The following is a 57,671-nucleotide window of genomic DNA, read 5'->3' as shown; positions in this document are numbered from 1 at the left end:
TCGTCCGCTCCGATCGAGACTCCGTCGGGCAGGTTCGCGCCGAGCGACTGGGTGAGGTCCCGGCCGATGACGGCGATGTCCCCGTTGGCGAGTTCCCAGATGTCGGGGCAGTCAGGGGTACCGGTTGTGTTCCCCAGTTCCTGGGGTGATTTTCCCAGCCGCCGTTTGAAAGTGGTGGCCGGATCTGCTTCCCATGGCCTCGTCACTGCCGTCGCCCCCTCGATCGGTCGGGTGGCGATACTGTAGCGCCGGACACGCTCGCCTCACCATGCGTTAAGCCTGGCCCGAGGGTGAAAGGCGGTGCGCCATGCCTCCTTGTCTCGTCTCGGTCAAGAGTGGAACGATATTGACCTGGAGAGGGAATCGCGCCAGTGCCTGAGAGGCATCACTTTTCCGCCAAGCTGTCGGGAAACGAGTGAATGGAGGGGCGTCGTGGATCCGGAGGTGACCGCGCTCGCACAAAGCGCAGGAACCACCTTGGTCACGCTGATGGCAACCGATGCCTGGCAGCGCACTCGCGAGGGGCTCACTCAGCTCTGGCGCCGGATGCAACCCGAGCGAGCCGAGATCGTGGCTGCCGAGTTGGAGGCCGGCCGTGAGGATGTGCTGGCCGCCATGGTGGCGAATGACCAGGAGACGTTGAACGAACTGCGGCTGCAGTGGCAGGGGCTGGTGCGACGCCTGATCCTCGCCCGACCTGCCGCCGCCGAAGAACTGCGCGCCCTGCTGGCCGAACTGGATCCCGACGGCTCGGCTGCCTCGTCGGTCACGCAGCACGCCACAGCCTCCGGTCACGCCCGGGTCTATCAGGCAGGACGAGACCAGCACATCGCCGAGCGATGACGGGCGGGATGGACGGTCACGCCGAGGACCGAGGGCGGGTCTACCAGGCGTCTGGCGACCAGCACATCAACGAACACCACCATCACGGCGGCGACACGACCGGGGCGAGCGGCCCGGACTCGGTCCGGCGACCGGCGGTCGGGCGGTCTCCGGTCGTGCTGCGCGACCGCACCGAGGTGATGGAACGCCTGCGGGCAGGCGTCGAGGTGGGGCACGGCGATGAGGTCTACGTGCTCTACGGCATGGGCGGCTCCGGCAAGACAGCGGTCGCCTGTGCCTTCTTCCAGGTGGCCACCGGCGAATGCGGGCGGGTGGGCCTGTGGGTCAACGCCTCCGACCGCGCGAGCCTGCGCGCCGGCATGCTGGCCGTCGCAGCGGACCGAGGGGCGAGCGACGGCGAACTGCTGGCTGCCCGTAATGGTCTCCGTCCCGCAGCTGATCTCGTCTGGCAGTACCTCGACCAATCCGCCGAGCCTTGGCTGCTGGTCCTCGACAACGCCGACGAGCCCGAGATCCTGCGGGACGGCAGCTGGCTGCGTACCAGCCCGCGCGGCACCGTCGTGGTGACCACCCGCCGGGCTGCCGCTCGCTGGTGGCCGGGCGCCGAACTGCAGCACATCGGTGTTCTGCCGCGGGAGGACGCCGCACTCGTGCTCTGCGACCTCGCCCCGCACAGCGGTACAGCGGAGCAGGCGGCGCGGATCGCTGACCGGCTCGGGCGGCTGCCGCTCGCCCTCACTCTGGCCGGCGGCTTCCTCTCCCACCAAGTGCTCGCCCCCTGGACGTTGGACGCCTACGGGCATCACCTCGACGAAGACGAACGAGTCCAGCTCATCGACCAAGGAGCCGACGCGTTGTCCGAGGCGGACCCGCGGCACCTGGTCGGCATGACCTGGCAGCTGACACTCGACACCTTCGAGGCGCGCGGACTGCCCGAAGCGGCGGCACTGCTCAGGCTGCTGGCCCGGTTCGCTCCGGAGCCGCTGCCGCTGTCCCTGCTCAACCGCGCCGACATCGGCGGCGTCCTCCCTCGTGCCCGTACCGAAACAGCACTGAGAGCCCTGCTCGACCAGTCGCTGACCGAACTGGTCGACGTCGGCGTCCGCTGCGTACAGAGTCACGGAGTGCTGCTCGACAGCGTCTCGGCGGCTACACCCGCGGAACGGCTGCCCGCTCTGGACACGACGGCCGTCCGTTTGCTCGACGCGGCCGTTCCCGCCGTACCCGACGCAGGCCCCCACGATCCACAGCTGCGACTGCTGGTGCCTCACGCACTCGCCCTGCTGCGGCGCATCGGCGAACCGTCGGCCCTGGCGGACGCCCTAGCCGTCGCGACCCGGCTGTCGGTCGCCCTGCACCGCACCGGCGACTACCTCTCGGCCTGGGACACCTCCCGCGCCGCGGCCGACCTTGCGCAAGACCTGCTCGGCGCTGATCACCGTCTGGTAGTGGCCGCCCGTTCCAGAGCCGGACGCGCGCTGTTCCGCCTCGGCAAGTACGCCGAAGCCGAGTCGTCGCTCCGCAGTGTCCGTGCCAGCCAGGAGCGACTGTTCGGGGCCGACGACCCGGACACCCTGGACAGCGGCTACGGCCTGCAGCTGGTGTTGGCGAATCTCGGCGGACGCGAGGAGTCACTGGCACTTCTCCGGGCCGTCGTCGCCGGTCGGCGTGCGGCGTTGGGGCCCGCGCACCCACTGACCCTGCGGGCTCGCGCCAGTCTGCTGGAGATGCTGTCCGCCACCGAGGTGGTCACCGAAGAGGGCGGCGCGCTGCTCTCGCTGCCATCGGAATGCGCCCGGCTCCTCGGCCCCGATCACACGGTGACGCTGGGCGCCCGGCACAACCACGCCTGGGCGCTGTACCTCCTGGGCCGCTTCGACGAGGCCGACGAGGAGATCCGGCTGGTCGCCGAGGCGTACGTGCGGCGCTTCGGGCCCGAGTACCCGATCGTGCTCGCCGCGCGGCAACTCTCCTCGCGGACGAGTTCCGCGCTCGGTCACGTAGAGGTGGGGATCGAGCTGATGGCCGATGTCGTCGCGCGCCGGGAACGCGGCCTGGGTCCCGACCACCCCTTCACGATCGCGAGCCGCCGGCTGCTGGACGAGTACCGATCGGGTCGATGGCGCCCGCCGCAGCCGCCCGGCGGATGAGAGCGTGATGTACGGATGGTGCACGGGGGTATACGGCGCGGGGTCGGCCGGAGTACCGATGTAGGGTGCTATGCGCAGGCCGTACGGGTGGTCGTTCAGTACGAGGGGGACAAAGAGTGCAAGCGCCACGAGCCCGTCTCCCTTGACCTGGCCGATGCCGTGAACGCCGTTCTCGCCCGGCGGCACGTGACCGAGCCTCTCCTCGCCACCGGCCAGGACCACCGGCACGTAGCACCGCCCACCGGTCACCATTACTTCCGGGTTCTCTCCTGAGACCTGGACCGGTGATCGGCTTCGGGTCGAGACGCCCGCACCGCACCACATCGAGTACGAGCAGCAGCACCGAACACTGCCAGGGAGAGCGAGACCCGCAATGGCTCAGTCGCCACTCCTCCGCGATGTCATCGACATCAAGGAGTCCATCTCCACCTCGGACTTCGTGCTGTCCCTCGCCGAGGCGACGACACCCGAGGGCGCCGAGCACGCGCTCAAGGACTATGTCGTCACCGAGCGGCTGCTGGAGAACTTCGACGAGGCGCTGGCCCTCATCAAGTCCTCGCTCGACGGCCACCGCTCGAAGGCCGCCTACCTGCACGGCTCGTTCGGTTCCGGTAAGTCGCACTTCATGGCCGTGCTGTACGCGCTGCTGAGCGGCAACCCGGCCGCCCGTGTCCGTACCGAGTTCGACCCGGTGCTGACCAAGCACGAGTGGCTGACGACTGACGGCAAGAAGTTCCTGCTCGTGCCGTACCACATGCTCGGTGCCAAGGCCCTCGAACAGCGCGTGCTCGGCGGATACGTCACGCACGTCAAGAAGCTGCATCCGGAGTCCGCGACCCCGCAGGTGTACCGGACCGACTCCCTCTTCGCCGACATCCGCGCCATGCGCGCCAACATGGGCGACGAGGCGGTCATCCGCGGTCTGGGCAGCAGCGACGCTGATGATGGGGAGGAGGACGAGTGGGGTGAGGGTTTCGCCTGGACTCCGCAGCTCCTCGACACCGCGCTCGCCGCCGAGGAGAACCACGAGGCCGGCACCCCGCTGAACCTCCGCAACCCCTCCACCCCGGCGGAACTGCGTGCCAAGCTCGTCAACGACGCCAGCACCAACCTGCTCCCCGGCTTCGCCAAGAACGCCGCCGAGAACGAGCACGGCTTCATCTCCCTGGACGCCGGTCTGTCCGTCATCGCCGAACACGCCAAGTCGCTCGGCTACGACGGCCTGATCCTGTTCCTGGACGAGCTGATCCTCTGGCTGGCCACCCTCATCCACGAGCAGAAGTTCGTGGCCCGCGAGGCCAGCAAGATCACGAACTTCGTGGAGGGCGGCGACGCCCGACGAGCCATCCCCGTCGTGTCGTTCATCGCCCGCCAGCGCGACCTGCGGGAACTCGTCGGCGAAGAGGTGTCCGGCGCGGCGGAAGCCTCCATCCAGGACACCCTGAACCTGGCCTCCGGCCGGTTCGACAAGATCACTCTGGAGGACCGCAACCTCCCGCAGATCGCCCACGCCCGCCTCCTCAAGCCCAAGGACGCCCAGGCGGAACAGCTCGTCGACGCGGCCTTCGAACAGACCAAGCGGGTCGGCACGCAGGTCTGGGACACCCTGCTCGGCTCGGAGAAGGGCACGACCGGCGCGGACGCCGAGTCGTTCCGGCTGACGTACCCGTTCTCGCCGGCGTTCATGGACACCCTCGTTCACATCTCGTCGGCGCTGCAGCGCTCCCGTACCGGTCTGAAGCTGATGGGCGAACTCCTAGCCGACCACCGGGGCGAGATCCGGCTTGGCCAGCTCATTCCCGTCGGCGACCTCTATCCGGTGATCGCCAAGGGCGGGGACAAGCCGTTCACCGACAGCCTGAAGGTCGTCTTCGAGGCCGCCGACAAGCTGTACAAGACCAAGCTGCGGCCCTACCTGCTCAGCTCGTACGACATCACCGAGGACGACGTCGAGCAGTACGTCAACCGGCCCGAGTCCCTCACCGACCCGCAGCGCGCCAACCGCTGCCGGATGTTCGTCGGCGACAACCGGCTCGTGTGCACCTTGCTGCTGTCCGCGCTCGCGCCCAGCGTGCCCGCCCTGGCCGAGCTGACCATCCGGCGGCTCGGCGCGCTCAACCACGGGTCGGTCCTCGCGCCGATCCCGGGCGCCGAGGTCGGCATCATCAAGAACAAGGTCGCCGAGTGGGCCGCCCGGTTCCCCGAGATCAAGGAGACCGGCACCGACGCCAACCCCGGCGTACGTCTTGAGCTCTCCGGCGTCGACGTGGACTCCGTCATCGCCAACGCCCAGGTCAACGACAACCCCGGCAACCGGGTTGCCCTCGCCCGCCGCCTGCTGTCCGAGGAACTGGGCGTCGAGCACGGCCAGTTGAACGATCAGTTGAGCTTCACCTGGCGCGGCACCGCCCGCACCGCGGAGATCGTCTTCGGCAACGTCGCCGACGAGGACGAGCTGCCCGACCACGACCTGATGCCGCAGGAGGACGGTCACTGGCGCATCGCCATCGACCTTCCCTTCGACGAGGGGGAGTGGGGTCCGGTCGAGGACGTCAACCGTATCCGGCGGCTGCGTGAGCGGCAGCAGGGCGAGCGGTCCCGTACCGTCGCCTGGCTTCCCGCCCACCTGTCCGCGCAGCGGTTCGCCGACTTCCGGCGGCTCGTCGTCATCGACAAGGCCCTCGCCGACGAGCACCGCTTCGACACCCAGTACGCCGGCCACCTCAACGCCGACAACCGCAGCCGCGCCAAGGGCCTCCTCGAAACCCAGCGCGAGGCCCTGCTCAAGCAGGTCAAGGGCGCCTTCAAGCAGGCGTACGGGCTCGCCCAGAAGCAGGTCGCCGATGTCGTACCCGACTTCGACGACCACCTCGTCGCGCTGCCCGATGTCGACGGGCTCACGCTGTCCTTCGGGCAGAGCCTGCACGACGGCATCCGGCACGTCGCGGGCAAGCTGCTCGTCCACCAGTACCCGGCGCATCCCGACCTCGACCCCGATGGCACCGGCATCGCCGTCAAGTCCACCGACACGAAGAAGGTCTTCGTCAACGTCCGGGCAGCCGCGGAGGCGCGCGACGGGCGGGTGGAGGTCCCCGCCGCCGACCGCAAGCTCATGCAGCGGATCGCCGGGCCCCTGCGGCTCGGGCAGCAGAAGGAGGCGTACTTCGAGCTGTCCCGCTACTGGGCCGACCACTTCCGTCAGCTCGCCAGTGCCCAGGGCGTGACCGGGGACCTCTCCCTGATCACCCTGACCGACTGGACCGACAAGCCGGACCCGCGTGGCCTGCCCGACTTCCTCGCCCGGCTCGTCGTCGCAGCCTTCGCGGAGATGGACGACCGGGTGTGGGTGCGCGGCGGCACGGTCCTCGACCCCGCGCCCGAACTGTCCGCGATCAAGGACCACGACGCGCTGCGCAGCCAGCCACTGCCCGCCGAGTCCGACTGGGACACGGCACGGCAGCGCTTCGAGACGATCTTCGGGCAGAAGGCACCTGCCCTGCGGCGCGGACGAATGGTCAACCAGTTCGCCCGCCAGATCATCGAGGCCGCCCGCGCCCACCGGGACCACGCGGCCGACCTGGTGCACCAGCTGGAGGCCCACACCTCCTTCCTCGGCCTCGACCAGACCGCCGACGCGGGGCGGCTCGCTCTCGCCCGCCGCTCCCTGCAACTGCTGGACGCGCTCACGGCGGAGGCCGGCAAGGGTGCGGCCGTAGCGAAGAAGACCGTGGAGGCGCTCGCTTCCTTCGACCTGGGCGAAACCAGCGCCGACCGGTACGGAACCTCCATCAAGCAGGCCCGCAGCGTCGCCGAGGCGGTCGCCTCCGCGCCCTGGAGCACCCTGGAACTGGCCGCCGGACTCGGCCCCGAGGGCGCGGCACTGCTCGACTCGCTGCGCAACGTGGCCCGCGACGACCAGCGCACCGCGGACCTGCGCGACGCCCTGACCCGGACCCAGCGCGAGGTCGTCGCCCTGGTGAAGCGCAGCCAGGCTGCCGCCACCCCGCCGCCCGCTCCCGTCGCGCCCCAGCCCACGGCCGACGACCTGTCCCTGAACACGCCCACAAGCGACCCCCGCATCCCTTATACGCCGCAGGAGACTCACACTCCGGCAGTGCCCGGCAGCGGCACCGCGCGGACGTCCGGTGGACGTCGTACGACGGCGGCACGCGCCGCCGCCGACCTCCAGGCGGAGCTGTCCGACCTTGCCGCCCGCCACCCCAACGCGACCATCGAGATCACGTGGAAGGTCGTCGAATGACGGACACCGTCGCTGCCGCCCCCGGCGCCGTCCGGCTGAACACCGCGACCGTCACGCAGTACCTGTCCTCGCAGTCCTCCCTCGCCGCCTCCCTGACCGGGGACGGCGGAGGCAGGCGCCGGGTCGTGCTGCTGCGGTCCGCGCCCCAGTGGGACGGTCCCGCCGAACCGGCCTGGGGCGAGGGGCGGACGGCCGGTGTCGCGGTGGCGCTCTCGCCGCTCGCCGTCCACGAACTCGTCCTCGACCACCTGACGGGTCGCCGCCCCGGCCCCGCCGTCCTGGTCGTCCTCACCGACCGTGAGCAGAACGAACTCGACCCGGCGATCCTCGCGCGCGTCCACAAGCTGCGCATCGACACGGTCGACAGCTGGGATGTCGTCCGCGAGGCGTTCGGTGCCCGGCAGATCGACCCGCGCCTCAAGGACGTCAACTGGGCCGCCGAAGCTCTGCTCGACGCCACTCCGCCCGGAGGCTGGCCGCCTGTGCCCGGCGGCTGGCTGTCCCGGCAGTACGCCCTCACCGCGCTCGCCCAGCGCCGTCTGCGCCTCGGCCGCTACGACACCGAGGGCGGCGTACGGCGTCCCGGAGACGACCGGCTCGACGCGCAGAGCCTGCTGCACTGGTCGACCCGGCCCGGCGCCCCCGAGCAGCTGCTGGGGCTGCGCGGCCCTGAGCGCGCCGGACTGACTGCCTTCCTCTGCGAGGAGGACCAGGCCGGTCTCGCCGGACGCGCCTTGCTCGCCCTCGTGGGCGCCGAGCGTGGTGCGGACGCCGCCGCCTTCGGTCTCGTGTGCGCGGCGCTGTGGCAGCATGCCGAGCCCGTGCCCGAGACGTACCAGGCGCGAGGCCGTGCCGAGCGCTACTTCGGCGACCAGCCCCCGGCCGTCGGCGACCAGCTCGATGCCCTTGTGACTTTCTTCGGCCGGTCCGCCGAGGAGTACGTGATCACGCTGCTGTCGGCCGGACAGCGTAACGGCGGCACCGATGCCGACCAGGCCCGTGAGGCGCGCCGCACCAGCGGTATCGTGCTGGACCGGGCGGCCGTGCTGGCCCGCCAGTTCGGCGCGGAGGCAGCCGTCGCGGCGAGCCCTGTCCTACGCGGTGGGCTGGAAGCCCGGTTCACCGCCGTCGGCCAGGCCCTCGCGGCAGGCGACACGGCCGCGGTCGCGGAGGCCGTCCGACGGCTTGCCGACCATCGGCTCGCCACCGACCCGGAAGAGGGCGCCCGCGTCGAACGTGCCCGCATGGGGCAGCGACTCGCTCGCTGGCTGGCCGCCGACCCGCCCGTCGATGCCCCCACCGTGGCCGACGCCATACAGCGGCACGTCGCCGAGACCGGCTGGGCCGATCTGGCCCTGGAGCACATTGAGGCCGGCGGCGATCCGGACCCCGTCCTCAAGACCGCCTACGACACCCTGGGTACCCGCGCCAGAGAGCGGCGACGGCGGATCGACGCGTCCTTCGCGCGATCGCTGGCCGGCTGGACGAAGGACGGCACCCAGCCCGGCAGCATGCTCACCGTCGAGACCTTCCTCGAGCGGGTGGTCGGACCCGTAGTCCGGCGCGGGGAGGAGCGGCGGGTGCTGCTGCTCGTGCTCGACGGCATGAGTGCGGCCATAGCGAACGAACTCGGCGAAGAACTACGCCGTTCCTGGGCGGAGTTCGACCCGTTGGCCGAGGGCCACCCGCTTCGGCGGGCGATGGCTGCCGCCCTGCCCACCGTGACGGCTGTGTCCCGGACGTCGCTCTTCGCGGGCACCCTGGTGAAGGGTACCCAGGCCGACGAGAAGCGGCTCTTCCCCGCGCTGAAGCTGTGGGGCGGGGCGCCGGCCGCCGTCTTCCACAAGGACGACCTGCGCACCGAGACCGCCGGTGACGCCTTCGGCCCGGCCCTCACGGAAGCGCTGACCGACGGCAGGACACACGTCGCCGTCGTCCTCAACGCCATCGACGACCGCCTCGCCAAGGAACAGAAGCTCGGCGACGGAGCCTGGCGGGTGGACGACGTACCAGGGCTGCGCGACCTGCTCCGCGTGGCGGCGGCCCAGGGCATGGCGGTCGTCGTCACCAGCGACCACGGCCATGTCGTCGACCGGCACGGCACCAAGGCCGACGCTGCCACCGAGCCCGCGTCCGCGCGCCACCGCCTGCCCGGCGACGGTCTGCCCGGCGAACGTGAGATCGCTCTTTCCGGACCGCGCGTGGTGTGGCCCGAACCTGGCGCATCCATCGTTGCGCTCTGGGACGCGGACTCCCGCTACACCGCGCTCAAGGCCGGCTACCACGGCGGGGCTTCCCTCGCCGAGTTCACCATTCCGGTGCTCGCCTTCCTGCCGTTCGGGGCGGAACCGCCCAAGGACTGGCGGGAGCTGGGGGACCAGCGGCCGGTCTGGTGGGCTCCGGAGGATGCGGGGAGGCCGGTCTCCGACCAGCGTGTGGCTCAGAAGGCCGACGCGGCTGCGAACAAGGGGCCCGCGAAGCCCCGTAAGAAGCAACCCGTACCCGGGACACTGCCCGACGCGCTCTTCGAGGTCGCGCTGACCTCCGGGGGTGACGATGCCCTGCTCACCCCCACCGTCGTCTCGCGGACCGAAACCCTGGTGACCGCACTGCTCGACTCGGAGACGTATCACGGACAGCTCGACGGTCTGGCACGCAAACCGCAGCAGGAGCAGGTCCACAAGGCTCTCGCGGCCCTGCTCGACGCGGGTGGCACGCTGCCCGTGACCGCGCTCGCCCAGCGGGCGGGAATGCCCACCACCCGGGGCGACGGCTTCGCCGCGGTCCTGCGACAGCTCCTCAACTACGACGGCGTGCAGGTACTGGAGACCCTGCCGGACGGACGCACGGTTCGACTTCACGAGGCGCTGCTGCGTGAACAGTTCGCCCTCGGAGGCGGCTGACCTCCGAGGCGGCCCCGCTTCGTTCGAAGCGGGGCCGCCATGAGGGCGCTACGAGTCGCGCCTGATGTGCTTGAGGATGTTCAGGCCCGCCGTGAGGACGGCCATGAAAGCGCCGCCGCCGGTCGTCAGAGTCGCGAGCGGGCTCGTGTGAAGCGCCATGGTCACGACAGCAGTACCGAGGGAACCCACGCCGGACGCAAGCGTGACGATGGTGATGTCACGGGCCGGGTGGTGACAAACCTGCTGGGTCGAGTGGATCGACACCATTCCTCCTGAAAATGCTCGCTCGCTGGAAATGGGCATGGCCGACCGGGGTCAGTCATGCTTCCAGCGCTGCGCGTACGGGTCCTACGGAGCCCGCAACCAGCTGGTCGCTGATATGAGCGCGTGCGGCGAGCAAGTCAAAGAGGCCTCCGGAAAGTGTGAGGGCAGACCATAATGCCCAACTACCCTACAGAACAACGCGGTTCTGTGTCTCGCGTATCCCTACGCCACGAACGCCCGCAGTAGCTTCGCGAAGGTCGTCAACTCGTCGATCATCTCCTGCGGAAGAGGCTTCTCGTCGAAGTGGGCGATCCGGTTGCGGATGTCCTTCACTCGCTTCAGACGGCCGATGAACTGCTCCCTGGGCATGTTGGGCCACTTCAGGGCTTCCCAGTTGGCGTCGGCGGCTTCGGCCAGTGACGTCTTCGGCTGGTCGCCGTCCAGGAGCCTCAGATAGTCGCCGAACATGAGGTCGGAGACCTGGCCGGTGCGGTGCTCGGGCTTCTTGTTCGTCTGGACGGCCTTGATGGTCTCCTCGTCCAGCGCCGCGCCCAGGCAGCGGCGTAGCAGGGACTCGATCTCCCCGACGATGAAGAAGGGCCGTGCCGCGCCCTCGAAGCGGTCCGTGACGTCCGCGGCGGTGACCAGGCCGGAGAGACAGCCGTCGTCGCCGCGCACCAGGAGGTATCCGTGTTCGCGGATGACCGGCAGAGCGGAGAAGAACTCCTGGCGGGTGTCCGCGACCGGAAGCGAGTCCTTCTCCATCGCGTTGTCCAGCGTCGGTTCCTTGCCCGCCTCGTACATCTTGGCGACCGATCCCCAGGTGACCACCCCGTGGATCTGGGCCATGCCGGTGGTCACCGGGACCTGGGCCACGCCCTTCGTGCGCATCAGGAACGTGGTCTGCGGCAGGGGAGTACCGGGACCGACGGACACCAGGCCGCGCCGCGCCGACGGAATGTCCCCGAGCAGCAGACGCTGTGGAAGGGCGGCCGAGGGCAGTGCCTCCTCCGACTCGTCCTCCTCCGCGTCGGCGGGAACGGCCTGCGCTGGGATGGACGCGAGTGGCACCACGTCGACGTTGCTGCGCAGGCCGCAGACGGCGAAGTCGGGAAGCGTCATCAGCCCAGCGTCCGTGAGCGCCTGCGAAATGCGGTGCACCGTCCGGTGGTCGCGGACTCTGACCCGGAACAGGTCGAGGATCTCCTGTACGGGCATGGTCCTGCCCTTGAGCGCGGCGAGATCCTGTCCGCTCGGTGCGGTGGTCATCGGGTGTCGCCCTCCGCGAGATCACGGAGCATGGTCCGCTTGCCCATCGCGGCGTGCACGAGGTCCTGCAACTGCTTGGAACGGTCGTTGTAGAACCGTTCGTAGTCGTTGTCGCGGAGCGCTTCCGGATCGATGAGATGGGTGGCGAGGACGTCGTCGAACCACTCGGGGCGCATGTCGGAGGCTGCGACCATCGTGGACACGTAGGACGCCGGAGCCCCGGTCATGTCCATCGCCGCGCGGTAGGACAGGGGGGTCTTGTTCACGATGGAGTTCGTCGGAAGGTCCTGGCTGTTGCCTCGCCTCAGCCATGCCTTGTTGAAGATCTGTCGGAGGTCCACGCCGTACTCGTCCAGCCGGCCTGGGCTGAGCGGGGCGCCCGTGAAGTGCCAGTCGACCGCGCCCTGTTTGATCAGTAGGGCATAGATGCCCTTGTAGGCGGCGCTGTTACGGGTGGTGAGGCTGTCCAGGCGATCGGCGAAGAAGAACGCGTCCGTGACGGTGTCCGGCGCCCGCTCGTCCTGCGCGATCCAGGGGACGAGCTGTTCGACGTCACGGGTGAAGCGGGTCTCGGTGGAGCCGCCGTACATCTCGCCGAGGACCCCGCACCAGTACCACTGCTCGGTCCTCTCCTCCGCTCCCAAGCCGTCCATGGCCGTGTCGAGGATGGCGCGGACGGCCGCAAGCGGGACCAGCTGCGTCTTGTACGGCAGATCGTTCGGACGGACGATGCACTGACGTTCCAGGAAGTCGCCCACCCAGGCGAAGGCGTCGGCGAGTTTCGGCGCCAGACGGACGAAGTCAGCCAGCGGAAGGTCCAGCAGATCTCGGCGCTTGCACGACACCGTCGCCCCGACGCCGGCCTGTTTCCGCTCCCAGGTGCGGACCAGGGCGATGGCCTGCAGGAAGTCGATACTGCTCAGCCCGTTCTCAAGACCGCTTTCCAGACGGCCGAAGACCGGGTACTTGGCAGCCAGTGCCTGCTTGATCTCCCGCCATACCTCAGGGAGTTGGTAATAGTCCCCGGTCCGGTCCACGTACTCGCGGTCCCCGGCGTAGGTCGCGGTGAGCAGTTCGAAGACGTTCAGCGGTACACCGCCTGTGTTGACCCGCTCGAACACCGCGCAGACGGCGTCCATGGAGGTGGAGGCGGCCAGCCGGATCATCGGTACCTGGAAGGCGCGAACCTGCTGGAGAACCAACTCGTCGAACTGCCCCCACAAGTCCCAGTTCCGGTGCTCGTCCGCCTTGACGTACGACATCATCCACTGGTTCACGCGCTGTGCGTCGAAGACGAGATGCAGAGGGAAGACGCCGGCCGCGCACTCCTTCTCCGTGGTGCTCAGATCCAGCACCACCGTGCGGTTGAAGTCGGTGCGGAGCACCTTGTCAGCTGGGACGGACAGAATGGCCTCGTCACGGTCCGCGGACGGGCCGACGGCCTTCGCGATGTCGACGTAGTACCAGCGCTCGATGGGCTTGCCGCGGGCATCGGCGGTTTCCACGGGGGCGTCCAGCCAAAGGGCCTGGAAGAGGGAGGTGAGGCGTTGCTGCCCGTCCAGTAGGAGGAGGTCCGCAGCGGGATCCCCCTCCGGGCGTGCCCCGGTGAGTGTCCGAGAGCGGAACCGGGTGGCGCCACCGGTCTGCAGGGTCATCACCACGCCGAGCGGGTAGTCCAGCGTCACCGTCGCGATGATGGCGCGGATCCGGTCGTCGTCCCACTTCCAGTTCCGCTGAAAGTCGGGCAACTGTAACGAGCCCGACGCCACATCCGCGAGTACGTCCTTCAGCTTCACATTGTCCAGTGCCGCCACGTGAATCCCACTTCCCACCCTGCCGCCTATACGGAGAGTGATTCCAGCAGCGCTTTCCGGTCACCGTCAACCGATTCTGCCGAAGTAGGACACGAACGAGCCTCCCAGCGTGCAAGACCGTGATGCGGTCAAGGGCGTGTGCCCCGATTACCGTCAGTGGGGCATCTAGGTCGGCACGTCGGATGGGAAACTGGCCGGGTGATCCAGCACCGCACCACGCCCGTCTCGGCCGCCCGCCGCCGTACCGTCATCGACGCGCTGCGGCGCGGCGCCGTTCCCGACAGCGGGCTCGACCTGCTGGCCACCGGACTCGACCGGTTCGAAGCGGCCCTGGACGCGGAACTGGACGCCGTGTCGTCCGGCGGTTCCGTCTTCAAGGCCGTGCGGGGCGAGTACGGGTCGGGCAAGACGTTCTTCACCCGCTGGCTGGGCGAGCGGGCGAAGCGCCGCAACTTCGCCGTGGCCGAGATCCAGATCTCTGAGAACGAGACGCCACTGCACCGGCTGGAGACGGTCTACCGGCGGCTCACCGAACGGCTCACGACCTCCAGCTTTCCGCCCAGCGCGTTGCGGCCCGTGGTCGACGCCTGGTTCTACGCCTTGGAGGAGGACGCCCTTGCGGCCGGCGCCACCGAGGAGGAGCTGCCGGGTGAGGTGGAGAAGCTGCTCGTCGCGCGGCTCGCCGAGGTCTCCCGGCATGCCCCGTCCTTCGCCACCGCCCTGCGCGGCTACCGGGCCGCTCTTGCGAACGGCGACGAGGCGACTGCCGCCGCCGTCCTGGCGTGGCTCGGCGGCCAGCCGCATGTTGCTGCCTCCGCTCGCCGGGCCGCCGGGGTGCGCGGCGATCTCGACCACTTCGGCGCCCTCGGTTTTCTGCAGGGGCTCCTCACCGTGCTGCGCGACTCCGGGCACACCGGGCTGTTCGTCGTCCTCGACGAGGTGGAGACGCTGCAGCGGGTTCGGTCGGACGCCCGCGACAAGGCACTCAACGCGTTGCGCCAGCTCATCGACGAGGTGCACTCCGGTCGCTTTCCCGGTCTCTACTTGGTCATCACGGGCACCCCGGCCTTCTACGACGGTCAGCAGGGCGTGCAGCGCCTGGCCCCGCTTGCTCAGAGGCTGGCCACCGACTTCACCACCGACCCGCGCTTCGACAACCCGCGCGCCGTGCAGATCAGGCTGCCGGGATTCGACCAGGAGTCGCTGGTCGGACTCGGCGCCACCATCCGTGACCTGTACGCCGATGCCGCTCAAGCGCCCGAGCGTGTGCGGAAGGTCGTCGACGATGCATATGTCCGGGACCTGGCGCTGGCTGTCGGCGGAGCGCTGGGAGGCAAGGTCGGGGTGGCTCCTCGGCTGTTCCTGAAGAAACTCGTCGGGGATGTGTTGGACCGTGTGGACCAGTTCGACGACTTCGACCCCCGGCAGCACTACCGGCTCACCGTCGCCGACAGCGAACTCACCGACGTCGAGCGGAACCTGGCTGCCACCGTCTCCGGGGGCTCCGCGTCAGCTGATGACATCGACTTGGAGCTGTGATGACGGACGCGGAATCCCCGGCTGGGAAAGACCCGGGCGGCGAGGGTGTCGACGTACTCGACCTGCTCGATCCCGTCGTCCTGCATCACATCGTCAACACCCTCGGCTGGCCCGACCTGCGACCCCTGCAGCGCGCGGCGATCGTGCCGCTCATGGAGGGGCAGGACGCCGTACTGCTGGCTCCGACGGCGGGAGGCAAGACGGAGGCGGCCTGCTTCCCTCTGCTGTCGGCGATGGCCGAGCAGAAGTGGACCGGCACATCCGTGCTGTACCTGTGCCCGCTCAAAGCACTCCTCAACAATCTGGCCGGCCGTGTCGACGCGTACGCTCAGTGGCTGGGGCGCTCCGCCGAGCTCTGGCACGGCGATACCAAGGAATCGCAGCGGCAGCGCATCCGGACCGAAGCGCCGGACATCCTGCTGACCACGCCCGAGTCGCTCGAAGCGATGCTGATCGGTGTCAAGACTGACCACGCGCGCCTGCTGGGAGGCGTGCGGGCCGTCGTCGTCGACGAAGTACACGCCTTTGCGGGGGACGACCGCGGATGGCACCTGCTCGCGGTGCTCGAACGGCTGGAGCGGGTCACCGGGCGGCCCATCCAGCGTGTCGGACTCTCGGCGACCGTCGGAAACCCCACCGAGTTGCTGCACTGGCTGCAAGGTGCCGGCGCCGACAGCCGACCAGGTCAGGTCGTCGCCCCTGGAGTGCATCTGCCAACCGCCGACGGCAGGGAACACAGCGGCAACACGTTCGCCGAACCATCCCGCAGGCCGGCGGGCGAAGTGGAACTCGACTACGTCGGCTCCCTCGACAACGCGGCCAAACTCATTGCAGCACTGCACAGAGGAGAGAAGCGGCTCGTCTTCTGCGACTCGCGCAGGCAGGTCGAGGAGTTGGGTGCCGCGCTCCGGGCGCGCGAAGTGACGGTTTTCCTCTCCCACGCCTCCCTCTCGGTCGATGAACGGACGCGATCCGAGCAGGCATTCGCCGAGGCGCGCGACTGCGTCATCGTCTCCACGTCCACCCTCGAACTCGGCATTGATGTCGGTGACCTGGATCGCGTCATCCAGGTCGATTCACCCACCACAGTCGCCTCGTTCCTGCAGCGCATCGGACGCACCGGCCGGCGCGCGGGCTCGGTACGCAACTGTCTGTTCCTGACCACGCACAAGAACACGTTGCTACAGGCGGCGGCTCTGCTGCTGCTGTGGTCGCGAGGCTGGGTGGAACCCGTCACCCCACCGCCCGAGCCGCGCCACCTGGTGGCCCAGCAACTGCTCGCCGTCATCCTTCAACAGCACAAGCTCGGCAACCAGTTGTGGCACCGGGAATGGAATGGGCTCGCCCCCTTCGACAGGTCGGCTGCCCCGATCCTGCGCTTTCTTACAGAGGAGGGTTTCCTCGACACCGACGGCGGCATGCTGTTCGTCGGACCCGAGGCGGAACGCCGTTTCGGCAAGCGGCACTTCATCGAACTCACCGCGTCCTTCACCGCACCACCGCAGTTCACCGTCCTGTCCGGACGCACGGAGATCGGTCGCACCGATCCAAGTGTGCTCACCGAGGAGCGTCCCGGCCCACGGCGCCTGCTGCTCGGTGGACGCAGCTGGCAGGTCACCTACGTCGACTGGCTGCGTAAACGCGTCTTCGTCGAACCGGCCGACGGAGGGGGAATCGCCAAGTGGATGAATGGCGGCATCGCAGGACTGTCCTACGCATTGACGCGTGCCATGCGCGAGGTGCTCCTGGGCGCTGACCCGCCGGTCTCGATCACGCGACGGGCTGAAGCCTGCCTGTTGGAACAGCGTGAGACCGATGCCCCCGACACCGTTCACCCGGGCGGGACTCTCGTGACGCGCTTCGGCAGCGACGTGCGCTGGTGGACTTGGGCCGGCTACCGAGCGAACGCCACGCTCGCCGCCACGTTGCAGTCGGTCACCGATCCGCTGCAACGGCCCACCGACAGCTGGCTGCGCCTGCGAGAGAACCTGACCCCGGACGAGTGGCGAACGGCCCGCGAGAGCGTGGGCGAGAGCCTCGTCCTGCCCGACGTGGACCACCGCGCCGTCCGGGGTCTGAAGTTCTCCGCAGCCCTCCCGGAGCGTCTCGCCGTGGCCACGGTGGCAGCCCGCCTGGCTGATTTCGAGAGCGCCCGCCTGGTGCTCGGCGAGCCGGTGCGCCTTCAGTACGACGGCTGAATCGGCAAGGCCGCCAAGGCCGCTTCCAGCTGACACCGGCTGCTACGCCCGCCGCAGTTGCTCCGTCACCAACGGCCGCTCGGCCCAGGGGTCCTCACCCCACCGTCGGACTCGGTGAGGTCGTGCTGTTCGCCGGTGGAGTGAGGACGACCTGCGGCTCGCCCGCGACCGCGGGAGGTGGGGTCAGGTTCTGGGCCGGGAGGTTGGGGGAGGTGGTTTCCTGGGCGAGGGCCTGGGTGAAGTCGACCAGGCCGGTTTCCTCCACGACCGTGATGTGGTCCAGGACGGTGTCGTTGGCCTGGTCGGCCAGTGCGCGGACCAGGGAGTTCCTCGTGGTGGAGCGGATGCTCGCGATCGTGGTGAGGAACTGGCCGTTCGTCGCGCGCACCGTGGTGGCCATGTCCGTGGCGAACTGCTTGCCGCTTTCCTTGTTCAACCGGGACTCGAAGCTCTGCTGTTGTGGCGAGGGCTGGTTGGGCAGTGTGATGCCCAGCTGATTCGCGACGTTGCGGACGGCGGCGTCCAACGAGGCGTCCCCGTCGACCAGGTGCTTCCCGGCGTTCCTGACCGCCTTCGTCGTCCCCTTCTTGATCGCCCTCTGGCCGACGGGGTACTCCCACAGTCCGGCCGAGCGGACCTTGACCACGAAATCCCGGTCGGCCTCCGTCAGGGGGCCGGTCGCCGGGGTCGCGACGATCCGCTCGGGTGCGCTGCTGACCTTCTGGACTCCGAGCATGGAGGGGTAGACGAGGGAGCCGAGGGTGATGCTGAGAGCACCACCTACAAAGAGAGTTCCCGCCGCCTTTCGTGAAACGAGCACCGTGTCTCCTGATCCGGTTCATCGGATCCCGCACACACAGACATACGGATGCGAGGGTTCCGTAGAACCTTTTGGGCTCGTCATGGGTTCGTAAAGCAATCGGTGGCCGGGGCACGGACCGAGGTCTGTTCGTGCACTTGGCGGTGTGAAGAAGGGCCGTTCGGCCCTATCGGGACCGGGTGCGTCACGGCCGATCATGTAGCGGCGACCGGGAAGGACCAGGTCCATTCCCGCACTTCTGTTCCTTCCCGGATCGTCAATGACACCATTTGATGGCACCAGTTGATGGCACTAGTTGATGTCACCGGTTGACGGGGAGGCGCCGTTCGGTCGATGAGACGCGGAAGTTGGGGACCCTGGGACCATGTGGTCGCGTGCCGTCGTGCGCGGCGGTCCGACCTGCGCCAGAAGAAGGCCGCGCCGTGTGCAGCTGGTCGCTGACGGCCGTCCGTACCCGGTCGCCGACGCGCACGTGCGGAGCAGGTCGGGCAGGCACTGGTCGGCCAGCGCCTTGTCGGCGCCGCGGCTCCTCGTTTCACGGCTGGTGTGGCCGTGTGTGCACACAGAGTGGGGCGCTCCTGACGCGTGCCTGACCCGGCTCGCCTCGCCTCCCCCCACCCCCCTGCCTAGCATGGGAAAGACGCCGCTGACCCCGGCGGTGTGCCCCGCGCCGGCGAAGGGTGAGAGCCGTGAGTACCTCACACGACGAGCAGAAGCGGATGGGGTCGGCAGTCCCCGGGGTGGGTGGGGAGCAGGTGGGGCCCAGGCCCGACGGGGAGCCGTTCTTTCATCCGTATCACCATCCCGCCGCAGGCTGGGGCGCTGCCAAGAGTGTGAGCAAATTCCTGGTGCGGGAGCGGGCGCTCGTCGAGGGACCGCGGGCGATCATGAAGATGAACCATGAGGGGGAGGGGTTCGACTGCCCGGGGTGTGCCTGGCCCGACGACACGAAGGGGCTGCGGCTCGATCTCTGTGAGAACGGGGTCAAGCACGTCACCTGGGAGATGACCCGGAAGCGGGTCGGGCGGGAGTTCTTCGCCGCGCACTCCGTCGCCGAGCTGTCCGAGTGGAGCGACTTCGCGCTGGAGGACCAGGGGCGGCTCACCGAGCCGATGGTGTACGACGCCGACTCGGACCATTACGTGCCGATCTGCTGGCGGGACGCGTTCGGGCTGGTCGGGCGGGCGCTCCGGGGGCTGGACGATCCGAACCAGGCCTCCTTCTACACCTCCGGGCGGCTCGGCAACGAGGCCACCTTCCTGTATCAGCTGATGGCCCGCGAGCTGGGGACGAACAACCTTCCGGACTGTTCCAACATGTGTCACGAGGCCAGTGGACGGGCCCTCACCGCCTCGCTGGGGACGGGGAAGGGGACCGTCGATCTGCAGGACTGGGACGCCACCGACGCCCTCTTCATCATGGGCGTGAACGCCGCGTCGAACGCGCCCCGCATGCTCACCGCCCTCGCCGCCGCCTACAGACGCGGTGCCCAGATCGTGCACGTCAACCCGCTGATCGAGGCGGCCTCGCGGCGGACGATCATTCCGCACGACTTCGTGGACATGGCGGCCTGCCACTCGACCCGCACCGGCACCCTCGACCTCCAGGTGCGCGTCGGCGGTGACATGGCGCTGATGCGGGGTCTCGCCAAGGCCGTCCTCGACCAGGCCACGGCCGACCCCAAGGCACTCGACCAGGAGTTCGTCGACCGGTACACGAGCGGGTTCGAGGACTACCGCAAGGTGTGCGAGGCGACGTCCTGGGAGGAGATCGAGCGGCAGTCCGGGGTCAGCCGTGCCGACATCCTCCGTGCGGCCCGGATCTACCGGGACGCCGACCGCAGCATCATCAGCTGGTGCCTGGGGGTGAGCCAGCACGAGCACGGGGTCGACACCGTGCGGGAGATCGTCAACGTGCTGCTGCTGCGCGGCAACCTCGGGCGGGAGGGGGCCGGGCCCTCGCCGGTGCGTGGGCACAGCAACGTGCAGGGCAACCGGACCTGTGGGATCGACCACCGGCCGACCGGCCAGTTCCTGGACCGGCTCGCCCAGGTGTGCGAGATCGACCCGCCCCGGGAGCACGGGCTCGACACCGTCGGCACGATCCACGCGATGCTCCGCGGCGACGTCAAGGTGTTCGTCGGCATGGGCGGCAACTTCGCCCTCGCCGCGCCCGACACCCGCGCCACCTACGAGGCCCTGCGCAACTGCGAACTCACCGTCCAGGTCAGCACCAAGCTCAACCGCAGCCATCTCGTCCATGGCCGGCAGGCGCTGATCCTGCCCTGCCTCGGCCGTACCGAGAAGGACCATCAGCGGTGCGGCATCCAGAGCACCTCGGTCGAGGACTCCATGAGCATGGTCCACCTGTCGGTCGGGATGAAGAAGCCGGCTTCCCCGCACCTGCTGTCCGAGCCCGCCGTCATCGCCGGCATCGCCCGTGCGGCGCTTCCCGACAGCACCACGCCCTGGGCCTGGTACGTCGAGGACTACGACCGTATCCGCGACACCATGGCCCAGGTCCTGGACGGCTTCGAGGACTTCAACCGGCGGGTGCGGCTGCCGCTGGGGTTCCGGATCCGGCAGCCCGCCCGGGAACTGGTCTTCCGTACGGCCTCCGGGCTCGCCGAGTTCTCCTCGGCACCGCTGCCCGACGTCGTACCCCCGCCGGGGACCCTGGCGCTCGGCACCATGCGGTCGCACGACCAGTGGAACACCACCATCTACTCCGACAACGACCGCTACCGCGGGATCAAGAACCTCCGCACCCTCGTCTTCATGAACCCGGCCGACATGCGGGAGCGCGGCATCGCGGAGTTCGATCCGGTGGACATCGAGAGCACGGCCAAGGACGGTAGTACGCGTGTGCTGAACGGCTACCTCGCCGTTCCGTACGACCTGCCCCGGGGCTGCGCGGCCGGGTACATGCCCGAGATGAACGTGCTGATCGCCCTGTGCGACTACAGCGAACAGAGCGACCAGCCGTTGATGAAGCACATCCGGGCGACCATCGGACCGGCCGCCGCCGTCACCTGAGGAGCAGGAGGGGCCTGAGGGAGGCGCAGTCCGCGCCGGCCCGTTGTCGGCCGGGTCAGCTCGCCCTCGGTACGTCCGGCCGGCCGGCCGGCACCGCGCGGCGTCCCTCGCGCAGCCGCTCGGCCGCCCAGCGGGCCCACTCCTGCTCCAGGGCCCGCTGGCGGACGCCGTACTCCAGGACGAGCCGGCCGCACTCGGTCATCGCGTCGCGGTCCCAGGCCTCGGAGTCTCGCAGCGCCACCAGTTCCTCGTGCTCCTCGGCCGCGGTGTCCGCGTAGCGCAGGAGCCGTGCCACCGCCTCCTCGGCGGGCAGCAGGCCCAGGAAGAAGGTCTGCAGGAGCATCGGGTTGCGGCGTGGCCGGCGCTCCTCCGTCCCGGCCAGCCAGCGCCGCGCCTCCGCGTGTCCCTCGGGGGTCAGGGCGTACTGCTTGCGACCCCGTGGGCCCTCGTCGGTGACCGCGATCAGGCCGGTGGCGTCGAGCCTGGTCAGCTCGCCGTAGATCTGGCTCTGCCGGGCCGGCCAGACGTGGCCGAGCGAGGTGTTGAAGATCTTCAGGAGGTCGTAGCCGCTGCCGGGACGGAAGACGAGCAGACCCAAGAGGGCGTGACGAAGGCTCATGCCGGGAACTCTAGCTCTCTTATTCCAATACTGACAGGTCGAGCCTCACATTCCTGTCTTGACATGTTGTCACCGGAGATTCTACGTTCCACATGTCAGAGATGGAATGTCGAGATGGCGAATCCGAGGACGCACATCGTGGGCTTCGTGGCGTACGCCCCGGCCGGGCAGGAGACGGATCTGATGGTTCTGGAAGCCGCGGCGGGCGCGCGTGCCGAGGACGCGGTGCTGACGCGGGCGGCGCAGTCGGGAGAGGTCGCCGCGCTGGGGATGCTGCTGGAGCGGCACCGGGCGGGGATGCGGGCGGTCGCGCTGAGCGTGCTGGGGCGGGCGACGGACGTCGACGACGTCCTGCAGGACGCGGCGCTGACGGCGCTGCTGCGGATCGGGGACGTACGGGACCCGGCCGCGGTGGGCGCCTGGCTGCGCATGATCGTGCGCAACGCGAGCCGGTCCGTGCTGCGGTACTCCGCCCTGGTGCAGCCGATGGACGAGCTGCCCCTGCCGTCGCCGGCCGCCGGCCCGGAACAGTGGCTGGAGCGCAACGCGGTGCGGGACTGGCTCTGGGCGGCGCTGGCGGAACTCTCCCCGGTGCTGCGCATGCCGCTGGTGCTGCGCTACTTCACCACGGAGGACGCCTCGTACGAGCAGATCGCCCGTGCCTGCGGGATCCCGGTGGGCACCGTGCGCAGCCGGCTCAGCCAGGGGCGGGCCAAGCTCGCCGTCGCGCTCGCCGCCACCGCCGACGCCCCGCACGCCGACGCCGGGCAACGGGTCCGGGCCGGCCGGGCCGAGGCGCACCGGATGCTCGACGCGGCCCGCGAGCGGACCCGCCGGGAGGTGACGGCCGGCACCACATCGGCCTCCTGACGGCGCACGGACGGTTCGCGGACGGTTCGCGGGTGGTTCGCGGGTGGTCCACGGAGGACTCGCGGAGGACTCGCGGACAGCTCGCCGACGGCTCGCGGACGGCTCACGCGGTCCGTTCCGGGGCCGGGCCGGTGAGCGCGTCGCGCAGGCCCGCGCGTGAGGTCACGTTCAGCTTCGGGAAGGCGTTGCTCAGGTGCCCGGCCACCGTGCGGGGCGACAGGAACAGCTGGGCGGCGATCTGCTTGTTGGTCAGTCCCGTGGCGGCCAGCTGCGCGACCTGCAGCTCTTGCGGGGTGAGCAGCGCGGGCCGCCGGCCGGCACCGGAGGCCGCGGTGCCGACGGGAATCCCGCTCGCCCGCAGCTCGTTCGCCGCCCGCGCGCTCCACGGCTCGGCCCCGAGACGCCGGAACGTGCCGAGCGCGGCGTCCAGATGGCCCCGGGCCTCGGTACCCGCCTTCGCCCGGCGCAGCCGCTCGCCGTAGGCCAGGCGGATCCGCGCCCACTCGAACGGCCAGCGTTCCGCGTCGGGGGTGCCGACGGCCCGCCGGAACAGCTCGTGGTCGATGGCGTCCGGGACGGCGATCGCCTCGGCCGCGTCGGTCATCATGGCCAGCCGCGGGGAGACGGCGGGGATGCCGCTCCCGCGCACCGCCGCCGCGTGCGCCGCCGCCTCGGCGTGCCGGCCGGTGCGGGCCGCGGCCTCGGCGAAGTCCAGGAAGAGCCACAGGGCGTGCGGCAGGTGGGCCGGCAGCTCACCGGGGGTGATCACCGACCGCAGGTGGGCGTAGGCATTCTCGAAGTCCGCCTCGCCGAGCGCGGACAGCGCCCGGATGTGCGCCGCGTACACCCGCAGCAGCCCGAGCCCCCGCGGGTTCCCCCAGGCCACCAGCCGGTCGGCGGTCCGCCGGGCGGTCGCGGTGTCGCCCTGGGCGGCCGCCAGCAGCCCCCGCAGGAACCGGCCCGGCTCCGCCGTCAGCCGGTAGTTGTACCTGGTGCACCAGCGCAGGCCCTCCTCGGTGAGCTTCGGCAGGTCGCCCCACTGGCCGCTGAAGTAGGCGTCGTTGGCGAGCAGGAAGAACGCCTCGATGGCCATGGTGATGGCGCCGCCGTCCCGGCCGTCGTCGACGACCCGGCGCAGCGCGCTGCGGCAGCCGGGCAGCCGGTCGACATAGGCGGCGGCGACCGCCGTACGGACGATGCGCCGCGGGTCGGTCTCCCGGTGCAGGTCCGCGACCAGGCCGTCGAGGACGTCCAGGACGGCCGGCGCCGCGTGTGCGGGATCGCCGAAGGCGGTGCGCAGCACGGACAGCAGATGGCCGGGGGAGCGCACCCGGGCCACGGCCGCCTCGGTGTCGAAGAGCTGCCACAGCTCCGGCCGGCCGCTGTGGAAGCACACCATGAGCAGGGTGAGCAGCGCCTCGTCGAGGATGTCGTCGTCGGCGCCGCCCGGTCCGGCGGCGTGGTTGCGGATCGCGCCCACGAGCAGCCGGTGGGCGGTGTCCACGTCGCCCTCGCCGTTGACGAGGCGGCTGGCGGCCGCGGTCGCGGCGGCGAGCGAGCCGCTGCCCACCGGGTCCGCGAGCAGGGCGTTGTCGAGCAGCGCGTGCACGTTGCGGAGGTCACCGGTGATGTTGGCGCCCAGGCAGGCCGCCTCGGCCAGCAGCCGCCCCCGGGCCGCGCCGGTGCTGCTCAGGTCGGAGGCGCGCAGCAGGGTGGTGATGGCGCCGACGGCGTCACCGCGGCGCAGCGTGCGGTAGGCCACCTCGTGCAGCAGGGCGGCCACCTCGTCGTCCGGGCCGGTCGCGGCGTCGGCCAGGTGCCGGGCCCGGTGCTCGGAGCCCGCCGGGAACTCCCGGGCCAGCGCCAGGTGCCCGCGCCGCCGCTCCGCGCCCGTCGACAGGTCCATCACCGCGGACCGGGTCAGCGGATGCCGGAAGGCCAGCCGGCCGGTGGCGGAGTCGACCCGTACCAGGCCCGCCTGCTCGGCCGGGCCCAGCCCGGCCAGCACGTCGCCGCCCAGGGCCCGTTCCAGGATGTGCAGCCCGCCCGAACCGTCGAGCACGGCGAGCAGCAGCAGCTCCCGGGTCCGCTCCGGCAGGGCGTCGATCCGCACCGCGAAGACCTTCTTCAGCCGCTCGGGCAGCGGCAGTACGGCCGGCAGCGGCCCGCGTTCCTGGCGCTGCGCCTCGTTGAGGGTGGCCGGCAGCTCCAGCAGGGCCAGCGGATTGCCGGCCGCCTCCGCGACCAGCCGCTGCCGCACCCGGGGCGCCATCGCCGGGAACCGCTCGGCCACCAGTTCGTGCGCGGCCGCCTCATCGAGCGGCCTGACCTCGTGCACCGGTATCCCGGTGCTGCTCAGAAAGGACTCGTCGCCGGTCCGGGACGCCGCCAGCAGCGCCACCGGCGCGCTGTGGGTGTAGCGGGCGACGGTCCCCAGCACGATGGCGCTGGGCCGGTCGAGCCACGCCACGTCGTCGATCACGATCGCCACCGGCCCGCTGCCCGCGGCCTTCCGGGACAGCAGGACCTGCACCGCGCCCGCGACGGCGAGGAGTTCGGTCGGCCGCTCGTCGGGCACCCCGCGCACCGCCCGCAGCGTCTCCGCCTGCCACGGGGCCAGTTCGGCGATCTCCGCCGCCAGCGACCCGAGGACCTGGTCCAGCGCGGCGAAGCTGACGCTCACCTCGAACTGCGAGCCCACCACCCGCAGCACCTGGAAACCCGCCTCCCGCGCCCGCCGCGCCGCCGCGTCGAGGAGGGCCGACTTCCCCACCCCCGCCTCACCGGTCAGCACCAGCGCCCGGCCCCGCACGGCGGCGGAACCGAAGAACCCGTCGAGAAGCGCCAGTTCCGCCGAGCGCCCGACGAGCCGGCCGGCGCCCGCGTCGCCGGAATCGCCTGCATCGCCGGAATCGCCCGCGTCGCCGGAATCACCCGCGTCGCCGGAATCGCCTGCGTCGTCCGGACCGCCGGGCCCGGTGAGGTGTTCGGCGTCTTCCGCGGCCGGCGGCGTGAGGGAGGACATGCGGCAGCTTCCCATCCTGGTCGGGGCGGACTCAGCGACTGGATGGTGCGAGGACGCCGAAAGTTCGGACGTGCCGCAGTGGCGTGCGTCACAGTGCAGGGCGTCACAGTGCCGGGTGGGCGGTCCCGCCCGCCCGCGAGGGCGACCAGGTCATCTTGTCGGTGCCGCGCACGTGACGGCCTCGTACAGTGGGCGCAGCGAAGCGGCCCGGAACCGGAGCGGAGCCCGACGGCCCGTCAGGACAAGGGGAATTCTGTGCGGAACGTGATTCTCGTCCACGGCGGGTTCGTGGACGGATCCGGCTGGGCGGGGGTGCACGGGCGTCTCGTCGACGCGGGGTACCGGGTCACCGTCGCGCAGAACGCCAACCGTTCCCTCGCCGAGGACGTCTCGGCGGTCCGGCGGCTCATCGCCCTGCAGGACGGACCGGTGACCCTGGTGGGGCACTCCTACGGCGGTGTCGTCATCACCGAGGCCGGCCGTGACCCCAAGGTGTGCGCGCTCGTCTACGTCGCCGCGTTCGCGCCGGACCGGGGCGAGTCCGTCGACTCCCTGATCGCCGATCCGCCGCCCGGCGCGTCGGTGCCGCCGCTCCTGCCGATGCGGGACGGCTACCTGCTGCTCGACCGCGACCGGTTCCACGCCGCCTTCGCCGGCGACCTGCCCGAGGCGCGGGCGCGGTTCATGGCCGACTCGCAGGTCCCGTGGGGCTCCGAGGCGCTGACCGGGACCGTCGGCGAGCCCGCGTGGCGGACCAGGCCCAGCTGGTACCTGGTCGCGGCCGACGACCGGATGATCCCGCCGCTGGCCCAGCGGTCGATGGCCGGACGCGCGGGCGCCACGGTCGTCGAGGCGCCCGGCAGCCATGCCATCTATGTGTCACGGCCCGAGGTGGTCGCCGATGTCATCGAACGGGCCACCGCCGCCGGTTGAGACACCGGCGGCCCGAGTCGTGCCCGTGGGACGTCTCGTGTGCGTACGCTGTTCACCGCGCGGAGCACATCGGCGTTGCCGCGCGGAGCACATCGACGAGAGGTCCGACCGTATGTCCGAGTCACCCGGCACCGAGCTGGCGTCCGAGTACAGCGCGCGGATCGCGCAGGACCTCGAAGTCAACGCGCAGGAACAGGACCGCCTCGCCACCGAGATCGCCGCCCTGGAGGAGCAGTTGCGCGCGGTACGGGAGAACAGGGTGGTGCTGGAGCGGCTGCAGCAGGCGCTCACCCCGCAGGCCACCGCCACCGCCACCGCTTCCGCCACCGGCTCCGCCCCAGTCCCCGCACCCGGGACGGCCGACGGCGACGCCGACGCCGTCGTGCCGCACCAGCGGACGGAGCCCGCGCCGAACCGCCGGGCCCTCCCGAAGCAGGTTCCCGCGGAGCCGAAGCCGAGCCTGGTCGAGGCCGTCCACGCCTATCTCGCCCAGCAGCGGGAGCCGCGGTCCGCGACCGACGTCGCCGAGGCGATCAGGGCCGGTCAGCCCGGCCGCACCATCAAGACGACGGTGATCCGTACGACGCTGGAGAACCTGGTCGCCAGGAACCGGGTCCGGCGCACCAAGCAGGGCAGGGCGGTCTTCTACACCCTGTCGGCACCGGAGGCACCGGAGGCACCGGAGGCACCGGAGGCACCGGAGGCACCGGAGGCACCGGAGGCACCGGAGGCCGGGACCGAGGCATAGCCCCGCTCCCCGCTCCCCGCCGCTCGTCCCCGCTCCTCCGAGACATATGTCCACTGTCCGCTGCCCGCGGCCGGACTGCCCCGGACATGTGCGTGCGCTCAGGAGGCCGGCCGCGGGGCGCCGCATGCGCGAACGGACCCACCCGCGGGACGAAAGGGCGGCGGGCCCCGACGGGCCAGGGCCCGGCGGCGGCCTCGCCTGGTACAACCGGTGCAGGCCTGCCGCCCGCCGGACGGCGGGCCTGCCGCCCGATGCCCGGCTCCCGTGCCCGCAAAGGCACTACAGGGCATCGAACCGGCACAGAGGGGCGGATATTTCATCGGGTCATTTGACGTAAGCCGACGCCCCGACGGCGCCATAAGGTGCTGAAGCGTGCCTGAGAACCAAGCGGATGGAATGTGCGACGCGCGGAGCGCTCCGGTCGCTGCCGTACTGCGGGCGAGCGACGCGATCCTCGAACACGCCACCGGTGCCTACCTGGAGTCGAGCGCACGCGTGAAGCTCCTCACCGCGCAGCGGCTGCCCGACGCGGACGTGTCCGTCCTCCTGCTGGGCGCCGTGGACGACCACTGGCTCAGGGTCATGCGGCAGGACGCCGCCCGCGCCCCCGGCGCCCCCGTCCCGGTCGTGATGATCGCCGACCGCATCACCGAGCGGCAGCTCGCGCCGGCCGTCGAGTACGGACTGACCAGCTTCCTGTACCGGGGCGGCCTGAACCTCGACCGCCTCGTCGACGCCGTCGTCGAGGCGGGCGCCGGGCGCTGCCGGATGCCCGAGGACCTGGTGGCCCACCTGATCGCCGAACTGGGAAACCAGCAACGGCAGCAGACCCTCACCGACCTGTCCCGCAGGGACGGCCTCCTGGTCCGGGAGGTCGAGGTGCTCCGCATGCTCTCCGAGGGCATGAACACGGTCGAGATAGCCGACAAGATGAGCTACTCGGAACGCACCATCAAGGGCATCATCCACGAGGCCGTGAAGAGACTGCGGGTCAGGAACCGGACCCAGGCCGTGGCGTACGCGATCCGGACGGGCATCTTCTGACCCCGGCCGGGAGCAGGAAACACCCGCGAAACGGGACGTTCCTAGACTCCGGGACGTGCGCCTGACCGTGGTTGACGCCCCCACCGAGTGGAGCCGGTTCGCCGAGGGCTCCGTCGAACGCCGGATGCTGCTCGCCCTCGGCGACCGGCTCGGCACCGCGCTGCGCCCGAAGCCGCTGATGCTGCCGGACGGCAGCCGTGTCGAGGTCGAGGGGATCGACGCCTCGGGCCGCGTGCTCGTCCAGCTCGTCGCCAACCAGGGCGCCTACAAGCCCGCCTACCGGAACAAGGTCATGGCGGACATGTTCAAGCTGCTCTGGCTGCGGAACTCGGTGCCCACCGCCGAGCGCACCGTCCTCCTCGTCACCGGGGTGACCGTGCAGGCGCTGGGCGGCTGGGTGGCCCGCGCCGCCGCGGATCTCGGCGTCGAGGTCTACGTCTTCGACGGCGACACCGTCGTAACACCGCCGGGCCGAACGTAAAGCCGATGAAACGGCCCGCCGTGGCCGGGTGAAACACGGGGTTCCTACTGTCGGGGGCACCTAAGCGGATTTCCGCGTGGCAGTTCCGCACTCGCCACGCACGCTCTCCGACTTCCAGGATCGGGCTCTTGTGCTCGCGACATGGATGGGAGCGTGAAGGTGACTGGTACGCCAGCACTCGACCTGCGGTCGGTGCGCCGGGTCTACGGATTCGGGCCGGCCGCGACGACTGCCCTCGACGACGTCAACCTGTCGGTACCGGCCGGCCGCTTCGTCAGCCTGATCGGGCCCAGCGGCTGCGGCAAGTCGACGCTGCTGCGGATCGCGGCCGGTCTGGAGGAACCCGACCACGGCACCGTACGGGTGCACGGCGTGCCTCCGGCCGAGGCGTGCGCCGCCAAGATGATCGGCCTGGTGCCGCAGAGCCCGGCCCTGCTGCCGTGGCTGTCGGTACTGCGGAACGTCAGCCTGCCGCAGAAGATCAACAAGGGTGCGGCGAGCCGCCGGGAACGCATCGCGGGCAGTGCCGAGCGGGCGCCGGCCGGCGCCCCGGACATGCGGGAACTCCTGGTCAAGGCCGGTCTCGGCGAGGCCATGCACAAGCTTCCCGCGCAGCTCTCCGGCGGGATGCGGCAGCGCGCCGCGATCGTCCGGGCCTTCGGCCTGCGGCCCGACGTCCTCGTCATGGACGAACCCTTCTCGGCGCTCGACGAGTTCACCCGCGAGAGCCTCCAGGACCAGCTCCTCGACCTCTGGGACGAGTTGCGGACGACGGTCCTGTTCGTCACCCACTCCGTCTCCGAGGCCGTCCGGCTCTCCGACACCGTGGTCGTCATGGCCCCGCGCCCCGGCCGCATCGTCGACACCGTCGAGGTCGACCTGGAACGGCCGCGCGGCGACCGCCTGTTCGGGGAGCGCCGGTTCCACGAGTACGAGGACCTGGTCCGGGACCGGCTGCGCCGGGCCTGGCGCAGCGAAGCCGCGTGACGGAGGCGGGAGCGATGACCGTAGCCGACGAACGTACCGCGCAGGCCGCCGCCGGGACCGAACCGCCCGCCGAGCCCTCCCGCTTCAGCCTGCGGCACCCGAGGTCCCGGATCGCCTGGATCCGCCCCGCCGTCTGGGCGCCGCTCCTCGTGACACTGGCGCTGCTCGCCCTGCTCTGGCAGTGGGGCGCCGACGAACTGCCCTACCTGCTGCCCCCGTTGGGGAAGATCGGCACCTCCCTCGGCTCCGAGTTCGGCTACTACGCCGACAACGCCCTGGTCACCCTGGGCGAGGCCGCGGCCGGTCTGGGGACGGGGTTCGCCGCCGCGTTCGTCCTCGCGGTGCTGACGAGCGAACTCCCGCTGCTGCGGCGGGCCGTCATGCCGATCGCGGTCGTCCTCAACGTGACCCCGCTGGTGGCGATCGCGCCCGCCCTGGTCGTCGCCTTCGGCTTCGGCCCGCTGCCCAAGGTCCTCATCGCGGCCCTGATCTGCTTCTTCCCGATCCTCATCAACACCGCCGCCGGACTGCGCTCGGTGCCACGGCAGGTGCTCCAGGTGTACCGGACGATGGACGCGAGCCGCGTCGAACTGCTCTGGTACGTCCGCGTCCCGCACGCGCTGCCGTTCCTGTTCGCCGCGCTGCGCATCGTCTTCCCGCTGTCGATCATCGGCGCCGTCGTGGCCGAGATGTCGGCGTCCGGCTCGACCCGCGGCCTCGGCACCGTGATCAGCGTCGCCTCGTCCATGAACCAGCTCCCGGTCGTATACGCCGCGATCCTCGTCCTCGCCGTCATGGGCGTCCTGCTGCTGCTCGCCGTGACGCTGGTCGAACGCCGCGTCCTGCACTGGCACGACAGCACGGACGACTGACCGGGCCCGCGCCCGCCACCGCCCCGCCCCGTCCCGCCCGGCGCCCACGAGGCCCGGTGCGCCGACGCCCCGCGCCGCCACCCGCCGCCCGCGCCCCACCCGTCAAAGCCCCGGCGGACACCGCCAGTTGGGAGTCACCCATGCAGTCATCCACGCAGTCACCCATGCAGTCACGCCTCGCCAGATCCGGCCTCGCCGCTCTCGCCGCCGTCGCCCTGACGGCCGTGGCCGCCGGCTGTGGATCGGGATCCGACGCCACCACCTCCAAGGGCTCCGAGGGATCGGCGATCTCCGCCGCGCGCTGCGCCGAGAACAAGGCCGCAGGCAAGATCACCTACCTCTCCGGCTACCAGTACCAGTCGTCCGCGTCGATCCTCGAATACATCGCCGCGAGCAGACTCGGCTACTTCAAGGACCTCTGCCTCGACGTCGCCCTCAAACCCGGCACCGGCGACACCTCCCAGAACACCAAACTGCTCGCCAGCGGCCAGGCCACCGTCAGCCCCGTCGCCGAACAGGACGTCATCCAGGCCCGCGCCAACGGGATCGACATCACCGGCGTCTCCTCGTACTCCGACGCCGGCCTCGACATCCTGATGACCAACAAGGACATCACCGACCTGACCCAGCTCGACGGCAGGACGGTCGGCCACAAGGGCTATGTGCCCGCCTCGGTCCGGGCGATGCTGGTCAAGGCCGGCGTCAAGTGGGACTCGCTCAAGCTGGTCAAGGAGGGCTACGACCCCTCCGTACTGCCCCGCAGGCAGGGCGGACTCGAAGCGCTCACCGGATTCGTCTCCAACGAGCCCAACCAGCTCAGGGCGGCCGGCCACGACGTCACCGTCTGGAAGCCGGTCGACTACGACGTCCCCAGCTCGCTCGGCGCGATGGCCGTCAACCCGGCCTTCGCCAAGGCCCACCCGCACGCCGTCGAGGACATCCTGCGCGCCGCCCTGCACGCCTACGCCTACTGCTCCGCGAGCGCCGCCCACACCACCCAGTGCGTCGGCTACGCGGCCGGCCTGTCCGGACCGACGTACGACAAGAAGCTCAACGCGACCATCTGGCAGACCGAGACCCAGGTGGTGAAGGACAACCCGACACCGGGACAGCCCCTCGGCGCCGTCGACCCGAAGAACGTCACCGCACTCGTCGCCATGCTCCACCGGTTCGCGATCGTCCCCGCAGACGTGACCCCCGCCAAGGCCGCGACATGGTTCGACACGTCGTACGTCAAGAACATCTACAAGGAGGGCAACCTCGTCTGGCCGGCTCCCTGAGCGACAGCGCCCCATTAGGGGCGCGGGGCTGCATCAATTTGCGGCTCCGCCGCGTGGGCGCGACCAGCCCCCACGGCGCCGCAGCCGACCGACGACCCACACCGGCCCCCACCCGCACCGCAGGAAAGGCCAGCAACGTGCCCACGAAAGAGTACGGAATCTTCCTCCCCATCGGGAACGGCGGCTGGATGCTCTCCACCACCGCCCCCCACCCCGAGGCCAGTTACGCCTGGAACAGGCGCGCCGCCGTGCACGCGGAGGCCATCGGCCTCGACTTCGTGATGTCGATGGCGAAATGGCGCGGCTTCGGCGGCAGCACCGACCACTGGGGCCGTTCACTGGAGTCGATGACCATGATGGCCGCCCTCGCCGAGGCGACCAGCCGGGTGAAGATCTGGGCGACCCTGCACGCCAACGTCCACAACCCCGCCGTCGCCGCGAAGATGTTCGCCACCCTCCAGGACATCTCCGGCGGCCGCGCCGGCATGAACATCGTCAACGGCTCGTACGCGGGCGAGTTCGAGCAGTTCGGCCAGTGGGACCCGGACCTCGGCCACGAGGACCGCTACCGGATGACGGAACTCTGGACCGAGGCCGTCACGCGCCTGTGGACCGAGGACTCCGTCACCCTGCACACCCCGTACTTCGACCTCGTCGACTGCGAGTCCCGCCCGCATCCGGCGGTCCGCCCCACCCTCATCAACGCGGGCCGCTCCGAGGACGCCCGCCGCTTCCAGGCCCGCTACGCCGACGGCGCCTTCCTCGCCGCCGAGAGCCTCGACGAGATGCGCATGCTGTCGGCGGACGTCCACGAACGGGCGGCGGCGGCCGGCCGGGTCTGCAGGACCTACTCGATGCTCACCGTCGTCCAGGACGAGACCGACGCACGCGCCGCCGAGAAGGTCAGGGAGTGGAGCGCGGGACTGGACCGGGAGGCCCTCGCCCGGATGCGCAGCACCTGGGGCATCCCCGAGGACCAGGCCCGCGCCTGGGCCGACGGGGCGGACGGGGAGGCCGCGTTCCAGACGCCGTACGTCGCCGGGTCGGCGAGCACCGTCACCGACCACATCGAGTTCATCGTGCGCGAGGCCGACCTGGACGGGCTCATGCTGATCTTCCCGGAGTACGACGAGGACATGCTGCTGTTCGGCAAGACCGTGCTGCCCGAACTGCGGGCCCGGGACGAGGTGACCGCCTGATGCCCGGCCCCGGCCTCAGGGAGAGGCAACTCGCCCGCCTCGCACGGCCCGGCAGCGGGCCCGCGCTGGTCGTGGTCGACGTACAGCGCGACTTCGCCGATCCGGAACGCCTGACGGCATACGGCCTGACCGACGACTGCCGCTCCGCCCTCGACCTGGCCGTCACCCGCACCCGACACCTCGTCGAGGCCGCGCGTGCGCACGAAGTGCCCGTCTACTGGGTCGAGTTGGGAAGCGACCCGGCCCGGCCCTGGCGGGCAGGCAACTGGCTGCGCGGCGGCGACTACGACGCCCCCATGGGCCCGGACGAGCCGTGCGTGCTCGGTTCCCCCGGCGCCGAGTGGTTCAGGCTGCGGCCCGCCGACGGCGAGACACGGATCGTCAAGCGCGGCTACAGCGGGTTCCTCGGCACCGACCTGGACGCGCGGCTGCGCGCGGACGGGCGCGGCTGGCTCACCGTCGCCGGCCTGACCAGCGAGTGCTGTGTGTACGCGACCGCCCAGGACGCCGTACAGCTGGACTGGCCGGTCCTCGTCCCCCGGGACGCCACCGCCGCCTACGACCTCGACGTCCACGCCGCCGCCCTGGTGCAGCTGGCACTGAACGTCGCCGTACTCAGCGACGCCGACGAAATCGTCGGCCTGTGGAAGCGGGGCGTCCGGTGACCGGCATGCACATCGGCTTCGACCTCTCCTTCACCCACACCGAGGGCGCCTGGGCCCGGCCCGGCTCCTGGACCGGCACCGACTTCCCCGACGTCCGCCTGTACATGGAGCTGGCCCGGACCGCCGAACGGGCCGGCGTCGGCCTGCTGTTCTTCGGCGACGGCAGCGGCATCCCCAGCACCTGGCGGGGCAGCATCGCACCGGCCGTGGAGTGGGGCATCCAGTGGCCGCGCCACGACATGTCCCCGGTGATCGCGGCGATGTCCACGGTCACCGAACACGTCGGCTTCGGCCTGACCTACTCCTCCACCTTCATGCACCCGTTCTACGTCGCCCGGCTGCTGAACTCCCTCGACCACGTCACCGGCGGCCGGATCGCCTTCAACGTCGTCGCCTCCACCCGCGGCGCCGACGCGGCGAACTACGGCTTCGGCGAACTCATGGACCACGACCTGCGCTACGAGCGGATGGAGGAGTTCGTCGCGGTCTGCCGGGCGCTGTGGGACTCCGTCGCCCCCGACGCGATCGTCCGCGACCGGGCCACCGGCCGCTTCGCCGACCCGGCCAAGGTGCACCCGATCGACCACCGGGGCCGCTTCTTCACGGTCAAGGGCCCGCTCGCCTCCGTACCCAGCCCCCAGCACCACCCGCTGATCGTGCAGGCGGGCAACTCGCCCCGCGGCATAGCCGCCTCCGCCCGCTTCGCCGACCTGGTCTTCGGCTTCGGCGGCCACCTCGCCGCCCAGCAGCGGCACCGCAAACTCCTCGACGAGGCACTCCTCGCCGAGGGCCGCGACCCGGACCGCGTCGGCATCCTGTGGGCCACCCAGGTCATCGTCGGCCGTACGACGGCCGAGGCCCGGGCCCGCCGCGACGCGGCACTCGCGTTCTGGAACGAGGAGACCGTCGCCACCCACCTCTCCCACAACATGGGCTACGACCTGGCCACGCTCCCGGAGTCCTTCCGCCTCGGCGAACTGCGGGACGCGGTCGTCGCGGCCAACGCCAGCCCGGCCGGTCTGGTCGGCTCGCTCGTCGCGGAGTTCGGCGCCGGGCACACCATGAGCCGCGCGGAGTTCTTCGCGCACGGCCGCAGCCGGGCCACGGGGCTCGACCACGGCCTCGCCGGCGACCCCGCCACCGTCGCGGACGCGCTGGAGGAGAACTTCGCGGCGACCGGAGCGCGCGGCGGCTACATGTTCTCCAGCCCGCTGGCCATGCCCTCCGGCTTCGCCGACATCGCCGAACTGCTCCTCCCCGAACTGCGCCGCCGCGGCAGCCTCGCCCCGGCCTACCCCGGTGGCACGCTGCGCGAGAACCTGGCGGTGTGAGATGACCGCGGGCAGCGAGCGGCGCGACCGGCTCGCCCTGGCCGGCATCTGCGCGGGCTTCTTCATGCTGCTGCTGGACAGCACGGTCACCTCGGTCGCCCTGCCCGCGCTGATCAGCGGCCTGCACACCACCGAGACCCTCGCGATCTGGGTCAACAGCGGCTACCTCGTCGCCTGCGCGGTCCCCCTGGTCGTCGCGGGCCGGCTCGGCGACCGCCACGGCCACCGGCGCGTCCTCCTCCTCGGCCTCGCGGCGTTCACGGTCGGCTCGCTGCTGTGCGCGCTCGCCCCCACCGCCGGGGCCCTCATCGCCTGGCGGGTCGTCCAGGGCATCGGCGCCGCCCTGATGACCCCGCAGTGCCTCACCCTCATCAGGGCCCTGTTCCGGCCGCCCCGCCTCGCCGTCGCGCTCGGCGTGTGGGGCGCGGTCGGCGGGGCGGCGGTGGCCGCCGGCCCGCTGGTGGGCGGCCTGCTCGTCGCCGCGGGCGGCTGGCCGGCGGTGTTCTGGGTCAACGTGCCGGTGGGCATCGCGACGGCGGCGGCCGTGGCCGCCTTCGTCCCCGCCCTGCCCCGCCGGCGGCGGGCCGCCGTGCCGGTCTGGGCGAGCTGCGCGAACGCGGCCGGCGCCGGGGCGCTCGTCCTCGGCGTCCAGGGCACCGACGCGGCCCGCGCCGACGTGTGGGGCATCCCGCGCTGGCTGCTCGCCGCCGCCGGCACGCTGCTCGTCGTCCTGGTGGTGTGGCTGCAACGGCGCTCCGGGCAGCGGGCGCTGGTGCCGGTCGCCGTGCTGCGCAGCCGCGGCTTCCGCACCGCGGCCTGGGGCGCCGCCGCCGCGGCCTTCTGCTCGGGCTCGGCGATGATCCCGCTGATGCTGTACCTCCAGCGGGACCGCGGGCTCGCTCCGGGCACGGCGGCGCTCACCCTCGTACCGATGGGCGTGGTGTGCGTCCTCGGCGCCCCGCTGTCCGCCCGCCTCAACAACGACGCCGGTCCCCGCGCGGCGGCCGTCGTCGGCTCCGCCGCCCTCGTCCTGTCCGTCGGCGCCGCGGCGGCACTGGTCGCGGCGGACGCGCCGGTCCCCGTCCTGACCGCCGTCCTCGCGCTGTACGGGGTCGCCAACTCGTTCGTGTGGTCGCCCTTCTCGATCGCCGCCGTGACCACGGTCGCCCCGGACGACGTCGGAGCGGCCTCGGGAACCTTCAACGCCGTGAAACAACTCGGCGCGGTCCTGGGCAGCGCGGTCTGCGCCGTCCTGCTGGCCGGGTTCGGCTACGCGGCCACCCTCGCCGTGCTCGCCGCCGTCGGCCTGCCCACCCTCCTCGCCGCCGCCCTCCTCCGACCGGAGCCGCCCGATGAAGACCGTCGCCGCCGTCGACAGCCCCCGCCCCGCACGATGACGCCCCCGGGAGGCTTCACCTCGGATCCCGGTGCCGTACAGGGCGCGTTCGCCGCGTTCCCGTCCGGCGTCGCCGCCCTCGCCGCACGCGTCCACGGCGAACCGACCGTCATGATCGTCTCGTCGTTCGCCGTCGGCGTCTCGCACCGCCCGCCCATGGTCTCCTTCGCCGTCCAGCACACCTCCACCACCTGGCCGGCCCTCGCGGCCGCCCGGACCGTCGGCGTTTCCGTCCTCGGCGAGGACCACAGCGGCAAGGCCCGCCAGCTCGCCTCCCGCAGCAAGGAGGGCCGCCTCGCCGGCCTCGGCACGCTGGAGACGGCATCGGGCGCCGTCTTCCTGGAGGGCGCCCCGGTCTGGCTGGAGTGCACCGTCGAGCACACCTACCCGGCGGGCGACCACGACATCATCGTGCTGCGCGTCCTCGCCCTGATGACGGACGACGAACGGAGCCCGGTGGTGTGGCACCGGCGGGAGCTGAAGATGCTGGCGGGGTGAGACGGGCGACGAGCGGCAGGCAGCACCGGACGGGGAACCGGGCGAGCCCCGCCGTCCCGGGCCGCGGCGAACCGGCTCCCGCGCCACCGACGCCGTGACGGCCGGACTGGCAGAGTGGGACGGCACACACGGTGAACGGGTCCCCGGGGACCGGCGGACCACGCGGAGGGTGACCATGCGTTCCTTGACCTTCGTCATCGGTACGGGACGCAGCGGCTCGACCGCGCTGTCGCGCATCCTCAACGCCCACCCGGACGTACTGAGCCTCAACGAGTTCATGGCCTCGGTGGGCGACGCAGCCTTCCCGGAAGGAAGGGTGACCGGCGCGCAGTTCTGGCAGACGCTCGTCCGGCCCGCCCCGCACTTCGAGCGGATGATCCGCAGCGGTCTGCCGCTGCCCGAGTTCCTCTACACCCGCCGCCCCGGCAGATACACGACGCAGACCACCGGTATCCCCGCGCTCTCCCTGATGGTGCTGCCCCACCTCTCGGACGAGCCGGACGGCCTTCTCGACGAAGTGGGCGCAGCGGTGGCCCGGTGGCCCGAGCGGACCGCCGCCGAGCACCACCGGGCACTGTTCGACCTGCTGTGCGCGCGGTTCGGACGGACCGCCGTCGTGGAGCGGTCCGGCTACTCGACCGGCTGGGCGCCGGGGCTGCGGGCCGCGTTCCCGCATGCGAGGTTCGTGCACATGTTCCGGGACGGACCGGACTGCGCCCTGTCCATGAGCCGCCATCCCGGTTACCGCACGATCTCCCTGCTGCGCGAGATCAAGGCACGCGCCGGTATCGACAGCTTCGCCGACCTGACCGAGGAGCACGTGCGCGCCCTGCCCGCGGACCTGGCTCCGCTGCTCGGCGAACGCTTCGATCCCGCCCTCGTACGCGACCGGGACATCCCCCTGCGGACGTTCGGCACCCTGTGGTCCGAACTCGTCACCGAAGGCACCCGGTTCCTTGCCCGGCTGCCCGCCGACCGGCGCAGCACGCTCTCCTACGAGAACCTGCTCGACCGTCCTGCCGAAGAGCTGACCCGCCTGGCCGAGTTCATCGGCGTCGCCCCACTGCCGCACTGGCTGCACACCGCGTCCGCACTGCTCGACCACAGCCGACGCGGTTCCGCCCGCAGACTGCCGGTGGCCGAACTCGCCGAACTGAGCGAGAGCTGCGCGCCGGGCACCCGCGTTCTGGAGGCGGTCCGCTGATCACCGCTAGACGGGTGTATGGCCCTCCAGGTAGACACGGACGGGTTCGGGGAGCCCGGCACCGAGGGCTTCCGGGACCGGGATCCAGCGGAGTTGTTCCGGGGGGAGCTGTGTCTCCGAGTCGGACGGGGTCTCGGTCAGCAGCCGGCACACCACGAACGAGCGTGGGCCGGACGGATCCGTACCCGCCGGTCCCAGCGGTGTCGAGCCGTCGACGAGGTAACCGGTGAGTTCGTACACCACGCGTGCCGCGGCGGCCGCCGCCGATTCGGCTTGCCCGGAAGTGCCGGAGGGCAGTTCCCAGCCGTCCCGCACGTTCACCATCAGCAGGCGTCCGTCGTACACGACGACCGCGTCCACCAGGTCTCCGGCGGTCTGCTCCGACGCCATGGCCCACCCGTCCCTTCCCGCTTCTGTCGACGGCCCGGTCGGCCGCGCCAGCCCGGTCCATCCTTTCCTGCCCGGGCCCGCCCGACACCGTCAGCCGGTGACGATTCCCACGACGAGGTTGATGGCGGTGGCGAGGATGCCGGTGCCGAAGACGTAGGAGAGCAGTGTGTGCCGGAGTACGATCGCGCGGATCGTCGAGCTCGAGACGTCGGTGTCGGAGACCTGGTAGGTCATGCCGAGGTTGTAGCTGAAGTAGAAGAAGTCCCGGTACGCCGGTGGGTCGTCCGAGTTGAAGTCGATGCCGTCCGCTGACTCGTAGTACAGGTAGGCGTAGCGGGCGGCGTACATGAGGTGCAGCGCGGCCCAGGCCGTGAAGACGCCGCACAGGGCGGTCGCGGCCGCGGCGTGGCCGGGGTCGGGCTTGCCGCGCACGAGCAGCAGCACGATGGCGGCGAGTCCGCACAGCGCGGCCGCGACCACCACGAGTTCGTCGGTCACGGGCCGGAAGTCCTCGCGCCGCGCGTTGCGGTGGGTGGCGGTGGCATCCATCGGCCACAGCACCGCCCAGCCCGCCACGACGAAGCAGAGTTCCGTGGTGGCGATCGCGGCCAGCGCCCCCAGTGCTCCGTCGACGGCCACCGCGACGGCCATGCCGACCACGGCTCCGGCGATCGCCGCGCCGGTGAGGCGGGGTACGGCGTCCAGCGGCAACGGGATCTTCATGCGTCGTCACGGTAGTCCCGGCGGCGTGTCCACGCCTCCGCTCGCTCCACGGCTGCCCAGCGACCGCGCCGTCACCCTCGCCAGATGCCCCGCGAACACCCCCTCCGCGTCCGGCGTCAGCGTCCGCAGCGCCACCAGTGCCGTGATCACCACGTCGCACAGCTCCCCCTGTACGTCCTCCCAGGTGTGGGTGACGCCCTTGCGGGGGTTCTGGCCGGTCGCCCCGATCACCGCCTGGGCGACCTCGCCGACCTCCTCCGTGAGCTTGAGCATGCGCAGGACGAGGCCGGTGTCGCCGCCGTGCGCACGGTTGGCGTCCAGCCAGGTCCAGAGGTCGTCGATGGCGGCCCACAGGTCGGGCGTGGGCGGTGTCCGCTGTTCCGTCATGGCCCGTAGCCTGCCCCGCCCGCGCTGACGGTCACCCCTCGAACAGCGCCTCCTGCTCGCCCTCCTTCGCCCGCCGCACCCGCCGGTTCCGGGCGCCGATCACCACCGCCGTCACCGTCGCCGTCACGCCCAGCGCGGCCGGGACCATCCAGCCCCGGTCGAAGACATGCCCGAACACGTGGTCCAGGGAGAGCCGGCCGGGGCCCGCGACGGCCAGGCCCGAGGCGGCCAGGCCCAGGCTCGCCGCGTACTCGTAGCCGCGCTCCGCGGCGAAGAAGCCGTTCGGCCGGTGCAGGGCGGTCGCGCCCGCCATCGCGCCGGCCGCCGCGGCGCCCGCCGCCGGGGTCGCGAGGCCCAGCGCCAGCAGCGTTCCGCCGCCCGCCTCCGCGAGCCCCGCCGCCAGCGCGCTCTGCCTGCCCGGCGCGTAACCGACCGACTCCATGAACCGGCCCGTGCCCTCGATGCCGCCTCCGCCGAACCAGCCGAACAGCTTCTGCGTGCCGTGCGCGGCCAGCACCCCGCCGGTGCCCAGCCGGAGCAGCAGCAGGCCCACGTCACGTCGGTCGTAGCAGGTCACGGGAGCTCCCATCGGCGGCAGCGGATCGCGGGGTTCCACCGTCCCACCCGGCACACCCGGTCGGCCCGTCCGCGCGGCCGTTCGGGTGGCGGGCGGGTGGCGGGCCGCCGGGACCGGTGTGACGCTGACTGACATGACGATCAAGACAGCCAAGCTCAGCGACCCGGCCGTCCGGGCCTTCGTCACCGCCGTCAACGCCAGCGACCGCGACCGCCTCGTGGAACTCCTCACCCCGGACGCGACCATGGCGGACGACGGCTCCGACCGGAACCTCGACGACTGGATCGACCGGGAGATCTTCTCCTCCAACGGCCACATCGACGTCGACAACGAGTCCAACGGCGGCCGCTCCCTGCTCGCCCACTACCGCAACGACACCTGGGGCGAGATGGTCACCCGCTGGGACTTCACGGTCGAGGACGACGGCCGCATCTCCCGCTTCGAGACCGGGCAGGCGTAGGACCGGCCCGCAAGTCCCTTGTCTTCGGGTGCGCTCCAACTCCTACCGTCTCCTGCATGGAAACCGACAGCACCACCAGGACCCTGGGCCGTTCCGGCATCCGTGTCAGCGCGCTCGGCTTCGGCTGCTGGGCCATCGGCGGTGAGTGGCAGGACGCCACCGGGCAGCCGCTCGGCTGGGGGAAGGTCGACGACGAGGAGTCCGTACGGGCCGTGCACCGCGCCCTCGACCTCGGCGTCACCTTCTTCGACACCGCCGACACCTACGGCGCCGGCCACAGCGAGCGCGTCCTCGGCCGCGCCCTCGGCAGCCGCCGGGACGAGGTCGTCGTCGCCACCAAGTGGGGCAACGTCTTCGACGAGGAGACCCGCACCCTCACCGGTCAGGACGACTCCCCGGCCCACGTCCGCCGCGCCCTGACCGCCTCGCTGCGCCGCCTCGGCACCGACCACGTCGACCTTTACCAGCTCCACCTCTCCGACGCCGACCCGGCCCGCGCCGCCGAACTCCGGGACGTCTGCGAGGAACTGGTCGGCGAGGGGCTGATCCGGGCCTACGGCTGGAGCACCGACGACCCGGCCCGCGCCGCCGTCTTCGCCGAGGGCCCGCACTGCGCGGCCGTACAGCACACCCTCAACGTGCTGCAGGACGCCCCGCAACTCCTCGCACTGGCCGAGAAGCTGGAGCTCGCGAGCATCAACCGCAGCCCGCTCGCGATGGGGTTGCTCGGCGGGCGGCGGGCGGGAGCCGCGGCGGGCGACATCCGCAGCAGGCCGCCGGCCTGGCTGCCCGGGTTCGGGGACGGCGACGGCGCCGATCCCGCCTGGGTCGGGCGGATCGAGGCCCTGCGCGAGATCCTGACCAGCGACGGGCGGACCCTCGCCCAGGGCGCCCTCGGCTGGATCTGGGCCCGCAGCCCGCGCACGGTCCCGATCCCCGGCTTCCGGTCCGTCGCCCAGGCCGAGCAGAACGCCGGCGCGATCGCGAAGGGGCCGCTCACCGCCGGGCAGCTGGCCGAGATCGACCGGCTCCTCGGGCGGTGAGCGGCCCCGCGCCGCTCACCCGCGGCGGTCAGTAACCCTGGCCGCCGCCGTACTGCTGCTGCACGTACGGCTGCTGGCCGTACGCCTGGGGCTCGCCGTACGCCGCGGCCTGCCGACCGCCGGGTCCGGCCGCGGCCTGCTGCGCGTACCGCTGTCCGCCGCCCTGCTCGGTGAGGGTGATCTGGCCGGCCTTGATGGTGGCCAGGCGCGGGGCGCGGCGGGCGATGGAGGAGTCGTGGGTGACCATGATGAAGGTCAGCCCGTACTCGTGCCACAGGCCTTCGAGGAGGGCCATGATGTCGTCGCGGGTGCCCTCGTCGAGGTTGCCGGTCGGCTCGTCGGCGAGCAGCACCTTCGGCTTCTTCACCAGCGCGCGGGCGATCGCGACGCGCTGCTGCTGGCCGCCGGACAGCTCCGAGGGGGCGTGCCCGAGGCGCTCGCCGAGGCCCACCGAGCGCAGCGCCTCCGCCGCGCGCTCCCGGCGCTCGGCCGGCTTGATGCCGAGCGGGACGAGTGCGGTCTCGACGTTCTCCTGGGCGGTGAGCGTCGGGATCAGGTTGAACGACTGGAAGATGATGCCGATCTTCTCGGCGCGCAGCCGGGTCAGCTTGGTCTCGCTGACCCGGGCGAGGTCGACGTCGTCGAGCAGGACGCTGCCCTCGGTCGGGCGGTCCAGGCCGCCGATCATCTGGAGCAGGGTCGACTTGCCGCCGCCGGTCGGGCCCTGGATGACGAGCTGGTCGCCGTCCTCGATGGTCAGGTCGACGCCGCGCAGCGCCTCGACCGTCTCCTTGCCCCGCGTGTAGCGCTTGGTGACTCCGGTGAGTCTGTACATGGGTTCTCCACTGGGTGCTTGCGGTGAGGGGGTGGGGGCGCCGCGTCCCGGGGGGAGTGGAAGCGGCGCCCCGGCTCGGAGGGGCGGGGTGCTACGCGACGCTGCGCAGGGCGTCGGCCGGGCGCATCCGGGAGGCGCGCCAGCCGCCCATCGCGCCGGCGATCAGACCGCCGGTGACCGCGAGGCCGACCGCGAGGGCGATGGTGGTCAGGGAGACGGGCGCGGACAGCGCGATCTCCAGGGTGTTCTGGGAGGCCTGCTGGCCGGGGCCGCCGCCACCGCCCGGGCCGCCGGCACCGCCACCGCCGGTGCTGCCCAGCTGGGCGGTGAGCTTCGGGCTGATCGCGGTGACCGCGTAGGCCGCGCCGACGCCGAGGGCGATGCCGAGGGCGCCGCCGATCAGGCCGTTGACCATGGACTCGCCGACGACCTGGCGGGTCACGTTGCGCGAGGGCCAGCCGAGCGCCTTCAGGGTGCCGAACTCGCGCACCCGGCGGGACACCGCGGACGAGGTCAGCAGGGCCGCCACCAGGAAGGCCGCCGCGAGGACCGCGATGGACAGCCACTTGCCGACGCTGGTCGCCAGGCTGGAGGCGGTGGAGAGGGAACCGGAGACGGTGGACGCCAGGTCGGCGGAGGTGGTGACCGTCGTACCGGAGATGTTGGCGGTGATCTCCTTCTTCACGGTGGAGATCTGCTTGGAGTCGGTCGCCTTGACGTAGATCGTGGTGACCTGGTTCTTGGCGTCGCCGAGGGTCTGCGCGACCTTCAGCGGGACGAAGACGTCGGTGTCGGACTCGCTGCTGTCCGGGGTGGCGATGCCGATGACCGTGAACTTGGTGCTGGAGATCTTGAAGGTCGAGCCGACCTTGTACTTCTTCTCCTTGGCGTACGACTTGCTGACCACCGCGACCTTCGAGCCGGTCTGCGCGGTGGTGAAGGTCTTGCCCGAGGTGACCTTCATGGTGGAGAGCGGGCCGAGGCCCTGGTGGGCCACGTCGACGCCGACCACGGAGTAGCTGTTGACGTTGAAGTTGGCGCCGCCGCCCTGGACCTGCGGCGCACCGCCCGAGCTGCTGCCGCTGCCGCCCGGCTGGCCCTGGCTGCTGCTGCTGTTGCTGCTGCCGGTGGTGCTCTTGGCCTTGCCCTGAGTGAAGGAGCCGTCGACCTTGGTGACGTTCAGGGAGAGCGCTCCGACCGCGCTCTCCACGCCCGTCTGGCCGGCGACCTTGGTGACCAGGGACGACTTCAGGGCCTGACCGCCCTGAGTCTGCACCCGGTCCGAACTCTGCGTGGAGCTGCTGCTGGACTTGGCGTCGAACTTGAAGTTCGGGCCGCCGGAGCTGCCCGAGGTCGGCGCGGTACGGGCCTTGGTGACCGTCATGTCGGTCCCGAGGCCGTACAGCGACTTGAGGACCTTGTCCTGCGCCTGGGTCATGCCGGCCGACACCGAGTTGACCGTGATGACCAGCGCGATACCGAGCGCCAGACCCAGAGCGATGACCAGGGCCGCCTTCTTTCTGCGGCCCAGCTCGCGCTTGAGATAGATGCCAAACATCCCGTTCCTCGAAGGTTCTTGGCGCCCGCTGTGGACGCGAGCTCAAGCTAGGGAGGAACCTTTGAGCAGCCCTGGGTAAAAGATGTGTCAGAGCTGAGAAACCGGGATGTCTTAGCGAACTTTCATAAGACAGCAAATTCATATGCCGGGAGGGGGTCCTCGCGGCAAAGCCCTGTTGGGTGCGGTGTACGGTCCCGGGATGCGCGATTCCTCTCGGCTGACCCGGCGTGCCGCCCTAGGACTGACGGCCGCCGCCCTTCCCGTGTCCGCGGCGGCTCCCGCCTCGGCCGCCACCGTCATCGGCGGCGAGCGGCTGGCCCGCGGCGGCATACAGGTGAGCGGCGCCACCGGCCTGCCGAAGAAGATCACCGCCCGTGCCTGGCTGCTCGCCGACTGCGACAGCGGTGAGGTCCTCGCCTCGTACAACGCGCACCGGCGGCTGGCGCCCGCCTCCACCCTGAAGATGCTGTTCGCGGACACCGTGCTGAAGAAGTTCGAGCGGACCGAGCGGTACAAGGTCAAGGACTCCGACGTCTCCGACGTCCCGTCGGGCTCCAGCCTGGTCGGCATCAAGCCCGGCCTCACCTACACCGTCGAGCAGCTGTGGCAGGGCGTCTTCCTGCGCTCCGGCAACGACGCCGTGCACGTCCTGTCCCACATGAACGGCGGGATCGCGAGGACCGTCGCCGAGATGCAGGCCAAGGCGGCCGACCTGCAGGCCCTCGACACCCATGTGGTCAGCCCCGACGGCTTCGACCACCCCGGCCAGCTCTCCTCGGCGTACGACCTGACCCTCTTCGCCCGGCACGGGCTGAAGGACGACGACTTCCGCGGCTACTGCGGGACGCGGACCGCGGACTTCCCGGCGGGCGGCAAGAAGACCTTCCAGATCCAGAACACCGACCGCCTGCTCACCGGCGCCTGGGGGCTCGACGTCTACAAGGGCCTGTTCGGCGTCAAGAACGGCTACACCAGTCACGCCGGCAACACCTTCACCGGCGGTGCCACCCGGGGCGGCCGCACCCTGCTGGTCACCGTGATGCACCCGGACCCCGCCACCAACGCCGTGTACGAGCAGACCGCCGCGCTGCTCGACTGGGGCTTCGGGAAGGGGAGTTCGGCGCAGCCGGTGGGGGCGCTGGTCGATCCGCTGAGCGAGGGCGGGGCGAGCGCGAGTCCGTCGCCGTCCCAGGGCAAGGGGGCCGCGGGGGCGGCCGGGACGGGGGCGGCCGGTTCGGGGTCGTCCGGACCGTCGCCGTGGCGGATCGCGGAGGGCGGGGCGCTGACGTTCGCGCTGCTGGGCGCGGGGGCGTGGGCGCTGCGCAGGCGACGGCGGACGGCCGGTGCCGCCGCCGGTCCCGCGACCGGTCCCGACTCGGGTGACACCCCGGACACCCCGGACGGCCCGACGGCCGGCTGACGTCACGCGGCAGCCGCCCCACCCACCGGTGCGTACCCGCGGTCCCACGCGGGTCCACCCCCACCCGGTCCGGTGGAACGGCTGCCGCCTCCCCCCTCGGTGTGGTCGGCGGAATGCCAGCGCCTCAACTGTGAAGTTCTGGTGGAGGAGAGTTGAGCATAGGCCCGTTACCGGCCGCAATACCGCGGACGTCGGCATTCCGCTTGTGCAGGTTGCCGATTGTCCGACTGAACGGCGGTTCAGCCCCGGCCCACGTACGGCATCGCCGTCGCCAGCACCGTCGCGAACTGCACGTTCGCCGCCAGCGGCAGCTCCGCCATGTGCCGCACGGTCCGCGCCACGTCCGCCACGTCCATCACCGGTTCCGGGGCGACCTCCCCGTTCGCCTGCAGCGCGCCGGTCTCCATCCGGGCCGTCATGTCCGTCGCCGCGTTGCCGATGTCGATCTGCCCGACGGCGATGCCGTACGGCCGCCCGTCCAGGGACAGGGACTTGGTCAGCCCCGTCAGCGCGTGCTTGGTCGCGGTGTAGGCGGCGGAGTGCGGGCGGGGCGTGTGCGCCGAGATGGAGCCGTTGTTGATGATCCGCCCGCCCTGCGGCTCCTGCTCCTTCATCTGCCGGAACGCCGCCTGCGCGCACAGGAACGCCCCGTTGAGGTTGGTGTCCACCACGTGCCGCCACGCCTCGTAGGGCAGGTCCTCCACGGCCACCCCGCCGGGGCCGAACGTGCCCGCGTTGTTGAACAGCAGGTCCACCCGCCCGAACCGGTCCACGGCCGCGGCGAACAGCGCGGTCACGTCGTCGGGTTGAGCGACGTCGGTGCGTACGGCGACGGAGGCGCCCCCGGGCGCCAGGGCCGCCGTCTCCTCCAGCCGCGCGAGGCGCCGTCCGGCGAGCGTCACCGACCAGCCGGTGCGCAGCAGTTCCACGGCCACCGCCCGGCCGACGCCGGAGCCGGCTCCGGTGACCACCGCGATCTTTGATTGCTTGTCATCCATGGAGCCGGAGCCTAAGTGCTCGCCGGGGAGGGCTGACGTAAGCGGGTCGTCGGTCGGGTGCGGCGTCGTGGGGGGCTGGTCGCGCAGTTCCCCACGCCCCTTACGGGCGCCTCAGTGCGGGGTGCTTTTATGCCTCGCCCGGGTAGCGGACGCCGATCTGTTCCCTGAGGGTGTCCAGGGTGCGCATGACCGCGAGGGTGCCGTCGAGGGGGACGAGGGGGGATTCCTTTTCGCCGGCGCGCAGGGCGCGCATGACCTCGCGGGCCTCGTGACGGAGGGTGTTGCGCGGGCCGTCGGCCGGGTCCATGGCGAACTCCTGCGGGTCGCGGCCGTCGCGGTGCAGGACGAAGCGTTCGGGGTGGAAGAAGCCGTCGGGGATGTCGATCCGGCCGCGCGAGCCGGTGATCGAGGCGCTGGTGCCGGTGCCGCCGACGATGGAGCAGTGCACCATGGCGAGAGCGCCGCTCTCCCAGGAGAGCAGCGCACCCGTCTGGAGATCGACGCCCTCCTCCGAGAGCATCGCTCGCGCCGACATCCCGTCCGGCTCGCCGAGCAGCAGGTGCGCGAAGGACACCGGGTACACGCCCAGGTCCAGGAGCGCGCCCCCGCCCAGCGCCGGGTCCCGCAGCCGGTGGGCCGGCGGGAACGGGCCCTCCAGGCCGAAGTCCGCCTGCACGGTCCGCACCTCGCCGATCGCCCCGTCCGCGACCAGCGCCGTCAGCCGTCGCACCAGCGGGTTGCAGTACGTCCACATCGCCTCCATCAGGAAGCGGTCGTGCTCCTTCGCCAGCGCGACGAGTTCCGCGGCCTCGCGCCCGTTGACCGTGAACGCCTTCTCGCACAGCACGTTCCGCCCCGCCTCCAGGCACAGCCCGGCGGCCGCCCGGTGCGCCGAGTGCGGAGTGGCGACGTACACGACATCGATGTCCTCGTCCCGGGCCAGCGACTCCCAGTCGCCGTACGCCCGGCCGATCCCGAACCGCTCGGCGAACGCCTCGGCCGACTCCGCCGACCGCGAGGCCACCGCCGTGATCTCCGCGTCCGGCAGATCCACCAGGTCCGCCGCGAACGCGGCCGCGATCCCGCCCGTCGCCAGGATCCCCCACCGCACGCTCTGCTCACCCATCCCGGCCGCCCGCCCTCACTCATGTGTTTCCCGGCAGTCTGTACGAGCTGAGAGCATATGCGGGGGCCGTCGGGATGCACCAAGAGCGGACCCGACCGCGAGACCTTGACGACGACGGGGGACACATGCCCGAGCAGCCGGCGCCGCCGACACCGGACGCCCAGGACACCGCCGTACCGGCACCGCGCGGCCCGGCCGGCCCCGCCGCCCCGGCCACCGCCGCCACCCGCCGCGCCGGCCTTCTCCTCGTCCTGGTCCTCGGCGGGCTCACCGCGACGCCCCCGCTGGCCATGGACATGTACCTCCCGTCCCTGCCGGAGGTCACCCGCTCGCTCGGCGCCCCCGCCGCGACCGTCCAGCTCACCCTCACCGCCTGCCTCGCCGGCATGGCCCTCGGCCAGCTGGTCGTCGGCCCGATGAGCGACCGCTGGGGGCGCCGCCGCCCGCTGCTGGCCGGCCTCGCCGTCTACGTCGTCGCCACCGCCCTGTGCGCCGTCGCGCCGGACGTGGAGACCCTGGTCGCCTTCCGGCTCGCCCAGGGCCTCGCGGGCGCGGCCGGCATCGTCATCGCGCGGGCCGTCGTACGCGACCTCTACGACGGGGTCGCCATGGCCCGGTTCTTCTCCACCCTGATGCTGGTCTCCGGCGTCGCCCCGGTCGTCGCCCCGCTGATCGGCGGGCAGCTGCTGCGGGTGACGGACTGGCGGGGCGTCTTCGTCGTCCTCACCGTCGTCGGGGCGCTGCTCGCCGTGCTGGTGTGGGTGCGGCTCCCGGAGACCCTGCCGCCGGCCGACCGGCACGCCGGGGGAGCGGCCGGGGCCGTCCGCGCCATGCGCACGCTCATCGCCGACCTGCCCTTCACCGGGTACATGCTCGCGGGCGGCTTCGCCTTCGCGGCCCTCTTCGCCTACATAGCCGCGTCCCCGTTCGTCATCCAGGAGATCTACGGCGCCTCCCCGCAGACCTTCTCCCTCCTGTTCGGCCTCAACTCGGTCGGGCTGGTGATCGCCGGGCAGGTCAACGGGAAGGTGCTGGTCGGCCGGGTCAGCCTGGACCGGGTGCTGGGCGCCGGCCTGGTCGTGACCGTGCTCGCCGCGACCGCCCTGCTCCTCATGTCGGCCGGGGCCCTCGGCCCGGTCGGCCTCGCCCCGGTCGCCGCCGCCCTCTTCGTCCTGATGTCCGCGATGGGCTTCACCCTGCCCAACGCCCAGTCCCTCGCCCTGCTGCGCACCAGGAACGCCGCCGGTTCCGCGTCCGCGCTGCTCGGGACCTCGTCGTTCCTCGTCGGCGCGGTCGCCTCGCCGCTGGTCGGGATCGCCGGGGACAGAACCGCCGTGCCCATGGCAATCGTCCAACTGGCGGGGGCACTGGTGGCACTGGCCTGCTTCGTGGGAATGTGCCGTCCCTGGGCAGCACGTGGGAACACCCGTGCGAGGACGGAGGGAGCAGGGAGCTGAGCGTACCGAGACTGCGCGTCGAGACACCGGAACGGGCCGGTCTCGACCCCGCGGAACTCAGGCACCTCGTCCGCGAAGTGCACGACCTCACCACCGGCGAGCGGCCCTGGGCGGCCGGGGCCGTGGTGGTCGCCGGACGCGGCCCCGTGATCGCCGTGCAGGAGGCGTCCGGCTGGGCCGTGCGCTGGTCCGCGTACGACCCCGCGACCGACGCCGGTGTCGAACTGCTGCCCGCCGCCCGGGTCCCGACGACCGTCAACACCCCGTTCGACGTCGCCTCCCTCACCAAACTGTTCACCGCGGTCGCCGCCGTGCAGCAGCTGGAGCGCGGCACCCTCGGCATAGACGCCCGCGTCGGCGCCTACCTCCCCGACTTCCACGGGGCCGCCGCGCACGGCATCACCGTCCGCCAGCTCCTCACCCACACCTCCGGCCTGCGCCCCGAACTCCCGCTCTACGACTGCCCCGACGACACGGCCCGCCTCGACCTGCTCCGCGCGGAGGCCCCGAGCAGCGCACCCGGCGCCTACCGCTACTCCGACCTCAACCTGCTCCTCCTCCAGCACGTCCTGGAACGGATCACCGGCCGCCCCCTCGACGTCCTGGTCCGCGACGGCATCACCCGTCCGCTCGGCATGACCGCCACCGACTTCGGGCCCTGCCCCGGGGCGGCGGCCACCGAGGACCAGCGGCGGCCGTGGGCCAAGGCGGACCGGGGGATGCTGCGGGGCGTCGTGCACGACGAGAACGCCTGGGCGCTGGGCGGGGTGGCCGGGCACGCCGGTCTCTTCTCCACCGGCCGGGACCTGGCGATCTTCTGCCGGGCCCTGCTCGCGGGCGGCGCGTACGGCCCGGCCCGCATCCTCGGCCCCGACTTCGTGGACCTGCTGCTGGCCCCGCCCGGCCTGGGCTTCCTGGTGGACCAGCCGTGGTTCATGGGCGAGCTGGCGGGACAGGGTGCGGCCGGCCACACCGGGTTCACCGGGACCAGCCTGGTGCTGGACCGGGCGACGGACACGTTCCTCGTCCTGCTGGCCAACACCGTGCATCCGCGCCGCCGCCCCGGCGACAGCGCACCCCGGGCGGCGGCGGCGACCCGCCTCGCCAGGGCTGTCCATACAATCGCCGGGTGAACCACCCCACCCACCCCACCCATCCCGGCCGGCCGGCCGACCGGCTCCGCGCCGCCCTCTCCGACCTGCTCGACGGCCTGCCCCCGAAGCAGGCCGCCGGAGCCGTCGAGCGGCTGATCGCCAGCTACCGCGGGGCCACCCCGACCGACGCGCCGATCCTGCGGGACCGGGCGGACGTGGTGGCGTACGCGGCGTACCGGATGCCGGCCACCTTCGAGGCGGTCCGGTCCGCGCTGGCGGCGTTCGCCGACGCGGTGCCGGAGGGGTGGGCGCCGGGCAGCCACGTGGACGTCGGCGGCGGGACCGGCGCGGCGACCTGGGCGGTGACCGACACCTGGGAGGGCGCCCGGCCGGTGACGGTCCTCGACTGGGCCGAGCCGGCGCTGGCCCTCGGCCGGGAGATCGCCGCGGCCAACCCGGCGCTGCGGGACGCGAAGTGGCAGCGCTCCCGGATCGGAGCGGCGCTCACCATCGAGAGCACTGATCTCGTCACGGTCTCGTACGTCCTCAACGAACTCGACGAGGCCGGCCGCGCCGCCCTCGTCGACGCCGCCGCGGCCGCCGCGCAGGCCGTCGTCATCGTCGAGGCCGGCACGCCCGCCGGCTACGCCCGGATCATCGAGGCCCGCGACCGCCTGACCGGCGCCGGCTTCCACGTCGCCGCCCCCTGCCCGCACAGCGCCGCCTGCCCGATCGCCCCCGGCACGGACTGGTGCCACTTCTCGGCCCGGGTCAGCCGCTCCTCCCTGCACCGCCAGGTCAAGGGCGGCTCGCTGCCCTACGAGGACGAGAAGTTCAGCTACGTGGCCGCCAGCCGCTTCCCGCCCGCCCCGGCCCCGGCCCGGGTGGTCCGCCGCCCCCAGATCCGCAAGGGCCAGGTCCTGCTCGACCTGTGCGAGGCCGACGAGCAGCTGCGCCGGACCACGGTCACCAAGCGCCACGGCGACCTGTACAAGGCGGCCCGGGACGCGGACTGGGGGGACCCGTGGCCGGCCGGGTGACACAGCTCTCGTACCCCCCGCTTCACACCCAGACGGGACCATAAGGCATCCTGGCCGGACCACAGGAGGCGAGGCGATAGATGAGCGCGACGTTCGGTGGCCCGAGCGGCCGGCAGGGCAGACTCTCCCAGTGGCTCCGCGGCCGCCGCCCGAAGCAGACGGCCGCCGCCGGCGACGGAGCGCGCACGGCCCTGCTGCTCGCCGCCGCCGAGGCGGGCCTCCCGCTGGCCCCCGCCGCGCATCCCGCCCCCGGCTACGGCTGCTCCTGCGACCGCGTCGGCTGTCCCACCCCGGCCCGGCACCCGGTGTCGTTCGCGTGGCAGACGCAGTCCACCACCGACCGCGCCCAGATCGAGCGCTGGGCCCGGCACCAGCCGCAGGCCAACTTCATCACCGCGACCGGCATGACCCACGACGTCCTCGACGTCCCCCTGGAGGCCGGCCGGCAGGCGCTGGAACGGCTGCTCGCGAACGGCGTCGAGGTCGGCCCGGTCGCCGGGAGCGACGACGGCCGCCTGCTCTTCTTCACCCTCACCCGCGGCACCCCCGAGGACGAGGACGAGTGGTGGCCCTGCGAGCTGGACTGCCGCCCCGAGACCATGGACGAGCACCCGGGCCTGCGCTGGCACTGCCGGGGCTCCTACGTCCTCGTCCCGCCCGCCCGGCTGCCCGGCGGCGACGGCGACCGGCGGGTGCACTGGGTACGCGGCCCCGAGCATCCGCTCCCCGATCCGCTGAGCCTGCTGGAGATCCTCACGGACGCGTGCGCGCGGTATGCGGGCGAGGAGGCCGACCAGGTGGGCGCGGTCTGGTAGACGCGCCCTGGGAAGCGCCGGGTCGTCGGTCGGCTGCGGCGCCGTGGGGGCTGGTCGCGCAGTTCCTCGCGCCCCTTGCAGGGGCGCTGTCCGGGGCGTTGCTCAGGAACCCTCTGCCGAGGTCAGGCCCTGGATGCGGCCCAGGATCGTGACCTTTCCGGTGCCCGCCGGGTCCAGGGCGAGCTGGTTGGAGACGAACTGCATCGTCAGTGACTGCTTGATCTCGCCCTTGGTGAGGGCCTTGACGCTCAGGTTCGGGGTCGGCACGGAGGCGCCCGCGGCCGCCGTCTCCTTGGCGTAGTAGCGGGTGGTGAAGAACACCGCCGCCCCGCCGTCGGCGGTGCGCAGCGCGAGCGGCGCGTAGTCGCCGTTGGTGAGCGGCTCGTCGATGTACTGGGTGGCCAGGCCCGGCTTGGTGGACTTCTTGCGGTCGGCGCGCCAGCCGCTGGTGTTCGGGCCGTCCGCGAAGACGGTGCCGCCGCTCTTCAGGTACGTGGCGTAGTCCCGGCTCAGGGCGCCGGGGGAGACGGCGAGCTGGGCGCTGCTCGCCGGTACGTCCTCGGCCCAGCCGTCCTTGTCGGTGGTGAACTTCGGTACGTCGTCCTGCGCGACCAGCGTCAGGTACGCCACCTGGAACGGCTGGGAGAGGCTGTTGCGGGTGAAGACCAGCAGCCAGCGTTCGTCGCCGCCCTTGTTGGCGCCCGCGTCGGCGACGAACCAGCGCGGCCAGCCGGCCTTCTTCGGGATGGTGTACGTGACGTCGTCGAACTCCAGCGCCGAGTGGGCGGAGTTGCCGGCCGGGCTGTTGACGTGCCCGGCCTTCAGGCGCGCGGAGTCGATGTCGGCGAGGGCGCCGGTCGTGTAGTCCGCGTCCAGGGAGCCGTCGTAGGCCTTGTCGGCCTTGTTGTAGGCGTCCGTGAACTGCCGGAGCGCCTTGGCGGCCTCGGCGCGGGTGGTGGTGGGGAGCACCTCGCGCTCCCCGTGCACCACCACGCAACCGCTCGCCGTCAGCGACATGGCGGCCAGCGAGACCGCTATGAGCGCGTTCCGATCACGCCTGCGGAGTCTGCGGAGCCGTCGCGGGCCGCGACCCTTGGTCGTCAGGTGCGTCATCAGGTGCCTTCACCTTCCCCTTCCCGGAGCCGAACCCTACCGGGGCCAGGAAGAGCGCGAGTGTCGGGACCAGGTACAGCAGCCACACCGTGACCTGGAGCACGGTCGGGTCCGGCTGGAAGTTGAACACGCCCTTCAGCAGCGTCCCGTACCAGCTGTCCGGGGGGACGGTGCCGCTGATGTCGAAGGCCTGGTTCGTCAGGCCCGGGATCCAGTCGGCCTCCTGGAGGTCGTGGAATCCGTACGCCAGCACGCCCGCCGCGACCACGACCAGCATGCCGCCGGTCCAGGTGAAGAACTTCGCGAGGTTGATCCGCAGGGCGCCCCGGTAGAACAGCCAGCCGAGGAACACGGCGCTGGCCAGGCCGAGCGCCACGCCGATCAGGGGGCGCGGGGTGCCGTCGCTGGCCGCGTGCACGGAGGCCCACACGAACAGCGCGGTCTCCAGGCCCTCCCGGCCCACGGCGAGAAAGGCGGTGGCGACCAGTGCGCCGGTGCCCATCGCGAGGGCCGCGTCCAGCTTGCCGTGCAGCTCCGCCTTGAGGTGCCGGGCGGTGCGCCGCATCCAGAACACCATCCAGGTCACCAGGCCCACCGCGACGACGGACAGGGACCCGCCGAGCGCCTCCTGCGCCTCGAACGTCAGCTCCTGGGAACCGAATTCGAGCGCGCACCCGAAGCCCATGGCGATCAGTACCGCCACCGCGATGCCGATCCAGATCGGCTTCAGGGCGTCCGTGCGGCCGGTCTTGACCAGGTAGGCGATGAGGATGCAGACGACGAGCGACGCCTCAAGGCCTTCGCGCAGACCGATCAGGTAGTTGGAGAACACGGATCACGCCCCCTTGGCGGACTCGGAGAACAGCGTCCGGCCCCACCAGTCGTCCTTGTCCCGGACGCCGGGCGGGACCGCGAAGACCGCCGAACCCACGTGCTGGATGTACTCGTTGAGCGCGTCGGACGCCGACAGCCTGCGCTGGAGCGGGACGAACCCCTTGCCGACGTCACGCATGTAGGCCAGGAAGAACAGGCCGGCGTCGAGCCGTCCGAGCCCGTCCGTCCCGTCGGTGAAGGAATATCCACGGCGGAGGATGGTGATCCCTCCGTTGGAGTCGGGGTGCGCGAGCCGCACATGGGCATCGGGCTTCATCGCCTTGAGGAACGGCTCGTCGTGCTCCTTGGCCTTGCCGACCGGGGCGCCCTCGCCCTTGTCCCGCCCGAAGACGTCCTCCTGCTCCTGGAGCGAGGTCCGGTCCCAGGTCTCGATGTTCATGCGGATCCGCCGGGCGACGAGATACGACCCGCCGCTCATCCACCCCGGCCCGTCCCCGTCTCCGACCCACACGAACTTCTTCAGCCGGTCGGTCTCGGTCCCCGCGATGTTGCGGGTGCCGTCCTTGAACCCCATGAGGTTGCGGGGGGTCTGGGCGTCCGGGGTCGTGGACGAGGTCTTCCCGAAGCCGAGCTGGGACCAGCGGATGGCGACCTTGCCGAAGCCGATCCGGGCGAGGTTGCGGATGGCGTGCACGGCGACCTGCGGATCGTCGGCGCAGGCCTGGATGCAGAGGTCACCCCCGGTACGGGTCGCGTCGAGGTTGTCCCCGGGGAACTTCGGCAGGTCGACGAGCGCGGCGGGCCGTCGGTCCTTCAGGCCGAACCGCTCGAAGAAGGACGGCCCGAAGCCGATCGTCAGCGTCAGCCGGGACGGCTTGAGCCCGAGGGCCTCGCCGGTGTCGTCCGGGGGCGCCTCGGCGAGCCCGCCGTACGCGCCCTCGCCGACGGCCCTGCCCTCGGTCATCCGCCGGGCCGCGGCCGTCCAGTCCTTCAGCAACTGCTCGAACTCGGCCCGGTCGTCGGTCTTCACGTCGAACGCGGCGAAGTGCAGCCGGTCCTGGACGGGGGTGGCGATACCGGCCTGCTGGGCGCCGTGGAACGGGACGGCCGTGGTGGTGGGTTCGACGTCGCCGCCGCCGGACTCGGCCGCGGCCACCGCGCCCCCGGCCACGGCGGCGCCGAGCGCGAGCCCGGCCCCGCCCCAGCCGATGACCGCCCGACGCGACGGATTCGCTGTGTCACTCATGCCCCGCCCCTACTTGACCACGGCCGCGGCGAGCTTGGACAGCGGCTCCGCGAGGGCGTTGACCGCGTCGGACAGCTCCTTCTGCTGGGCCTTGGTGACCTTGTCGTACGACACGAAACCGTCCGAGGTGGAGGTCGTGCGGTACTTGTCGAGCAGCGTGTCCAGCGCGGCGAACTGCTTGTCCAGTTCCGTGGTGAGCGCCGCGTCGTTCTTCTGCGCGACCGGCTTGAGCAGCTCGTACGCCTTCTGCGCGCCCTCGACGTTGGCCTTGAAGTCGCTCAGGTCGGTGTGCGAGTAGCGGTCCTCCTCGCCGGTGACCTTGCCGGTGGCGACCTCGTCGAGGAGTTCCTTGGCGCCGTTGGCCATGGAGGTCGGGGTGATCTCGGCCTTGCCGACCCGCTTCTGCCAGTCCTTCAGGTCGGTGACCAGCTCGGCGGCGAGGGTCTTCTGTTCGGCGCCGATCTTCTTGTCCTGCCACAGCGCCTTCTCCAGCGCGTGCCAGCCGGTCCACTTCTGCCCCTCCTCCAGACCGTCGGCACGGGTGTCGGTCTTCGGGTCGATGTCACCGAAGGACTCGGCGATCGGCTCGGTGCGCTCCCAGCCGACGCGGGAGGGGGCGTAGGCCTTCTTGGCGGCCTCCAGGTCGCCGGCCTCGATGGCGGCGGCGAACGTCTCCACCTTCGGGATCGTCGCGTCGGCCTGTTCCTGGGCGTACTCGCGGTAGTCGGCGACGGCCTTGTCGAGCGTCGGGTTGCGCTTGGCGACGGCGCCGGAGCCGGTGACGGTCAGCTTCTGCCGCACGCCGCGCCCCTTCATCCCCGGCCGGCAGGCTATTTCGTACGATCCCGCCTTCACCTCGGCGGTGAGCGTGTACTTCGTGCCCGGTCCGATGTTCTCCTTCTCGGACACGATCCGGTCGTCCGGGAAGAGGATCTCGACCTCGGTGGCCTTGGATCCCGTGTTCTCGATGGCGAGCGTGACGTGTCCCGCGGGAACCGACTTCGTCGACGTCTCGCACTTGGCGTCGGCGGCGGTTACCCGGATGGCGTCGTCGCCCTTGGCGTCGCTCTTCGCCGTGCAGGCCGAGAGGGCGGTCAAGGCGGCCACGGTGGCGGCGGCGGTGACGGTGAGTCGGACGGCACGCATGCAGGCTCCAAGCGGGGACGGTGTGGTGAGGCTGGCCTAACTTACCTGAGGCTTACCTCACTCATACCCGTCCGGGTGCTGATTCACCGGCCACAGAAAGATCACAGACACGGCTTGATATCGACGGCTCAAAACGAACGTCAAGGGAATGCAAAGAACTGGTCAAGGGGTGCGCCTCGGTGCGACGACCGCAACTCCCGTCCGCGGGTGCGGAAACACCTCCACCGGCTGGTCGTAGACCTCCGACAGCAACCGCTCCTCGAACACCTCGGCGGGCGGGCCGTCGGCGGCGACGCGACCGGCATGCAGGATCGCGGCGCGGTGCGCGTAGGCGGCGGCGAGGGCGAGGTCGTGCAGCACCACGACCACCGCGTCACCGGCGCGGGCCCGCTCCCGGCAGAGCCGCAGCACCAGTTCCTGGTGCTTGAGGTCGAGGGCGGCGGTCGGCTCGTCGAGCAGCAGCAGCGGTGCGCGCTGCGCCAGCACCCGGGCGAGGGCGACCCGGGCCCGCTCGCCACCGCTGAGCGCGGAGAACGGCCGCGCGGCGAAGGGGGTCACCTCGGTGGCCGCCATCGCCTCGGCGACGGCGGCCTCGTCCTCGCCGGGAGGGGCACCGACATGCGGCGCCCGCCCCATCCGCACGACGTCCGCCACCGCGAACGGGAAGGACAGCCCGGCCGACTGCGGCAGCACGGCCCGCCGAAGGGCCAGTTCACCGGCCGACCACGCCGAGACGTCCCGCCCGAAGACCCGCACCGCTCCGGCGCCGGCCGCGACGTCCCCGGCGAGAGCGGCCAGCAGAGTGGACTTCCCGGCCCCGTTGGGCCCGACGAGAGCGAGCACCTCCCCGGCCCGGACAACGACATCGACACCGTCAAGAACGGCCCGCCCCCCGAGCCGGACACACAACTCCTCAGCCTCGGCAAGGATTTCACCGACACCCGGAGAAGGGGGAGGGACGTGACGCGGACGGACGAGTCTCATGGACGGGTATCTCCGATCAGCCGACTGAAATCGATCCGACACCGCCGCGCCGGGATGGCGGCGGGCGACGGCACGCCCCGCCGGGGGCGCGGGGAACTGCGCGCCCGGCCACGACGGCACCGCGCCCGGCGACGGACCGCCACCGCGAACGGCGGGACCGGCTCGGTGCCGTTGCGG

At 71.6% G+C, this 57,671-nt stretch carries 46 protein-coding genes and 1 pseudogene (1 of these 47 cut by a window edge); 27 read left to right on the top strand and 20 right to left on the bottom strand.

What is annotated here, in order from left to right; translation table 11 throughout:
- A protein-coding gene (locus tag ACFZB3_RS22975) for a hypothetical protein (protein WP_132886479.1) crosses the window boundary here: on the bottom strand, positions 1 to 206 show its 5' portion. Its footprint begins 64 nt before the window's first position; only the first 206 of its 270 coding nucleotides appear in the window; it begins with the start codon at positions 204 to 206; its stop codon lies beyond the left edge, outside the window.
- A gap of 226 nt (positions 207 to 432) precedes the next feature.
- Between ACFZB3_RS22975 and ACFZB3_RS22970 the strand changes: the two genes are divergently transcribed.
- The 4 genes from ACFZB3_RS22970 (at position 433) to pglZ (ending at position 10,157) form a co-directional block, all read left to right on the top strand.
- Complete coding sequence (locus ACFZB3_RS22970) at positions 433 to 843, top strand: hypothetical protein (RefSeq protein ID WP_391377789.1); 411 nt, start codon at positions 433 to 435, stop codon at positions 841 to 843.
- Positions 840 to 2,993 (top strand): tetratricopeptide repeat protein, encoded by a 2,154-nt coding sequence (locus ACFZB3_RS22965; RefSeq protein WP_391377787.1) that lies wholly within the window; start codon positions 840 to 842, stop codon positions 2,991 to 2,993. Before ACFZB3_RS22970 ends, ACFZB3_RS22965 begins: the two co-directional genes overlap by 4 nt.
- Positions 2,994 to 3,366: 373 nt before the next feature.
- Entirely contained in the window at positions 3,367 to 7,254 is a 3,888-nt protein-coding gene (locus tag ACFZB3_RS22960) for a phage resistance protein (protein WP_391377785.1), read from the top strand.
- Positions 7,251 to 10,157, top strand: a complete 2,907-nt coding sequence (gene pglZ, locus ACFZB3_RS22955; RefSeq protein WP_391377783.1) for a BREX-2 system phosphatase PglZ — start codon at positions 7,251 to 7,253, stop codon at positions 10,155 to 10,157. The genes ACFZB3_RS22960 and pglZ overlap by 4 nt, the downstream gene beginning before the upstream one ends.
- Before the next feature lie 48 nt (positions 10,158 to 10,205).
- Here pglZ and ACFZB3_RS22950 read toward each other — a convergent pair whose 3' ends face one another.
- The 3 genes from ACFZB3_RS22950 to ACFZB3_RS22940 form a co-directional block, all read right to left on the bottom strand.
- Positions 10,206 to 10,424, bottom strand: coding sequence for a hypothetical protein (locus ACFZB3_RS22950; protein ID WP_391377781.1), 219 nt, complete (start codon positions 10,422 to 10,424; stop codon positions 10,206 to 10,208).
- A gap of 219 nt (positions 10,425 to 10,643) precedes the next feature.
- Entirely contained in the window at positions 10,644 to 11,690 is a 1,047-nt protein-coding gene (locus ACFZB3_RS22945) for a CBS domain-containing protein (protein ID WP_391377779.1), read from the bottom strand.
- Positions 11,687 to 13,504 carry a DUF262 domain-containing protein gene (locus tag ACFZB3_RS22940; protein WP_391377777.1) on the bottom strand — a complete coding sequence of 606 codons (1,818 nt, stop codon included), beginning with the start codon at positions 13,502 to 13,504 and terminating at the stop codon, positions 11,687 to 11,689. Before ACFZB3_RS22940 ends, ACFZB3_RS22945 begins: the two co-directional genes overlap by 4 nt.
- Positions 13,505 to 13,702: 198 nt before the next feature.
- Here ACFZB3_RS22940 and brxD point away from each other — a divergent pair, with 198 nt between their 5' ends.
- Positions 13,703 to 15,043 (top strand): BREX system ATP-binding protein BrxD, encoded by a 1,341-nt coding sequence (gene brxD, locus ACFZB3_RS22935; RefSeq protein WP_391377774.1) that lies wholly within the window; start codon positions 13,703 to 13,705, stop codon positions 15,041 to 15,043.
- Positions 15,043 to 17,241: a DEAD/DEAH box helicase gene (locus ACFZB3_RS22930; RefSeq protein ID WP_391377772.1), complete on the top strand. Its 2,199-nt coding sequence runs from the start codon at positions 15,043 to 15,045 to the stop codon at positions 17,239 to 17,241. The genes brxD and ACFZB3_RS22930 overlap by 1 nt, the downstream gene beginning before the upstream one ends.
- Positions 17,242 to 17,335: 94 nt before the next feature.
- On the opposite strand, the gene ACFZB3_RS22925 is transcribed toward ACFZB3_RS22930, so the two are convergent.
- On the bottom strand, positions 17,336 to 18,061 hold the full coding sequence (locus ACFZB3_RS22925; RefSeq protein WP_391377770.1) for a DUF4142 domain-containing protein: 726 nt from the start codon (positions 18,059 to 18,061) through the stop codon (positions 17,336 to 17,338).
- A 719-nt stretch (positions 18,062 to 18,780) separates the two neighbouring features.
- On the opposite strand from ACFZB3_RS22925, the gene ACFZB3_RS22920 reads away from it, so the two are divergent.
- Positions 18,781 to 21,096, top strand: a complete 2,316-nt coding sequence (locus tag ACFZB3_RS22920) for an FdhF/YdeP family oxidoreductase (protein ID WP_391377867.1) — start codon at positions 18,781 to 18,783, stop codon at positions 21,094 to 21,096.
- A 55-nt stretch (positions 21,097 to 21,151) separates the two neighbouring features.
- On the opposite strand, the gene ACFZB3_RS22915 is transcribed toward ACFZB3_RS22920, so the two are convergent.
- Complete coding sequence (locus tag ACFZB3_RS22915; protein WP_391377768.1) at positions 21,152 to 21,715, bottom strand: helix-turn-helix transcriptional regulator; 564 nt, start codon at positions 21,713 to 21,715, stop codon at positions 21,152 to 21,154.
- A 114-nt stretch (positions 21,716 to 21,829) separates the two neighbouring features.
- Between ACFZB3_RS22915 and ACFZB3_RS22910 the strand changes: the two genes are divergently transcribed.
- Positions 21,830 to 22,585 (top strand): sigma-70 family RNA polymerase sigma factor, encoded by a 756-nt coding sequence (locus ACFZB3_RS22910; RefSeq protein ID WP_391377766.1) that lies wholly within the window; start codon positions 21,830 to 21,832, stop codon positions 22,583 to 22,585.
- 103 nt (positions 22,586 to 22,688) lie between these two features.
- On the opposite strand, the gene ACFZB3_RS22905 is transcribed toward ACFZB3_RS22910, so the two are convergent.
- On the bottom strand, positions 22,689 to 25,610 hold the full coding sequence (locus ACFZB3_RS22905) for an AAA family ATPase (protein WP_391377764.1): 2,922 nt from the start codon (positions 25,608 to 25,610) through the stop codon (positions 22,689 to 22,691).
- A gap of 255 nt (positions 25,611 to 25,865) precedes the next feature.
- On the opposite strand from ACFZB3_RS22905, the gene ACFZB3_RS22900 reads away from it, so the two are divergent.
- The 12 genes from ACFZB3_RS22900 to ACFZB3_RS22845 all read left to right on the top strand — a co-directional run bounded on the left by ACFZB3_RS22900 (position 25,866) and on the right by ACFZB3_RS22845 (position 38,248).
- The gene (locus ACFZB3_RS22900) at positions 25,866 to 26,543 is read left to right on the top strand and encodes an alpha/beta fold hydrolase (protein ID WP_391377761.1); all 678 of its coding nucleotides are present in this window, start codon (positions 25,866 to 25,868) and stop codon (positions 26,541 to 26,543) included.
- Between the two features lie 112 nt (positions 26,544 to 26,655).
- The gene (locus ACFZB3_RS22895) at positions 26,656 to 27,291 is read left to right on the top strand and encodes a hypothetical protein (protein WP_391377759.1); all 636 of its coding nucleotides are present in this window, start codon (positions 26,656 to 26,658) and stop codon (positions 27,289 to 27,291) included.
- 372 nt (positions 27,292 to 27,663) lie between these two features.
- Complete coding sequence (locus ACFZB3_RS22890) at positions 27,664 to 28,335, top strand: LuxR C-terminal-related transcriptional regulator (protein WP_391377757.1); 672 nt, start codon at positions 27,664 to 27,666, stop codon at positions 28,333 to 28,335.
- Positions 28,336 to 28,390: 55 nt separating this feature from the next.
- Entirely contained in the window at positions 28,391 to 28,816 is a 426-nt protein-coding gene (locus ACFZB3_RS22885; RefSeq protein ID WP_391377755.1) for a hypothetical protein, read from the top strand.
- A 159-nt stretch (positions 28,817 to 28,975) separates the two neighbouring features.
- Positions 28,976 to 29,803, top strand: a complete 828-nt coding sequence (locus tag ACFZB3_RS22880) for an ATP-binding cassette domain-containing protein (RefSeq protein ID WP_391377753.1) — start codon at positions 28,976 to 28,978, stop codon at positions 29,801 to 29,803.
- Between the two features lie 14 nt (positions 29,804 to 29,817).
- Entirely contained in the window at positions 29,818 to 30,675 is an 858-nt protein-coding gene (locus tag ACFZB3_RS22875) for an ABC transporter permease subunit (protein WP_391377751.1), read from the top strand.
- Positions 30,676 to 30,839: 164 nt separating this feature from the next.
- Positions 30,840 to 31,955 carry an ABC transporter substrate-binding protein gene (locus tag ACFZB3_RS22870; protein WP_391377750.1) on the top strand — a complete coding sequence of 372 codons (1,116 nt, stop codon included), beginning with the start codon at positions 30,840 to 30,842 and terminating at the stop codon, positions 31,953 to 31,955.
- 137 nt (positions 31,956 to 32,092) lie between these two features.
- Entirely contained in the window at positions 32,093 to 33,154 is a 1,062-nt protein-coding gene (locus ACFZB3_RS22865; RefSeq protein WP_391377748.1) for an LLM class flavin-dependent oxidoreductase, read from the top strand.
- Positions 33,154 to 33,819, top strand: coding sequence for an isochorismatase family protein (locus ACFZB3_RS22860; protein WP_391377746.1), 666 nt, complete (start codon positions 33,154 to 33,156; stop codon positions 33,817 to 33,819). Before ACFZB3_RS22865 ends, ACFZB3_RS22860 begins: the two co-directional genes overlap by 1 nt.
- Positions 33,798 to 35,150, top strand: coding sequence for an NtaA/DmoA family FMN-dependent monooxygenase (locus ACFZB3_RS22855; RefSeq protein ID WP_391377744.1), 1,353 nt, complete (start codon positions 33,798 to 33,800; stop codon positions 35,148 to 35,150). Before ACFZB3_RS22860 ends, ACFZB3_RS22855 begins: the two co-directional genes overlap by 22 nt.
- 1 nt (position 35,151) lies before the next feature.
- Complete coding sequence (locus tag ACFZB3_RS22850) at positions 35,152 to 37,044, top strand: MFS transporter (RefSeq protein ID WP_391377742.1); 1,893 nt, start codon at positions 35,152 to 35,154, stop codon at positions 37,042 to 37,044.
- A 175-nt stretch (positions 37,045 to 37,219) separates the two neighbouring features.
- Positions 37,220 to 38,248, top strand: coding sequence for a sulfotransferase (locus ACFZB3_RS22845; protein ID WP_391377740.1), 1,029 nt, complete (start codon positions 37,220 to 37,222; stop codon positions 38,246 to 38,248).
- 6 nt (positions 38,249 to 38,254) lie between these two features.
- Here ACFZB3_RS22845 and ACFZB3_RS22840 read toward each other — a convergent pair whose 3' ends face one another.
- The 4 genes from ACFZB3_RS22840 to ACFZB3_RS22825 form a co-directional block, all read right to left on the bottom strand.
- A complete protein-coding gene (locus ACFZB3_RS22840) occupies positions 38,255 to 38,638 on the bottom strand; it encodes an NUDIX domain-containing protein (RefSeq protein WP_391377738.1) in 384 nt (127 codons plus the stop codon).
- Positions 38,639 to 38,728: 90 nt separating this feature from the next.
- Entirely contained in the window at positions 38,729 to 39,361 is a 633-nt protein-coding gene (locus ACFZB3_RS22835; RefSeq protein ID WP_391377736.1) for a DUF1345 domain-containing protein, read from the bottom strand.
- 6 nt (positions 39,362 to 39,367) lie between these two features.
- Positions 39,368 to 39,748, bottom strand: coding sequence for a MazG-like family protein (locus ACFZB3_RS22830; RefSeq protein ID WP_391377734.1), 381 nt, complete (start codon positions 39,746 to 39,748; stop codon positions 39,368 to 39,370).
- A gap of 31 nt (positions 39,749 to 39,779) precedes the next feature.
- Positions 39,780 to 40,325: a DoxX family membrane protein gene (locus tag ACFZB3_RS22825; RefSeq protein WP_391377865.1), complete on the bottom strand. Its 546-nt coding sequence runs from the start codon at positions 40,323 to 40,325 to the stop codon at positions 39,780 to 39,782.
- Positions 40,326 to 40,458: 133 nt separating this feature from the next.
- Here ACFZB3_RS22825 and ACFZB3_RS22820 point away from each other — a divergent pair, with 133 nt between their 5' ends.
- Entirely contained in the window at positions 40,459 to 40,785 is a 327-nt protein-coding gene (locus ACFZB3_RS22820) for a nuclear transport factor 2 family protein (RefSeq protein WP_391377732.1), read from the top strand.
- Positions 40,786 to 40,841: 56 nt separating this feature from the next.
- Positions 40,842 to 41,828: an aldo/keto reductase gene (locus tag ACFZB3_RS22815; RefSeq protein WP_391377730.1), complete on the top strand. Its 987-nt coding sequence runs from the start codon at positions 40,842 to 40,844 to the stop codon at positions 41,826 to 41,828.
- Positions 41,829 to 41,976: 148 nt separating this feature from the next.
- Here the strand turns inward: ACFZB3_RS22815 and ACFZB3_RS22810 are convergent.
- Both ACFZB3_RS22810 and ACFZB3_RS22805 read right to left on the bottom strand, forming a co-directional pair.
- Positions 41,977 to 42,663, bottom strand: a pseudogene (locus ACFZB3_RS22810) (ABC transporter ATP-binding protein); the annotation flags it as partial.
- 91 nt (positions 42,664 to 42,754) lie between these two features.
- The gene (locus ACFZB3_RS22805) at positions 42,755 to 44,221 is read right to left on the bottom strand and encodes an ABC transporter permease (RefSeq protein ID WP_391377727.1); all 1,467 of its coding nucleotides are present in this window, start codon (positions 44,219 to 44,221) and stop codon (positions 42,755 to 42,757) included.
- 199 nt (positions 44,222 to 44,420) lie between these two features.
- Between ACFZB3_RS22805 and ACFZB3_RS22800 the strand changes: the two genes are divergently transcribed.
- Positions 44,421 to 45,641: a serine hydrolase gene (locus ACFZB3_RS22800; protein WP_391377725.1), complete on the top strand. Its 1,221-nt coding sequence runs from the start codon at positions 44,421 to 44,423 to the stop codon at positions 45,639 to 45,641.
- A 239-nt stretch (positions 45,642 to 45,880) separates the two neighbouring features.
- Here ACFZB3_RS22800 and ACFZB3_RS22795 read toward each other — a convergent pair whose 3' ends face one another.
- Positions 45,881 to 46,639, bottom strand: a complete 759-nt coding sequence (locus tag ACFZB3_RS22795) for an SDR family NAD(P)-dependent oxidoreductase (protein ID WP_391377723.1) — start codon at positions 46,637 to 46,639, stop codon at positions 45,881 to 45,883.
- Positions 46,640 to 46,766: 127 nt separating this feature from the next.
- A complete protein-coding gene (locus ACFZB3_RS22790; RefSeq protein WP_391377720.1) occupies positions 46,767 to 47,765 on the bottom strand; it encodes a Gfo/Idh/MocA family oxidoreductase in 999 nt (332 codons plus the stop codon).
- Positions 47,766 to 47,890: 125 nt separating this feature from the next.
- On the opposite strand from ACFZB3_RS22790, the gene ACFZB3_RS22785 reads away from it, so the two are divergent.
- The 4 genes from ACFZB3_RS22785 to ACFZB3_RS22770 all read left to right on the top strand — a co-directional run bounded on the left by ACFZB3_RS22785 (position 47,891) and on the right by ACFZB3_RS22770 (position 52,171).
- Positions 47,891 to 49,222 carry a Bcr/CflA family efflux MFS transporter gene (locus ACFZB3_RS22785; protein ID WP_391377718.1) on the top strand — a complete coding sequence of 444 codons (1,332 nt, stop codon included), beginning with the start codon at positions 47,891 to 47,893 and terminating at the stop codon, positions 49,220 to 49,222.
- Positions 49,162 to 50,355 carry a serine hydrolase gene (locus tag ACFZB3_RS22780; RefSeq protein WP_391377716.1) on the top strand — a complete coding sequence of 398 codons (1,194 nt, stop codon included), beginning with the start codon at positions 49,162 to 49,164 and terminating at the stop codon, positions 50,353 to 50,355. The genes ACFZB3_RS22785 and ACFZB3_RS22780 overlap by 61 nt, the downstream gene beginning before the upstream one ends.
- Positions 50,352 to 51,356, top strand: coding sequence for a small ribosomal subunit Rsm22 family protein (locus ACFZB3_RS22775; RefSeq protein WP_391377714.1), 1,005 nt, complete (start codon positions 50,352 to 50,354; stop codon positions 51,354 to 51,356). Before ACFZB3_RS22780 ends, ACFZB3_RS22775 begins: the two co-directional genes overlap by 4 nt.
- 80 nt (positions 51,357 to 51,436) lie before the next feature.
- Positions 51,437 to 52,171 (top strand): bifunctional DNA primase/polymerase, encoded by a 735-nt coding sequence (locus ACFZB3_RS22770; RefSeq protein ID WP_391377712.1) that lies wholly within the window; start codon positions 51,437 to 51,439, stop codon positions 52,169 to 52,171.
- 102 nt (positions 52,172 to 52,273) lie between these two features.
- On the opposite strand, the gene ACFZB3_RS22765 is transcribed toward ACFZB3_RS22770, so the two are convergent.
- The 5 genes from ACFZB3_RS22765 to ACFZB3_RS22745 all read right to left on the bottom strand — a co-directional run bounded on the left by ACFZB3_RS22765 (position 52,274) and on the right by ACFZB3_RS22745 (position 57,494).
- Positions 52,274 to 53,284 (bottom strand): hypothetical protein, encoded by a 1,011-nt coding sequence (locus ACFZB3_RS22765; protein ID WP_391377710.1) that lies wholly within the window; start codon positions 53,282 to 53,284, stop codon positions 52,274 to 52,276.
- Complete coding sequence (gene efeU, locus ACFZB3_RS22760) at positions 53,223 to 54,116, bottom strand: iron uptake transporter permease EfeU (protein WP_391377708.1); 894 nt, start codon at positions 54,114 to 54,116, stop codon at positions 53,223 to 53,225. The genes ACFZB3_RS22765 and efeU overlap by 62 nt, the downstream gene beginning before the upstream one ends.
- A 3-nt stretch (positions 54,117 to 54,119) precedes the next feature.
- Entirely contained in the window at positions 54,120 to 55,364 is a 1,245-nt protein-coding gene (efeB, locus tag ACFZB3_RS22755) for an iron uptake transporter deferrochelatase/peroxidase subunit (protein WP_391377706.1), read from the bottom strand.
- Between the two features lie 9 nt (positions 55,365 to 55,373).
- Positions 55,374 to 56,510 carry an iron uptake system protein EfeO gene (efeO, locus tag ACFZB3_RS22750; RefSeq protein WP_391377704.1) on the bottom strand — a complete coding sequence of 379 codons (1,137 nt, stop codon included), beginning with the start codon at positions 56,508 to 56,510 and terminating at the stop codon, positions 55,374 to 55,376.
- A 162-nt stretch (positions 56,511 to 56,672) separates the two neighbouring features.
- Positions 56,673 to 57,494, bottom strand: coding sequence for a heme ABC transporter ATP-binding protein (locus tag ACFZB3_RS22745; protein ID WP_391377701.1), 822 nt, complete (start codon positions 57,492 to 57,494; stop codon positions 56,673 to 56,675).
- Positions 57,495 to 57,671: the final 177 nt, after the last annotated feature.

The sequence above is a fragment of the Streptomyces sp. NPDC008092 genome, from assembly GCF_042957285.1.
Taxonomy (GTDB): Bacteria; Actinomycetota; Actinomycetes; order Streptomycetales; family Streptomycetaceae; genus Streptomyces.
This window is presented reverse-complemented; position numbering and strand designations above follow the sequence as displayed.

What these genes read in the sequence shown, in the direction of transcription:
- ACFZB3_RS22845 (WP_391377740.1), top strand. Translation starts at nt 37,220, where the DNA reads ATGCGTTCCTTGACCTTCGTCATCGGTACGGGACGCAGCGGCTCGACC.
- ACFZB3_RS22795 (WP_391377723.1), bottom strand. Translation starts at nt 46,639, where the DNA reads ATGGATGACAAGCAATCAAAGATCGCGGTGGTCACCGGAGCCGGCTCC.
- ACFZB3_RS22770 (WP_391377712.1), top strand. Translation starts at nt 51,437, where the DNA reads ATGAGCGCGACGTTCGGTGGCCCGAGCGGCCGGCAGGGCAGACTCTCC.
- ACFZB3_RS22790 (WP_391377720.1), bottom strand. Translation starts at nt 47,765, where the DNA reads ATGGGTGAGCAGAGCGTGCGGTGGGGGATCCTGGCGACGGGCGGGATC.
- ACFZB3_RS22800 (WP_391377725.1), top strand. Translation starts at nt 44,421, where the DNA reads ATGCGCGATTCCTCTCGGCTGACCCGGCGTGCCGCCCTAGGACTGACG.
- ACFZB3_RS22945 (WP_391377779.1), bottom strand. Translation starts at nt 11,690, where the DNA reads ATGACCACCGCACCGAGCGGACAGGATCTCGCCGCGCTCAAGGGCAGG.
- pglZ (WP_391377783.1), top strand. Translation starts at nt 7,251, where the DNA reads ATGACGGACACCGTCGCTGCCGCCCCCGGCGCCGTCCGGCTGAACACC.
- ACFZB3_RS22870 (WP_391377750.1), top strand. Translation starts at nt 30,840, where the DNA reads ATGCAGTCACGCCTCGCCAGATCCGGCCTCGCCGCTCTCGCCGCCGTC.
- ACFZB3_RS22860 (WP_391377746.1), top strand. Translation starts at nt 33,154, where the DNA reads ATGCCCGGCCCCGGCCTCAGGGAGAGGCAACTCGCCCGCCTCGCACGG.
- ACFZB3_RS22915 (WP_391377768.1), bottom strand. Translation starts at nt 21,715, where the DNA reads ATGAGCCTTCGTCACGCCCTCTTGGGTCTGCTCGTCTTCCGTCCCGGC.
- ACFZB3_RS22835 (WP_391377736.1), bottom strand. Translation starts at nt 39,361, where the DNA reads ATGAAGATCCCGTTGCCGCTGGACGCCGTACCCCGCCTCACCGGCGCG.
- ACFZB3_RS22905 (WP_391377764.1), bottom strand. Translation starts at nt 25,610, where the DNA reads ATGTCCTCCCTCACGCCGCCGGCCGCGGAAGACGCCGAACACCTCACC.
- ACFZB3_RS22965 (WP_391377787.1), top strand. Translation starts at nt 840, where the DNA reads ATGACGGGCGGGATGGACGGTCACGCCGAGGACCGAGGGCGGGTCTAC.
- ACFZB3_RS22930 (WP_391377772.1), top strand. Translation starts at nt 15,043, where the DNA reads ATGACGGACGCGGAATCCCCGGCTGGGAAAGACCCGGGCGGCGAGGGT.
- ACFZB3_RS22875 (WP_391377751.1), top strand. Translation starts at nt 29,818, where the DNA reads ATGACCGTAGCCGACGAACGTACCGCGCAGGCCGCCGCCGGGACCGAA.
- ACFZB3_RS22840 (WP_391377738.1), bottom strand. Translation starts at nt 38,638, where the DNA reads ATGGCGTCGGAGCAGACCGCCGGAGACCTGGTGGACGCGGTCGTCGTG.
- efeB (WP_391377706.1), bottom strand. Translation starts at nt 55,364, where the DNA reads ATGAGTGACACAGCGAATCCGTCGCGTCGGGCGGTCATCGGCTGGGGC.
- ACFZB3_RS22910 (WP_391377766.1), top strand. Translation starts at nt 21,830, where the DNA reads ATGGCGAATCCGAGGACGCACATCGTGGGCTTCGTGGCGTACGCCCCG.
- ACFZB3_RS22950 (WP_391377781.1), bottom strand. Translation starts at nt 10,424, where the DNA reads ATGGTGTCGATCCACTCGACCCAGCAGGTTTGTCACCACCCGGCCCGT.
- efeO (WP_391377704.1), bottom strand. Translation starts at nt 56,510, where the DNA reads ATGCGTGCCGTCCGACTCACCGTCACCGCCGCCGCCACCGTGGCCGCC.
- ACFZB3_RS22960 (WP_391377785.1), top strand. Translation starts at nt 3,367, where the DNA reads ATGGCTCAGTCGCCACTCCTCCGCGATGTCATCGACATCAAGGAGTCC.
- ACFZB3_RS22895 (WP_391377759.1), top strand. Translation starts at nt 26,656, where the DNA reads ATGTCCGAGTCACCCGGCACCGAGCTGGCGTCCGAGTACAGCGCGCGG.
- ACFZB3_RS22805 (WP_391377727.1), bottom strand. Translation starts at nt 44,221, where the DNA reads ATGTTTGGCATCTATCTCAAGCGCGAGCTGGGCCGCAGAAAGAAGGCG.
- ACFZB3_RS22850 (WP_391377742.1), top strand. Translation starts at nt 35,152, where the DNA reads ATGACCGCGGGCAGCGAGCGGCGCGACCGGCTCGCCCTGGCCGGCATC.
- ACFZB3_RS22745 (WP_391377701.1), bottom strand. Translation starts at nt 57,494, where the DNA reads ATGAGACTCGTCCGTCCGCGTCACGTCCCTCCCCCTTCTCCGGGTGTC.
- ACFZB3_RS22920 (WP_391377867.1), top strand. Translation starts at nt 18,781, where the DNA reads ATGGGGTCGGCAGTCCCCGGGGTGGGTGGGGAGCAGGTGGGGCCCAGG.
- ACFZB3_RS22785 (WP_391377718.1), top strand. Translation starts at nt 47,891, where the DNA reads ATGCCCGAGCAGCCGGCGCCGCCGACACCGGACGCCCAGGACACCGCC.
- ACFZB3_RS22815 (WP_391377730.1), top strand. Translation starts at nt 40,842, where the DNA reads ATGGAAACCGACAGCACCACCAGGACCCTGGGCCGTTCCGGCATCCGT.
- ACFZB3_RS22830 (WP_391377734.1), bottom strand. Translation starts at nt 39,748, where the DNA reads ATGACGGAACAGCGGACACCGCCCACGCCCGACCTGTGGGCCGCCATC.
- ACFZB3_RS22765 (WP_391377710.1), bottom strand. Translation starts at nt 53,284, where the DNA reads ATGACGCACCTGACGACCAAGGGTCGCGGCCCGCGACGGCTCCGCAGA.
- ACFZB3_RS22820 (WP_391377732.1), top strand. Translation starts at nt 40,459, where the DNA reads ATGACGATCAAGACAGCCAAGCTCAGCGACCCGGCCGTCCGGGCCTTC.